The 56,591-nt window shown below is 72.0% G+C and carries 49 protein-coding genes (2 of these 49 cut by a window edge); 20 read left to right on the forward strand and 29 right to left on the reverse strand.

From position 1 onward, the window contains the following. The 4 genes from ACSRUE_RS29160 to ACSRUE_RS29175 form a co-directional block, all read right to left on the reverse strand. On the reverse strand, window positions 1–357 hold the 5' portion of the coding sequence (locus ACSRUE_RS29160) for a hypothetical protein (RefSeq protein ID WP_441286439.1). It extends 108 nt beyond the left edge of the window; only the first 357 of its 465 coding nucleotides appear in the window; its start codon is at window positions 355–357; the stop codon falls past the left edge of the window. Window positions 358–363: 6 nt separating this feature from the next. Continuing rightward, window positions 364–813 (reverse strand): c-type cytochrome, encoded by a 450-nt coding sequence (locus tag ACSRUE_RS29165; protein ID WP_441286440.1) that lies wholly within the window; start codon window positions 811–813, stop codon window positions 364–366. 242 nt (window positions 814–1,055) lie between these two features. After that, window positions 1,056–1,679 carry an OmpA family protein gene (locus ACSRUE_RS29170; protein ID WP_437300788.1) on the reverse strand — a complete coding sequence of 208 codons (624 nt, stop codon included), beginning with the start codon at window positions 1,677–1,679 and terminating at the stop codon, window positions 1,056–1,058. 466 nt (window positions 1,680–2,145) lie between these two features. Further along, window positions 2,146–3,219, reverse strand: coding sequence for a hypothetical protein (locus ACSRUE_RS29175; protein WP_441286441.1), 1,074 nt, complete (start codon window positions 3,217–3,219; stop codon window positions 2,146–2,148). 244 nt (window positions 3,220–3,463) lie between these two features. On the opposite strand from ACSRUE_RS29175, the gene dnaE reads away from it, so the two are divergent. After that, a complete protein-coding gene (gene dnaE / locus ACSRUE_RS29180; RefSeq protein WP_441286442.1) occupies window positions 3,464–7,102 on the forward strand; it encodes a DNA polymerase III subunit alpha in 3,639 nt (1,212 codons plus the stop codon). Here dnaE and ACSRUE_RS29185 read toward each other — a convergent pair. From ACSRUE_RS29185 to ACSRUE_RS29205, 5 genes are all read right to left on the reverse strand, one after another. Next, entirely contained in the window at window positions 7,095–8,096 is a 1,002-nt protein-coding gene (locus tag ACSRUE_RS29185; RefSeq protein ID WP_437767512.1) for an AAA family ATPase, read from the reverse strand. The two genes, dnaE and ACSRUE_RS29185, sit on opposite strands and share 8 nt — an antisense overlap. 68 nt (window positions 8,097–8,164) lie before the next feature. Continuing rightward, on the reverse strand, window positions 8,165–8,776 hold the full coding sequence (locus ACSRUE_RS29190) for a D-glycero-alpha-D-manno-heptose-1,7-bisphosphate 7-phosphatase (protein WP_441286443.1): 612 nt from the start codon (window positions 8,774–8,776) through the stop codon (window positions 8,165–8,167). 7 nt (window positions 8,777–8,783) lie between these two features. Further along, window positions 8,784–9,404: a D-sedoheptulose-7-phosphate isomerase gene (locus ACSRUE_RS29195; RefSeq protein ID WP_437767514.1), complete on the reverse strand. Its 621-nt coding sequence runs from the start codon at window positions 9,402–9,404 to the stop codon at window positions 8,784–8,786. 65 nt (window positions 9,405–9,469) lie between these two features. Further along, the gene (locus tag ACSRUE_RS29200; RefSeq protein WP_437767515.1) at window positions 9,470–10,465 is read right to left on the reverse strand and encodes a GHMP family kinase ATP-binding protein; all 996 of its coding nucleotides are present in this window, start codon (window positions 10,463–10,465) and stop codon (window positions 9,470–9,472) included. Beyond that, a complete protein-coding gene (locus ACSRUE_RS29205) occupies window positions 10,462–11,208 on the reverse strand; it encodes a nucleotidyltransferase family protein (RefSeq protein ID WP_441286444.1) in 747 nt (248 codons plus the stop codon). Before ACSRUE_RS29205 ends, ACSRUE_RS29200 begins: the two co-directional genes overlap by 4 nt. Window positions 11,209–11,331: 123 nt before the next feature. On the opposite strand from ACSRUE_RS29205, the gene ACSRUE_RS29210 reads away from it, so the two are divergent. From ACSRUE_RS29210 to ACSRUE_RS29235, 6 genes are all read left to right on the forward strand, one after another. Further along, complete coding sequence (locus ACSRUE_RS29210) at window positions 11,332–11,604, forward strand: hypothetical protein (RefSeq protein ID WP_437767517.1); 273 nt, start codon at window positions 11,332–11,334, stop codon at window positions 11,602–11,604. 344 nt (window positions 11,605–11,948) lie between these two features. After that, on the forward strand, window positions 11,949–12,536 hold the full coding sequence (locus ACSRUE_RS29215; protein WP_441286445.1) for a hypothetical protein: 588 nt from the start codon (window positions 11,949–11,951) through the stop codon (window positions 12,534–12,536). A gap of 272 nt (window positions 12,537–12,808) precedes the next feature. Beyond that, entirely contained in the window at window positions 12,809–13,438 is a 630-nt protein-coding gene (locus tag ACSRUE_RS29220) for an ATP-binding protein (protein ID WP_441286446.1), read from the forward strand. Continuing rightward, on the forward strand, window positions 13,435–14,001 hold the full coding sequence (locus ACSRUE_RS29225) for a SpoIIE family protein phosphatase (RefSeq protein ID WP_437767520.1): 567 nt from the start codon (window positions 13,435–13,437) through the stop codon (window positions 13,999–14,001). The genes ACSRUE_RS29220 and ACSRUE_RS29225 overlap by 4 nt, the downstream gene beginning before the upstream one ends. A 7-nt stretch (window positions 14,002–14,008) precedes the next feature. Beyond that, window positions 14,009–14,575: an STAS domain-containing protein gene (locus ACSRUE_RS29230; RefSeq protein WP_441286447.1), complete on the forward strand. Its 567-nt coding sequence runs from the start codon at window positions 14,009–14,011 to the stop codon at window positions 14,573–14,575. Between the two features lie 143 nt (window positions 14,576–14,718). Further along, on the forward strand, window positions 14,719–16,224 hold the full coding sequence (locus ACSRUE_RS29235) for an HAD-IG family 5'-nucleotidase (protein WP_441286448.1): 1,506 nt from the start codon (window positions 14,719–14,721) through the stop codon (window positions 16,222–16,224). Between the two features lie 42 nt (window positions 16,225–16,266). Here the strand turns inward: ACSRUE_RS29235 and ACSRUE_RS29240 are convergent, their stop codons facing one another. Then, window positions 16,267–17,190: a tRNA dihydrouridine synthase gene (locus tag ACSRUE_RS29240; protein WP_441286449.1), complete on the reverse strand. Its 924-nt coding sequence runs from the start codon at window positions 17,188–17,190 to the stop codon at window positions 16,267–16,269. A gap of 500 nt (window positions 17,191–17,690) precedes the next feature. Between ACSRUE_RS29240 and ACSRUE_RS29245 the strand changes: the two genes are divergently transcribed. Continuing rightward, a complete protein-coding gene (locus tag ACSRUE_RS29245; RefSeq protein ID WP_441286450.1) occupies window positions 17,691–19,346 on the forward strand; it encodes a serine/threonine-protein kinase in 1,656 nt (551 codons plus the stop codon). A 376-nt stretch (window positions 19,347–19,722) separates the two neighbouring features. On the opposite strand, the gene ACSRUE_RS29250 is transcribed toward ACSRUE_RS29245, so the two are convergent. From ACSRUE_RS29250 to ACSRUE_RS29290, 9 genes are all read right to left on the reverse strand, one after another. Further along, the gene (locus ACSRUE_RS29250; RefSeq protein ID WP_441286451.1) at window positions 19,723–20,253 is read right to left on the reverse strand and encodes a hypothetical protein; all 531 of its coding nucleotides are present in this window, start codon (window positions 20,251–20,253) and stop codon (window positions 19,723–19,725) included. Window positions 20,254–21,260: 1,007 nt separating this feature from the next. Continuing rightward, the gene (leuB, locus tag ACSRUE_RS29255; protein WP_437300774.1) at window positions 21,261–22,325 is read right to left on the reverse strand and encodes a 3-isopropylmalate dehydrogenase; all 1,065 of its coding nucleotides are present in this window, start codon (window positions 22,323–22,325) and stop codon (window positions 21,261–21,263) included. Then, window positions 22,322–23,968, reverse strand: a complete 1,647-nt coding sequence (cimA, locus tag ACSRUE_RS29260) for a citramalate synthase (protein ID WP_441286452.1) — start codon at window positions 23,966–23,968, stop codon at window positions 22,322–22,324. The genes leuB and cimA overlap by 4 nt, the downstream gene beginning before the upstream one ends. 84 nt (window positions 23,969–24,052) lie before the next feature. Next, complete coding sequence (locus tag ACSRUE_RS29265) at window positions 24,053–25,747, reverse strand: 2-isopropylmalate synthase (RefSeq protein WP_437767527.1); 1,695 nt, start codon at window positions 25,745–25,747, stop codon at window positions 24,053–24,055. 34 nt (window positions 25,748–25,781) lie between these two features. Further along, window positions 25,782–26,795 carry a ketol-acid reductoisomerase gene (gene ilvC / locus ACSRUE_RS29270; protein WP_012236362.1) on the reverse strand — a complete coding sequence of 338 codons (1,014 nt, stop codon included), beginning with the start codon at window positions 26,793–26,795 and terminating at the stop codon, window positions 25,782–25,784. Window positions 26,796–26,901: 106 nt separating this feature from the next. Next, window positions 26,902–27,450, reverse strand: coding sequence for an acetolactate synthase small subunit (gene ilvN, locus ACSRUE_RS29275; RefSeq protein WP_437300770.1), 549 nt, complete (start codon window positions 27,448–27,450; stop codon window positions 26,902–26,904). A gap of 137 nt (window positions 27,451–27,587) precedes the next feature. Then, window positions 27,588–29,297, reverse strand: a complete 1,710-nt coding sequence (gene ilvB, locus ACSRUE_RS29280; RefSeq protein ID WP_437767528.1) for a biosynthetic-type acetolactate synthase large subunit — start codon at window positions 29,295–29,297, stop codon at window positions 27,588–27,590. Window positions 29,298–29,390: 93 nt separating this feature from the next. Then, window positions 29,391–29,843: a hypothetical protein gene (locus tag ACSRUE_RS29285; RefSeq protein ID WP_441286453.1), complete on the reverse strand. Its 453-nt coding sequence runs from the start codon at window positions 29,841–29,843 to the stop codon at window positions 29,391–29,393. A 106-nt stretch (window positions 29,844–29,949) separates the two neighbouring features. Next, complete coding sequence (locus tag ACSRUE_RS29290) at window positions 29,950–30,180, reverse strand: hypothetical protein (RefSeq protein WP_044965255.1); 231 nt, start codon at window positions 30,178–30,180, stop codon at window positions 29,950–29,952. A 412-nt stretch (window positions 30,181–30,592) separates the two neighbouring features. Between ACSRUE_RS29290 and ACSRUE_RS29295 the strand changes: the two genes are divergently transcribed. The 4 genes from ACSRUE_RS29295 to ACSRUE_RS29310 all read left to right on the forward strand — a co-directional run bounded on the left by ACSRUE_RS29295 (window position 30,593) and on the right by ACSRUE_RS29310 (window position 35,074). Further along, entirely contained in the window at window positions 30,593–31,645 is a 1,053-nt protein-coding gene (locus tag ACSRUE_RS29295) for a hypothetical protein (RefSeq protein ID WP_441286454.1), read from the forward strand. Between the two features lie 124 nt (window positions 31,646–31,769). After that, window positions 31,770–33,230 (forward strand): amidase, encoded by a 1,461-nt coding sequence (locus ACSRUE_RS29300; RefSeq protein WP_441286455.1) that lies wholly within the window; start codon window positions 31,770–31,772, stop codon window positions 33,228–33,230. A 37-nt stretch (window positions 33,231–33,267) separates the two neighbouring features. After that, window positions 33,268–34,464 carry a saccharopine dehydrogenase family protein gene (locus tag ACSRUE_RS29305; RefSeq protein ID WP_441286456.1) on the forward strand — a complete coding sequence of 399 codons (1,197 nt, stop codon included), beginning with the start codon at window positions 33,268–33,270 and terminating at the stop codon, window positions 34,462–34,464. A gap of 43 nt (window positions 34,465–34,507) precedes the next feature. Beyond that, the gene (locus ACSRUE_RS29310) at window positions 34,508–35,074 is read left to right on the forward strand and encodes a gamma-glutamylcyclotransferase (RefSeq protein ID WP_441286457.1); all 567 of its coding nucleotides are present in this window, start codon (window positions 34,508–34,510) and stop codon (window positions 35,072–35,074) included. On the opposite strand, the gene gyrA is transcribed toward ACSRUE_RS29310, so the two are convergent. From gyrA to ACSRUE_RS29335, 5 genes are all read right to left on the reverse strand, one after another. Continuing rightward, window positions 35,071–37,692, reverse strand: coding sequence for a DNA gyrase subunit A (gene gyrA, locus ACSRUE_RS29315; protein ID WP_441286458.1), 2,622 nt, complete (start codon window positions 37,690–37,692; stop codon window positions 35,071–35,073). The two genes, ACSRUE_RS29310 and gyrA, sit on opposite strands and share 4 nt — an antisense overlap. A gap of 427 nt (window positions 37,693–38,119) precedes the next feature. Beyond that, entirely contained in the window at window positions 38,120–38,593 is a 474-nt protein-coding gene (locus ACSRUE_RS29320; RefSeq protein ID WP_441286459.1) for a hypothetical protein, read from the reverse strand. Window positions 38,594–38,884: 291 nt separating this feature from the next. Next, entirely contained in the window at window positions 38,885–39,301 is a 417-nt protein-coding gene (locus ACSRUE_RS29325; RefSeq protein WP_441286460.1) for an HNH endonuclease, read from the reverse strand. Continuing rightward, the gene (locus ACSRUE_RS29330; RefSeq protein WP_441286461.1) at window positions 39,298–39,531 is read right to left on the reverse strand and encodes a hypothetical protein; all 234 of its coding nucleotides are present in this window, start codon (window positions 39,529–39,531) and stop codon (window positions 39,298–39,300) included. Before ACSRUE_RS29330 ends, ACSRUE_RS29325 begins: the two co-directional genes overlap by 4 nt. Window positions 39,532–39,611: 80 nt before the next feature. Beyond that, entirely contained in the window at window positions 39,612–40,313 is a 702-nt protein-coding gene (locus ACSRUE_RS29335) for a hypothetical protein (RefSeq protein ID WP_441286462.1), read from the reverse strand. A 135-nt stretch (window positions 40,314–40,448) separates the two neighbouring features. Here ACSRUE_RS29335 and ACSRUE_RS29340 point away from each other — a divergent pair, with 135 nt between their 5' ends. After that, window positions 40,449–41,999, forward strand: coding sequence for a protein kinase domain-containing protein (locus ACSRUE_RS29340; protein WP_441286463.1), 1,551 nt, complete (start codon window positions 40,449–40,451; stop codon window positions 41,997–41,999). 114 nt (window positions 42,000–42,113) lie between these two features. Beyond that, window positions 42,114–43,016, forward strand: a complete 903-nt coding sequence (locus ACSRUE_RS29345) for a sugar phosphate nucleotidyltransferase (protein WP_441286464.1) — start codon at window positions 42,114–42,116, stop codon at window positions 43,014–43,016. A gap of 38 nt (window positions 43,017–43,054) precedes the next feature. On the opposite strand, the gene ACSRUE_RS29350 is transcribed toward ACSRUE_RS29345, so the two are convergent. Together ACSRUE_RS29350 and ACSRUE_RS29355 are read right to left on the reverse strand one after the other, a co-directional pair. Continuing rightward, window positions 43,055–44,620 (reverse strand): phytoene desaturase family protein, encoded by a 1,566-nt coding sequence (locus ACSRUE_RS29350; protein ID WP_441286465.1) that lies wholly within the window; start codon window positions 44,618–44,620, stop codon window positions 43,055–43,057. A gap of 241 nt (window positions 44,621–44,861) precedes the next feature. Then, window positions 44,862–45,956: a DUF72 domain-containing protein gene (locus ACSRUE_RS29355; RefSeq protein ID WP_441286466.1), complete on the reverse strand. Its 1,095-nt coding sequence runs from the start codon at window positions 45,954–45,956 to the stop codon at window positions 44,862–44,864. A gap of 241 nt (window positions 45,957–46,197) precedes the next feature. Between ACSRUE_RS29355 and ACSRUE_RS29360 the strand changes: the two genes are divergently transcribed. Next, on the forward strand, window positions 46,198–47,478 hold the full coding sequence (locus ACSRUE_RS29360; RefSeq protein WP_441286467.1) for a hypothetical protein: 1,281 nt from the start codon (window positions 46,198–46,200) through the stop codon (window positions 47,476–47,478). After that, window positions 47,475–48,113: an ATP-binding cassette domain-containing protein gene (locus ACSRUE_RS29365; RefSeq protein WP_441286468.1), complete on the forward strand. Its 639-nt coding sequence runs from the start codon at window positions 47,475–47,477 to the stop codon at window positions 48,111–48,113. The genes ACSRUE_RS29360 and ACSRUE_RS29365 overlap by 4 nt, the downstream gene beginning before the upstream one ends. Before the next feature lie 42 nt (window positions 48,114–48,155). On the opposite strand, the gene ACSRUE_RS29370 is transcribed toward ACSRUE_RS29365, so the two are convergent. Further along, window positions 48,156–48,908 carry a class I SAM-dependent methyltransferase gene (locus ACSRUE_RS29370; RefSeq protein WP_441286469.1) on the reverse strand — a complete coding sequence of 251 codons (753 nt, stop codon included), beginning with the start codon at window positions 48,906–48,908 and terminating at the stop codon, window positions 48,156–48,158. Window positions 48,909–48,910: 2 nt separating this feature from the next. Next, complete coding sequence (gene folD / locus ACSRUE_RS29375; protein ID WP_441286470.1) at window positions 48,911–49,774, reverse strand: bifunctional methylenetetrahydrofolate dehydrogenase/methenyltetrahydrofolate cyclohydrolase FolD; 864 nt, start codon at window positions 49,772–49,774, stop codon at window positions 48,911–48,913. 146 nt (window positions 49,775–49,920) lie between these two features. Here folD and ACSRUE_RS29380 point away from each other — a divergent pair, with 146 nt between their 5' ends. Continuing rightward, on the forward strand, window positions 49,921–51,303 hold the full coding sequence (locus tag ACSRUE_RS29380) for a nicotinate phosphoribosyltransferase (RefSeq protein WP_441286471.1): 1,383 nt from the start codon (window positions 49,921–49,923) through the stop codon (window positions 51,301–51,303). A gap of 66 nt (window positions 51,304–51,369) precedes the next feature. Then, on the forward strand, window positions 51,370–52,053 hold the full coding sequence (locus ACSRUE_RS29385; RefSeq protein ID WP_441286472.1) for a cysteine hydrolase family protein: 684 nt from the start codon (window positions 51,370–51,372) through the stop codon (window positions 52,051–52,053). Window positions 52,054–52,107: 54 nt separating this feature from the next. Here the strand turns inward: ACSRUE_RS29385 and ACSRUE_RS29390 are convergent, their stop codons facing one another. Continuing rightward, window positions 52,108–54,111 (reverse strand): putative bifunctional diguanylate cyclase/phosphodiesterase, encoded by a 2,004-nt coding sequence (locus ACSRUE_RS29390; RefSeq protein ID WP_437767551.1) that lies wholly within the window; start codon window positions 54,109–54,111, stop codon window positions 52,108–52,110. 297 nt (window positions 54,112–54,408) lie between these two features. Here ACSRUE_RS29390 and coaE point away from each other — a divergent pair, with 297 nt between their 5' ends. After that, window positions 54,409–55,059 (forward strand): dephospho-CoA kinase, encoded by a 651-nt coding sequence (gene coaE, locus ACSRUE_RS29395; RefSeq protein WP_441286473.1) that lies wholly within the window; start codon window positions 54,409–54,411, stop codon window positions 55,057–55,059. A gap of 65 nt (window positions 55,060–55,124) precedes the next feature. Beyond that, on the forward strand, window positions 55,125–56,591 hold the 5' portion of the coding sequence (locus tag ACSRUE_RS29400; protein WP_441286474.1) for a ribonuclease H-like domain-containing protein. The gene runs 33 nt beyond the window's last position; 1,467 of the gene's 1,500 nt are visible here — the first part of the coding sequence; the start codon lies at window positions 55,125–55,127; the stop codon falls past the right edge of the window.

Consider the following 56,591-nt stretch of genomic DNA (forward strand, 5'->3'; position numbering starts at 1 on the left):
ATCCGGGAGCGACACCTTCGTGTGGACAGCCCGTGGGGCCGTGCCCTCGGCGAAGCGCCATGAGCTGTCGATGACCGTCGCCGTGTCGTCCGCACGGTCGCCCGAAGAAGAATCCGTCCACGTCACGTCGAGCTGCACGACCGTCGCTGCGTCGTCGAGCCGCAGCTCGACCTCCCGCTCTTCGGGCAGGCGATTGACGAGGATGCTCCCCGCAACCAGCGCGCCCAGGAGGAGGATCGCTGGCGCGAGGCGCCGGAGCCACAGCGGCCGGCCCTCCGGCTCCGCCGGCCTCTCCTCCGGCTCCGCCGGCCTCTCCTCCGGCGCCTCATCGCGATCGTGCTGCGAGGTCGAGCTCATCGAGCTTCAGCGCGCTCGGTTGGTGCGGACGCGCTTCACGAGGCCCTCGATCACCGGCTGCGGCAGGTCGAACGCGGGCATCTTGTTTTTTCCCTTCCTGATCGTGTCGGCCATCTGGGCGTCGGTCACCCGATCCTGCCATGCCGCGTCGGTGAGGTCCGGGGCGCGGACCATCGGGCCTTGCGGGCCGTCGCCTCGCCCGGCCCTGCCGTGGCAGGTGGCGCAGTTTCGCTGCCAGGCGAGCTCGATCAGCCCTGGATCGGTCTCGTCGGACGCGACCGGCCGAGCGGCTACCTTGCCGCCCTGGCCCTGCCCCTCGCCGGGGTTCGGCGGATCGTGGTCGTCCCGCGTCCACGGGCGGACGTCGCCCGCCCCGGAGTTGCAGCCGAAGAGGCCGACCGAGAGGAGGGCGATGGAAAGGAGGCGACCCAGGGGCCTGTCGTGACGTCTCCGCATGTCGTGGAGACGTACCGATAGTGAAGCTGGTGGGGGAGGCAAGAAAAGAAGGATCGCAGGGCGGCGTCGACCGCCGGCGCGCGGGGAGAACGCGGCGGCGCCCGTGGCCGGAGCGCTCCGAAGGGCGCTCGCGCCGGCCACTGGGCTCCGCCGTCAGCCGTCAGCAGAAGGGGAGCGCGCCGGCTTGCCCGGGCCCGCGGTGTTCGCGGTGCGCGGCCCGGAGCGCGGCCGGCGCAGGTGCGTCACTTGCAGGCGTCGCCGGCGACCTTGCCGCCGCCGTCCACGGGCTGCTTGTCGACCGCCTTGCCCTTGATGGCCGCGATGAAGAACCCGGTGCGGCGGTTCTGGGCCTTGCCCTCGGGCGTGTTGTTGTCGGCGACCGGCTTGGTCTCGCCGAACCCGACGGCGATGAAGCGCTTGCAGTCGTTCCCCTTCGCGACGAGCCAGCGAGCGACCGCCATCGCGCGCTTCTCGGACAGCGTCTGGTTCGCGGCGTCCTCACCGTCCGAGTCCGTATGGCCCTCGACGCGGAGCAGGCTGACATCCTCCCGCTGCTTCAGGAACTCGTCGACGAGGTTGAGGACCTCGTCGCTCTCGGGCAGGAGCTTGTCGCTGTTCGTCTCGAAGACCACCGGGCCGGGGAGAGAGACCTCGTTGCCCTTGAGCTTGAACGTCAGCTTGAAGCGCGGGCGGGGCTTCTTCTCCTCCTTCGGCTCGGGCTTCGGCTCCGGCGGGGGCGGGGGCGGGGGCTCGGCCACCGGCTCCTTGCCGGCGTTGAACGAGGCGCTGGCCGTGCAACCCGCCGTCGCGGCGGCAGCGCCAATCATCATCACGGCGCACAGAACGGAAGCGACGTATCTACGCATGGACCTTGTTCTCCTCTGAGGGGCACGAGCCAGAGCTCGCATCGGCGACCCGCCGGGCTGACGCCCTTGGACGGCGGCTCGCCATGAATCTTCACCGCCATCGGGTATTTGCGTGGTGGACGCTCGAAGCGATGCCGACTTCTAGCGAAAAGTCAGGACGAACGAAACCAGGAAGAGGGCGCCTCTCGGCCCGCCCACCAGCGGGCGGACCGAGAGAGCGCGCTGGCAAGCCCTCCCTTGCCTCAGCGCGTGCCCTGGACGGGTGGGGTCGCTCCTTGAGACGCTCGCGGGGGGCGCGACGGCTCAGGCGCGAGCACGATCTTCGCGGGGGGTCGGAGCCAGCGGAGCAGGCTGCACGTCGCAGGCTGTGGGGATTCCGGCGGGCGCGGGCACCCGGGAGGTGCCCGCGGAGCCCAGGTGGCGTGCGCGACGCAGCGGCCGCCGGTGGATGGGAGTCGCGCGGCGCTCAGCCTTCGTCTGCGGGCGCCGGCTGGCACGGAACGCCGGTCGTCTCGGCAGGCGGCGCGATCTCGCCCAGCTGGACCGCCTTCGCGGTGAACCCGATGCCGATGGAGATGGCGTCGCACTCCCTGCCCGGGTCCTGGCTGCCATCCTTCATGATGTCCGAGGCGCGGCGGACCTGGTCGAGGATCGTCTCCAGCGCGGGGCCTTCGCAGAAATTCGGCTGCACGGCGCCGATGACGCCGCGGAGCTCCTCGACGAGGACAGCTGTCTCGAGCACGCCGGCGATGGTCCCTTTGACCACCGATTTGTGATCGGGCGCGAGATCCATCGCGACCCTCACATTGCGGATCGTGAGACCGATGATGGTGTCCGAGATCGTCAAGTTCAGCTGGAACGTGACCTGTGAATCCGGGCCCGAAACCCATGTGTCGTCGACGACGTAGCTGGCCGGGAACACCACCTTGGCGCTCTCGACGTCCTGAGCGTCGGCGAGGAGCTCCGGTACGACAGGCCACCGGTCGGCGCCATCCCAGGTGGGCGCCTCGCCCAGCGTGGCGCCGCCGTAGAGCTTCGCGGTGAGGGGGTTGTAGGACGACCGCTCGCCGAGCCCGTCGACCTTGAAGATCACCGTGAAATCGCCCTTGCCGATGGCGTCGCTGACCCGGGTCGACGGGTCGGTCAGGAGGTTGGAGATGAGGCCGACGAGCTTGCTGCCAAAGGCGTTGTCGATCCCGTCGGCGCCGTCCGGATAGACCTCCGAAGGGGCGGTATCGTCCACCGGCTTGCACAGGTCCTGTGATACGGTGCTGGACACCTTGCCGTCGAGGTTGAATCCGTACTGCTTCCAGCTGCCGGCCACCTTCTTCCCGTCGCGATCCGTATCGCCGAGGAAGAGCCGGTCGATCGCGAACGCGACGCCATCGCCATCCCCTGCCTGCTCCGGCCCCGGCGCGGGCGGCTGACCGAGGTCGACGTCTTGAACGACAGGCGCCGCGGCCTCGGAGCCACAACCGGCAGCGGACACGAGCGCGGTCGCCAAATACACCGCGACGGCGATACGGGATTGACGCATCATCGACCTCACTTTCTGGAAACCCCACCCCAGATCAGGCAAGTGCTCTCAAACGGGCGCACATGCTAGCGCCGGCCTGCGCGGCTCATCAAGGGCGATCCCCGCTGCGCAATGCGCTATATGTGAGCCCGCCGGCGAGCGCTGGTGGATTGTCCCGACGCCTCCCGATCTCGCTCGCCGCGCCCTCTCCACGATTACCGGTCTTTCCAGACTACAACCACGATGAGAAGCCCCCCGGAAGCCTGCTGTGACCGCTGAGTTCATCCACCTCCACGTGCATTCGCAGTACTCGCTCCTCGACGGCTCGCTGCGCGTCAAGGACCTGGCCGCGCGCGCCAAATCGCTGGGAATGCGCGCCGTCGCCCTGACCGACCACGGGAACATGTTCGGGGCGATTCAGCACTACAAGGCCTGCAAGGAGCAGGGCATCGGCGCGATCATCGGCTGCGAGGTCAACGTCGCCCGCGGCTGGGGCGCGGCCGCGGGGCAGGTGTCGCGCTCGGGCGTGGACGAGACGCCCGTCGATCACCTCGTGCTGCTCGCCGCGTCCGAGGAGGGCTACAAGAACCTCGTCCGCATCGTCTCCAAGGGGCACGTCGATCCCGCGAGCGGGCTCGCGCCGAGCGTGCGGCTCGACACGGTGGCGCAGTACAGCGCGGGGCTCATCGGCTTGACCGGCTGCATGGGCGGCGTGGTCGCCCAGCGGATCCTCGAGCAGGGCGAGGGGGAGGGGCGCGAGGCGCTCAGCCGGCTGAGGGACTGCTTCCAGCCGGGGAGCCTCTACGTCGAGCTGCAGGACCACGGGATGGTCGAGCAGTCGGTGCTCAACGGCATCCTGGCGCGGGCGGCGGGCGATCTGGGGCTTCCGCTCGTCGCGACCAACGACGCGCACTTCGGCGCGCGCGAGGACGGCGAGGGGCAGCTCTACCTGTCGTGCATCGCGGCCAACCGCACGTTCGCGGAGGCGAGCGCCGCGCACCACGGCAGCTTCGAGATGTTCCTCAAGCCCGCCGACGAGATGATGCACCTGTTCCGCGACCACCCGCAGGCGTTGCGGTCGACGCTCGAGATCGCCGAGCGGTGCTCGGCGCTGAAGCTCAAGCTCGGCAAGCCGATGCTCCCGACGTTCCCGCTGCCGAGCGGGTTCTCGGACTCGGCGTCGTACTTCCGGCACGTGGCGCACGACGGCCTCACGAAGCGGCTCGCCCAGATCGCGCAGACGGGCAGGAGAGTGGACGAGGCGACCTACCGCGCGCGGCTCGACATCGAGCTCAACGTCATCGTCCAGATGGACTTCCCGGGCTACTTCCTCATCGTCTGGGACTTCATCAAGTACGCCAAGGACCACGGCATCCCGGTCGGGCCGGGCCGCGGATCGGGCGCGGGCTCGCTCGTCGCCTATGCCATGGAGATCACCGATCTCGATCCGCTCCCGTACAACCTGCTGTTCGAGCGCTTCCTGAACCCGGAGCGCGTGAGCATGCCCGACTTCGACGTCGATTTCTGCATGGACCGGCGCGACGAGGTCATCTCCTACGTCACCAAGAAGTACAGCAAGGAGGCCGACAAGCCCTCCGTCGGGCAGATCGCGACGTTCCACGAGCTCAAGGCGCGGAGCGTGATCAAGGACGTCGCGCGGGCGATGGCGTTCCCCGCGAACGAGGCGCAGAAGATCGCGAGCCTCATCCCGCAGAAGAGCCCGGGGATCATGTACACGATCCCCGAGGCGCTCGAGATCGAGCCGAAGCTCAAGGCCCTCAAGGAGAGCGACCCCACGGTCGCGGAGCTCCTGAAGCAGGCGCAGAAGCTCGAGGGGCTGACGCGGCACGCGGGCATGCACGCCGCCGGCGTCGTGATCAGCGAGGGGCCGCTCTGGGACCACGTCCCCTGCTTCAAGAACGGCGACCAGCTCGTCACGCAGTACTACAAGGACGACGCCGAGCTGGCCGGGCTCGTGAAGTTCGACTTCCTCGGGCTGAAGACGCTCACCGTCATCGACATCGCGGTGCGGCTCGTGAACGCGCGGCCCGACCTCGCGGGCAAGGGGGGCGAGCGCTTCGACGTGAACGCGGTGCCGCTCGACGACACCGCCACCTACGCGCTCCTCCAGTCGGGCGAGACCACCGGGGTGTTCCAGCTCGAGTCGAGCGGCATGCAGCAGCTCTTCAAGGACCTCAAGCCGGACGCCTTCGAGGACATCGTCGCCGCCGTGGCGCTCTACCGGCCCGGGCCGCTCGGCACCGGCATGGTGAAGGACTTCGTCGACTGCAAGCACGGCCGCAAGCCGATCGAGAAGATGCACCCGCTCGTCGACGAGCTCCTCCAGCCGACGTACGGCGTCATCGTCTACCAGGAGCAGGTTATGCAGATCGCGCAGAAGCTCGCGGGCTACACGCTCGGCGGCGCCGATCTGCTCCGGCGCGCCATGGGCAAGAAGAAGCCCGAGGAGATGGCGAAGCAGAAGGCGACGTTCGTCGACGGCTCGCTCAAGAACGGGGTGAAGGGCGAGGACGCCGAGCGCATCTTCGGGCTCCTCGAGTACTTCGCGGGCTACGGCTTCAACAAGAGCCACTCTGCCGCGTACGCGCTGCTCACCTACCAGACGGCGTACCTCAAGGCGCACTACCCGGTCGAGTTCCTCTGCGCGCTGATGACGGCCGACCGCGACAAGATCGAGAAGGTCGTGCGGATCATCGCGGAGGGGCGCGCGTGGGGGGTCGAGATCCTCCCGCCCGAGATCAACGAGTCCAAGACCGACTTCACCGTCGTCTACAGCGCAAAGCCGGCGACGAACGGCAAGCGCGTGGCCGGCACCCGGCGCGGAGGCTCGCGGGTGAGGGACCCGTACGATCCGAAGATCCGCTTCGGAATGGGCGCGATCCGCGGCATCGGCGAGTCGGCGCTCGAGGCGATCCTCGAGGCGCGGGACGCGGGCGGCGCGTTCGCGGATCTGTTCGACTTCGCCGAGCGGGTCGATCCGCGGCGGGTCAACAAGGGCGTGTTCGAGGCGCTCGTGCAGTGCGGCGCGTTCGACGCGAGCCTCCTCGCGCGGGGCATCTCGCGGGCGCGGGCGTTCGCCGGCATCGACAGGGCGCTCGAGCGCTCGCGCTCCGCGAGCAAGGAGCGGAACAGCGCGCAGATCGGCCTGTTCGCGGCGGTGGCGTCCAAGAGCGAGGTGAGGCTGGACGATTACCCGATGGTCGAGGACTGGGATCTGCGCGAGACGCTCTCGCGGGAGAAGCAGTCGCTCGGGTTCTACGTCTCGGGGCACCCGCTCGATCGGTACGGCGTGGATCTGAACCGCTTCGACGTGACCGCGGTGAGCGCGCTGGCCGGCATGGATGCCTGGGCCAGGGTGCGCGTCGGCGGGATGGTCGAGGGCTACCGAGAGCGCATCTTCAAGGGGGGCGGCGGCAAGATCGCGTTCTTCGTGCTCGAGGACACGACGGGCCGGGTCGAGGTCAAGGTGCGCGAGAAGCAGATCGAGAGCTATGCGGATCTCTTGAACCGGGGGGAGCCGGTCCTGATCTCGGGGAAGATCAGCTTCCCGATGGTGGAGGAGGGGGCCGAGGAGGCCGAGGCCGCGCCGCGCGAGCCGACCCTGCTGCTCGACGAGGTGCAGCCGCTCGCCGACGCCATCCTCGCGCAGACCCGGAGCGTGGCGATCACGCTGAAGTCGCGCAGCGCCAGGCGCGAGCACATCGATCGGCTCGGGGCGCTCCTGCGGGCGAGCCCCGGGGTGTGCCCGGTGCAGCTCGTGATCCAGCTCGACGACGGGGCAGAGGCGGTGCTGGCGCTGGGGCGCGATCTCCGCGTCGAGCCGAACGACGCCATGCTCGGGCGGCTCGAGAAGCTGTTCGGCGAGAAGGTGGCCGAGCTCAGGTAGCCGGCTCGCCCGCCCCCGCGTGCTCGGCGGCCCGCACGAGGGTGCCGAGCTTCGCCTCCGCTTCGCCGCGGTCGCTCTGGTGCTTGAGCAGGACGCCGAGCGTGTCGCGCGCGAGCTCCGGCGTCACCGCGCGCTTGCCGAGCAGGAGCAGCGCGCGGGCCCAGTCGAGCGTCTCGCTGATCGCGGGAGATTTCCGCAGATCCATGGCCCGCAGGGCGCCGACGAACGCCACGATCTGCGCCGCGAGGCGGGGCTCGATCCCCGGGAGGGCGACCTTCAGGATGGCGATCTCGCGCGACGGCGGCGGGTAGTCCAGGAACGCGTGCAGGCACCGGCGGCGCAGCGCCTCGGTCATCTCGCGCGTCGCGTTCGTCGTCAGCAGGACGAGCGGCGGGTGCGCGGCGCGGATCGTGCCGAGCTCGGGGATCGTGACCTGCATGTCGGAGAGCACCTCGAGCAAGAACGCCTCGAACTCAGGGTCCGCGCGATCGACCTCGTCGATGAGCAGGACGACCGGCGCGGCGCTCCGCAGCGCCGCGAGGAGCGGGCGCGCGATCAGGAAATGCTCGCTGAAGAACGACGCCTCGCTCCCCGCGATCGCGCGCGCGGCTCCGGCGAGGCTCGTCGCGCCGGCGATCTCCTTCGCGACGGCGTCGCGCAGCAGCTGCGTGTAGAGCATCTGCTTCGCGTAGTCCCACTCGTAGAGCGCCTTCGCCTCGTCGAGGCCCTCGTAGCACTGGAGCCGGATGAGCCCTCGGCCGAGCGCCTCGGCTGCGGCGCGGGCGAGATCGGTCTTGCCGACGCCGGCCGGCCCCTCGAGCAGCAGCGGCCGCTCCATCCGGAGGGCGAGCCAGAGCGCGAGCGAGGTCGCCGGATCGGAGATGTAGCGGGCCGCCGAGAGGCGGACGTCGAGCTCGGCCGCGGTGGCCGGGGTGTCGTCGCGGGCGCCCCGATCGTCGAGCGCGCCGCCGTCGTGATCCGGAGGAGGCGTCACGGCGGGACGGTAGCACGCCGCGCGCGGGCCATCGGGCGGCGCGGCACGGCGTGGCGCGCCAGAGTCCGCTAGCCGCGCGGCTCGGCGAGGATCTCGGCGGCGAGGAGATCGAGGCGCGGCGCCGCGCGATCGGGGCAGGGGAGATCGGCCTCGCCGCGGAGCGGGCACAGCTCGCAGCGGCGTCCATCCATGACGAGGCCCGCCCGCATGCCCGCCGCGCGCGCGGCCGCCACGTCGCTGGGCGCGTCGCCGATCATCCAGCTCGCCGCGACGTCGAGATCGAGGTCGCGCGCGAGCGCCGTCAGCATGCCCGGCTGCGGCTTCCTGCAGTCGCACGGGCCGATGAGCGCCGGATCGCCGCCCGGCCCGCCCTCGGGGTGGTGCGGGCACACCGCGAGCGCCGCGATCGCGACGCCGGCCTCGCGGAGCCGATCGACGAGCGCGCGGTTCGTGCGCTCGATCGCCCCCCACGGGACCTGGCCCTTCGCCGCGCCCGGCTGGTTGGTCGCGATCGCCAGCAGGAACCCCGCGCCCGCGAGGCGCCGCAGGCCCTCGATCGCGCCGGGGAGGAGGCGGATCTGATCCGGATGAAACGCCGTCACGACGACGCCGAGCTCGTGATCGCGCACCACGTCGATGAGCGTGCCGTCGCGGTCGAGCAGGATCCCGCGCCTCGCCACGCGGCGCTCAGCTCTCGGCCACGAGCTGGAGGAGCCGCTCGCAGATGAGGTGGTGGTAGACCTCGTGGAAGCCCTCCACGTGCGGCGTCGACGTGTAGCCCGCCCGCGTCCTCGGCACGATCACGCTGGCGTCGGCCATCTGGCGCAGGGCGCCGCCGTCGTAGCCGACGAGCGCGACCACCTTGGCGCCCGTCTTCTTCGCGAAATCCGCGGCGGCGACGAGGTTCTGCGACCATGGGCCGGCGCGATCGGCGCCCGAGCCGCCGTGCACGCTCAGGCACACGAGCACGTCGCCCGCGACCATGCGGCCGTCGAGCTGCTCCAGGAAGATCCGGTTGAAGCCGACGTCGTTGGTGAGGGCGCTGAGGAGCGCCGCGTTGTCGCAGAGCGAGGTGCACTTGAAGCGCCGCTTGCCGTCGACCCACGTGAACTTGGCGATGTCGCAGGCGAGGTGGCTCGCGTTGGCCGCCGAGCCGCCGTTGCCGCACGTGAAGATGGTGCGATCGCTCCGGTACGCATCGAAGAGGATCTCGATGACGCGAGCCATGTCGTCGGGGCTCGTCGCGAGGGCGATCTCGGACGTCTCGCGGAGGTACTTTTCGACGAAGTCGTGCGTGCTCTGAGGCATATGGCCGATCTATAGCCAGAGTCCCGCAGAAATGCCCAGCAGGAGGGGGGCGCCGGCGCGCCCGCTCACGATCGGTGCAGGTTCGCGACGATGCGCGCGCCGTCGAGATCGAAGCGGAAGCGCAGGACGCGCAGGCCCTTCGCGGCGAGCGCCTCCAGCACCCGGCGCCGCTCCGCCGGCCGGACGTAGAACATGAAGAAGCCTCCGCCGCCGGCCCCCATCAGCTTGCCGCCGAGCGCCCCCGCGCGTCGCGCGATCTCGTAGATCTCGTCGAGGACCTCGTCGGTCATCTTGGACGCGAGCTTACGCTTCTGGGTCCAGTGGGCGTGGAGGAGCTCGCCGTAGTCGTCGAGCCTGCCCGTGACGAGGATGCGGTGCACGTCGCGGCCGATCTCCTTGATGCGGTGCATCCGCTCGACCACCGCGGGCTCCAGGTCTTGCAGCCGCCGGCCCTGCTCCGAGAGCACGATCCTGGCGGGCCTCTCGACGCCGCTCCACACGATGAGCAGGTTGCTCTCGAGCTCGTCCAGCACCTCGTCGCGGACCGGGACGGGCTCGACGTGCACCGAGCCGTCCGGAGAGAACGTGAACGCCGTGACGTTGCCGTAAGCGGCGATGTACTGGTCCTGCTTGCCGATCGGCTCTCCGAGGCGCTCGATCTCGATGGAGCAGGCCTCGCGAGCGAGCTGCTCGGACGACACGAAGTCGCGCTTGTACGTGTGCAGGGCGTTGAGGAGGGCGACCGTGAACGAGCTCGACGAGCCGAGGCCCGAGTTCGCCGGGAGATCCGCGACGCTCGTGAGCTCGATCGAGTGCTCGATTCCCAGCATCCGGAGCGCTTCCCGGAAGATCGGGTGCTCGATCGCGTCGACCGAGGGGACGATCTCGGTCTTGGAGTACGCGAGGCGGATGTCCCGGTGGAAGCGCTTGTTGGCCGTCACGTAGATGTACTTGTCGATGGCGGCCGACACGAGGTAGCCGCCGAAGCGGCCGGAGTACGCGGGCAGATCGGTCCCGCCGCCGCCGAGGGAGAAGCGGACCGGGGCGCGAGAGACGATCATCCCTGCTCCTCCGTCGCGGCCGCGGTCGTGAGGGCGGCCTCGAGATCGCGGAGGCCCTGCTCCGAGCCGATCTCGTGGAAGCGCGCCGCGACCGCGCAGGCCCGGAGGAGGCCGCGCGCGGCGAGGTCGCGCTGCACCACCTCGAAGCCGAGCGGCGCGCCGGCTGGCAGCGCCTCGACGACCTCGCGGCGGAGCGCGGTCGCGCCATAATCGATGTGGTCGAGCGCAGGATCGGGCGGCGCGCCCGCGCGCCGCTTCTCGTAACGCACCACCAGGTCGCCCGAGACCGCGGCGTTCGACGCATCGAACCGACCCTCGTTCCGGTACACGGCCATCGTGCCGAGCGCGCCGGGGTGTGCGCAGAGGTCCCGGAGCGGGGCCAGGTAGTCGAAGGGGAGGTAGGAGTCGCCGTAGGTCATGAGGAACACAGGAGCCAGCTGGGGCAGCGCGCGGCGCAGCGCACCGGCCGTGCCCAGGAGATCGGGGCCGTCGTCGGCATAATGGAGAGGCAGGCCCGCGAACCGGTCGCCCATCGCCCGTCGAACGGCGTCGCCGAGGTGACCCACGCAGACGACCACGTCACCAAAGCCCGCTGCGGCGAGCCGCTCGAGGAGCCACGCCCCGAACGGCCGCCCGGCCACGGGCAGCAGGAATTTCGGAGTGCGCTCCGTCCGGGGGTGCATCCGGGTGCCGAGTCCGCCGGCGAGGATCACGGCTTGAGGAGGTGAGGCGTCGGCGGGCACGGGGAGGACCTACCATAGACGACGGCCGCCTTCGGGGCGTCTCCAGCGCTCTTCGCAGGCGACTCGGAGAAAAACGTCGCCACAAACTGTACGGCCGTTCAGGCGGTGGCTACGGTGTGCGCCATGACCAACAAGGACCTCGCTCCGTATCTTCTCCGGACGCTGGTTGCCCTCCAGAGCGAGGGCAAGACGGTGACCCTCGACACCTTGACCACGGCCCTTCAGGTGCGTCGGACCGACGTTCGCCGGGCGATCACCGCCCTGCACCGCGAGGGGTATCTCGACGTCCTCCGCATGCGGCTGACGCTCCGCGGGCTCGCCCTCGGCGCGGCCTTTGCGGCGTCGCAGCTCCGCCCGTTGCGCCGCGCGTCGCTCCGCGCCGTCAAGGCTGCTTGAGCTCACCCACAGGGCCGCCACCCTGGCGCGGCCGTGAGCGGCGAGTCGACCTCTACCCGAGCGCGAGGCCCATGCGCGCGGACGGAGGGTCCCGACATGATCTCTCGATGCGTTTCAGATCTTGCCAGCATTTCATTTGATAAAACGGCAAATTCACACCGGACGCGCGCGGCCCCAGCCAGGGATCCGGCGCCCGGTCGCGAGCGCCGACCGGCGCAGGAACACCTGGTTTCTCCGGCCTGCGCGGGCCACTGTGCGTGGAAGACGTTGACATTCCGAGGGATTCATGAGACGGCGGCTGCGTGATATCCGATGTCGAGATCGAGAATGAGATTCGTGCTTCCGTGGCCGAGTTCCTGGAGGGCATGAGAGCGCTGGTCCGTAAGGACGTTCTCCGGACCGCCGCGCGGTACCTGCAAGTCGACATCAGCGCTGGGCTATCGACCGGGCCGGCCGCGACTCCCGCCAAGCCGGTCCGGAAGGGCGAGCGCGCTCCGGCGCCGAGCCGCCCGGCCGCGCCTCCCCCCCGCAGCGCCCCGTCGCCCAAGAAGCCGAAGCGCGCTGCGCCGCGCAAGAAGGCCGCCGCGCCGCGGACGCGCGGAGGTGGCGCGCGTCCGGCCGTCGCTGCGCCGAAGTCGCGCGCCGCGCGCGCCCCGGCGCCCGCCGTCGCGGCCCCCGTGAAAGCCGCCGAACAGCCCGCTCCGGCGAGCCCGGTGAACCCCGCGAGCCTGTCGTCCGGGAGCTCCGGGGACGAGATCGCCGAGGCGCTGCTCGCCCATGTGGAGATCGAGCCTGGGCAAGGGATCGACGACCTTGCGTTGGCGATGGGGACCCCTGCGGCGGAGCTCCAGGAGCCACTCAAGAAGCTCCTTGCGGAGAACAAGATCACCGAGGAGCTGCGTCAAGGCCAGGCCTCGTACTACCCGGCCTGAGCGACCTCGGTGGGCCGGTCAGCCAGGCATGAGCGTTGCTTGGAGCCGGCCGAGCATTGGTTGGCGCCGGCCGCCGTCCGTCCGGTCAGAGCGGGCACGGGCCGGGCGACGCCCTGCGTGATGCGGGCGATGGACCGAGCGGGCCCTGCTGGCGCTGCCCTTCAGGAACTCGGCGGTTTCGGCCTCACGGCTGGCGAACCCGGCGATGCCATCGCCGCGGACTCGACGCGGACCCGGGGCCCCGGTACCCTGCCGGTCCAGGCGCTTTCCGGATGACTCCCGCGCACGAACAGATTCTCAACGTCCTGCTCGGCTATCTCTCGGCGATGAACGCAGAGGGAGTCCTGCTCCGGGCCATGCGGGAGGCGGAGATCCAGCCCGAGGCGTTCTCGCTCGACGACCTCCCCGACATCCTTCCGAGCATCGAGCGCCGAGCCCGCCTCTATGTGGATCCGATGCGGCTCGGTCGGCTCAGGTCGGAAATTTCGGCGATTGGCGGCGATCGACCTTCGCGGCGCTCGAAGGTCATGGTCATCCACGTGGAGGCCGACATCAGCGAGGCGCGCTTGAGCGCGAAGGCCGTTTGCGATGCGGCCGGCGCAAAGAGCTTCACGTCGCACAAGGTCGCGACCATCGTCAGCGAGCTCGCGCGAAACATCGTCCATTATACCCCTGGCGGGACGATCGAGCTCGCGGTGCAGCGCGACAGCCCGGTCCGCTTCCTCATCGTCGCCGTGGACGAGGGCGCAGGCATCCAGAACCTGCAGGAGATCCTCGCCGGGCGCTACAAGAGCAAGACCGGTATGGGGCGCGGCATCATCGGGGTCAAGCGGCTGGCCGATCGCTTTCATATCGACTCGGGGCCGAAGGGCACGCGGGTGGAGATCGAGGTCCACCTGTGAAGCTCTCCGTGGAGTACTCGATCCTCCCCAAGGACGGAGAGCTCGTGAGCGGCGACGCCGCGTTCGTGCGGGCAGGGGAAGACGGCGTCGTCTTCGCGGTCATCGACGCCCTCGGCCACGGGGAGCACGCGGCGGCCGCGGCGAACGTCGCGCTCAAGGTGCTCGCCGACGCGCCGAGCGGCGAGGACGTCCGCGCCCTCGTCGATCGCCTCCACGTGCGGCTCCGCGGCACCCGCGGCGCCGCCGGCATGATCTGTCGCTTCCGGGAGGGGCGGCTCCAGGGCTGCGGCATCGGCAACGTCGAGCTGATGTCGCACGGCACGCGCGTGCAGTGGCTCCAGAGCCCGGGCATCCTCGGCGCATCGCTCAGCAAGGTCCGGATCTTCGATGCGCAGCTCGCGCGGGGCGACCGGCTCGTCGTGTTCACCGACGGGGTCTCCCCTCGCTTCGATCTATCGCTGTTTCGTGGAATGAAGGCCGCGGATGCCTGCCGCGCCCTCATGAGCCGACACCGGCGCTCGCACGATGACTCAACGGTCTTGATCGCCGACATCGAACCTTAGGATGACCATGGAGCTCAAGCGCCTTCCCATCATCAACCTGTGGGACCGGATCCTGGTGCCCATCCAGGGGGACGTGACCGATGACCTCGCGGAGCAGCTGAACACCGAGGTGCTTCGGGCCATCCACGAGAGCGGCGCGAAGGGGCTGGTCATCGATCTCACGGCCGTCTGGATCATGGATAGCCACCTGTGCGCGGTGCTCTCGAACCTGGCCTCCGCCGCGCGGCTCATGGGCACACCGACCATCCTGTCCGGGCTGAGCCCCGAGATAGCGATGACGCTCCAGGCCATGGGGGTCGAGCTCGAGGCCGTGAAGACGGCGCTGACGCTCGAGCAGGCGCTCACGATGCTCGGGCTCGAGGTGCGCCGGGCCGAGGCGCGCGACGAGGACGACGACGACGAGGACGACGACGACCTGTTCGACGACGAGGACGACGAGGACGAGGAAGACGACGGGTGGGAGGCGGACGATCGCGGCGACTCCCGTCGAGCGCCGACGAACGGGCGGTCCGCTCGGCCCGCGACGAGCGTCGATCGGCGGCAGAGCGCGAAGAGCCGGCTCAGGCGCCGCTGAGGCCGCGCGAGCGCGTCCACGACGATCGCGACGACGTCGACACGCCGAACACGCCCTCCTGACGGCGGGGTGACGGTGATTGTCCGGGTGGGCAACGCCGTGGGTCCCTGGTATGCCTCACGACCGCTCTCCGGGCGATCACCATGGACAAGCTGGATTGCCTCGCCGCCCCGCCGCCCAAACAGCGGGGGATTTTCTGCAACCGGACGCTGAATCTCCGTTCGATCAAGGCGATCGGATACGACATGGATTACACGCTGATCCACTACCGGGTGGAGGCGTGGGAGCGTCGGGCCTATGAGCACCTCCGGCATCGTCTGGAGAGCGAGGGCTGGCCGGTCGGGGACCTGACGTTCGAGCCGGACCTCGTGATCCGAGGGCTCATCCTGGACACCGAGCTCGGCAACCTGCTCAAGGTGAATCGGTTCGGCTACGTGAAGCGGGCCTTCCATGGGACGAAGCCGATCGACTTCGAGACCCAGCGCGCGACCTACGCGCGGACGATCGTCGACCTCGCGGACGGGCGCTACGTCTTCCTGAACACGCTCTTCTCTCTGTCGGAGGGGTGCATGTACGCGAAGCTGGTCGATCTGCTCGATCAGCGCCGGCTGCCCGAGGTGCTCGGCTACAGCGACCTCTATCGCCGCGTGAAGGATCGCCTCGACGCGACGCACATGGAGGGGCAGCTGAAGGCCGAGATCATCGGGGATCCGGACCGGTTCGTGCCGCTCGATCCGGAGATCCCGCTCACGCTGCTCGACCAGCGGGAGGCGGGCAAGAAGCTCGTCCTGATCACGAACTCGGAGTGGGTCTACACGCGCGCGATGATGAGCTACGCGTTCGACCGCTTCCTGCCGGGCGGCATGACGTGGCGCGATCTGTTCGACGTGGTCATCGTCTCCGCGCGGAAGCCGGAGTTCTTCTCGAGCCGCAGCCCGCTCTTCGAGGTGGTCACGGAGGACGGCCTCCTGCGCCCGGCCGGCCGGTTGCGCGTGGGCGGGCACTACCTGGGCGGCAACGCGGGGCTCGTCGAGCACCACCTGGGGCTGTCCGGCGACGAGATCCTCTACATCGGCGATCACATCTATGGGGATGTGCATGTGTCGAAGAGCGCCTTGCGGTGGCGGACGGCGCTCATCATCCGGGAGCTCGAGGACGAGATCCTCGCGATCGAGGAGGCGCGCGGGGCCGAGGCGCGCCTCGATCTCTGGATGCGGGAGAAGGAGGACGCGGAGCGCGTCTATGCCAGGCTGCGCCTGGAGCTCCAGCGGATGCGCGCCGGCTACGGGCCGGTCGCCGGGGCGACGGAGGGCGAGATCCAGGCGAAGATGAACGAGCTCAAGGCGAGCCTGGCGGCGCTCGACGCGCGGATCGCGCCGCTCGCGAAGGCGTCGGCCGAGACGTTGAACCCGAGGTGGGGGCTGCTCCTCCGCACGGGCAACGACAAGAGCCACCTGGCCCGGCAGATCGAGCGCTCGGCGGACATCTACACGTCCCGCGTCTCCAACTTTCTCCTGGCGACGCCCCACGTGCTGCTCCGCTCGCACCGCGGGAGCCTGCCGCACGATCCCATGGGCGCGCCGCCGGGCGCCGAGCGGCAGAACGGCGAGCCCGCCCCGGTCGACGACGCGACGCCCGTGGGCATGTAGGCGCCGCCGCCGCCGGCCTGCCGCGCCTCAGGCTGCCGCGCCTCAGGCCGCGAGCCGCTGCGCGGCGCTGTCGAGGATGTCGAGGCACCCCGACAGGCTGTCGCAGAAGAGCAGCTCGCGCCGGAGGGCCGACGCCCCGGGGAGGCCGCGGAGATAGCCGGTCAGGTGGCGCCGGGTCACGCGCACGCCGTGCGGCTCGCCGCGCGCCTCGGTGTTCGCGATGAGGTGCGCGCGGCACAGGGCGAGCCGCTCCTCGGCCGTCGGCGGCGGGAGGTGCACGCCATCGTCGAGGAGGGCCCGGGCCTCGCGGAAGATCCAGGGGTGGTCGATGGCGGCGCGGCCGACCATCACGCCGGCGCACCCCGTCTCGCGGAGGGCGCGGGCCGCGTCGTCAGCGGTCTTGATGTCGCCGTTCACCACGACAGGGATGGACACGGCCTCGCGCGCCCGGGCGGCCCAGCCCCAGTCGGCCGCGCCGCTGTGCCCCATCTGGGCCGTGCGGCAGTGGATCGTGAGCGCGGCGACGCCGGCGTCCTCGAGGCGGCGCGCGAGGTCGACGATCGGCATATGGGACTCCGGCCCCCAGCCGATGCGCGTCTTCACCGTGACCGGGAGCGCGACCGAGCGCGTCACGAGCCGGGCCATCGCCACCATCGCCTCCGGATCGCGGAGCCAGCCCGCGCCCGCGCCTCGTCCGGCGATCTTCGGCACCCAGCAGCCGCAGTTGATGTCCAGGAACGCCGGTCCGGCCTGCTCGGAGACGCGCGCGGCCTCGGCGAGGCGCTCCGGGTTGGCGCCGTAGATCTGGATCGCCGTCGGCTGATCGCCGTCGGCCAGGGCGAGCTTGCGCCGCGCGGTCTTGCACCCGCGCAGCAGCCCCTCGACGTTGACGAACTCCGTCACGCACAGCTCGGCGCCGAGCTCCCGGCCGATGCGGCGGAACACGGCGTCCGTCACGTCCTCCATGGGCGCGAGGACGACGGGGCGGCTTGCGAACAGCCGGCGAAAGCTTTCGGGCGAGAGCGGCACAGTGGCGAGCTTTCAAGCATGGATCCGGCCGGTTGACCAGGGCGACCGCCGTGGCCCGAGGCGTGAGGGCCCGCTGAGCTCGAGCCCGCGGCGCCGAGGCGCGAGCGGCGCCCGGCGCCTGACCGGCGCCGCGGGCCGGCGGCCAAGGCGACGAGCGAGACCCGAGCCCCCAGCCGCCCCGGTCACCTCGCCGCGCCTCGGCGTCCCGCCACGCCGCTCCCCCGAGGCGCTGACAGGATTCATGACCTCACGGGCATGTGTGTACACGGCGGACGAACACGGCATGTGGGGTGGCGAACGGTCATGTTGGTACGACATCCGGGGTGGGAGACGGCGGGCAGCGCAGCCCGGCATCGTGGCCGAGGAAACCTGCCGCACGAGAAGCCAACAACGCTCGCTTGACGTTCGGCGTGGCTCTGGCGACCCTCGAGATTGCCATGAAGCGTGCGCTGCTCCGAGAGGCTCTCCGCGCTGAGCGCTCGGCCGCGGCGCGCACGCTCAGAGAGCGCGAGACTCGCCCGCTCGGCACGCGGCGCAGCGCTCCGGGCGTCCACGACGCGGAGAGCGTCCGTCGCGCGGTCCGCCGCGCTTTCCGCGTCGCGCTCTGGATATGGCCGGCGTTCACGCTTGTCGACGTGTTCATGGCGACCGTGCTGTACCCCGCGGCGCCGGTGTGGCGCTGCATCGTCCTGCGCGTCGTCGAGCAGGCGCTCTCCCTCGCCGTGTACCGGCTCTCGGGGCGCCCGACGCTCTCGGGGCGCGTCGTGCTCCTCGGGTACGAGGCCGCGTTTCTCACCGCCGCGATCTTCATCTCGCTGATGGCGCTCGATTTCGGCGGCCTGACGAGCGCGTACATGCACGGGCTCTCCATCGTCGTGCTGCTCCGCACGGCGCTCGTGCCCGCGCCGTTCAGCAAGGCCCTCCTCGCCTCCGCGCCGATGTTCCTCGCCTTCCCGGCGACGATGGGCATCGCCGCGATCTTCTCCCCGTCCATCCAGGCGGCGTGGCTCGATCCGACGACGCTGCTCACGGCCGCGAGCCATTACATCTTCGTCCCTGCCTCGGGGGTGATCGGGGCGCTGTCGAGCCACGTCGTGTGGGCCGCGCAGCAGCAGGTCTATCAGGCGCGCAAGCTGGGCCGGTACCGGCTCGAGGCGCCGATCGGCAAAGGGGGGATGAGCGAGGTCTGGCTCGCGTGGGACGAGACGCTCCACCGCGACGTCGCCCTCAAGCTCCTCCGGACGCGGGACGCGCCGGACCCGGCGGTGCCGAAGCGCTTCGAGCAAGAGGCGCACGCGGCGAGCAAGCTCAGCGATCCGCACACCATCCGGATCTTCGACTTCGGAGCGAGCGACGACGGCATCTACTACATCGCCATGGAGCACCTGCGCGGGGCCGATCTCGCCGCGATCGTGCGCAGCTACGGCCCCATGCCCGTGGCGCGCGCCCTGCGCTTCGCCCTGCAGGCCTGCCGCTCGCTCATCGAGGCGCACGAGGCCGGGATCATCCACCGGGACATCAAGCCGCAGAACCTCTTCGTCACCCGCGTTGGCGACGATCACGACTTCCTCAAGCTGCTCGACTTCGGCGTCGCGCGGATGGTCGAGGGCGGCCCCGACGCCGAGCTCACGAACAGCGGGATGCTCTGCGGGACGCCCGCCTACATGGCACCGGAGGTGTGTCGTGGCGATCGGGCGGATGCGCGCAGCGACATCTACTCGCTCGGGGGCACGCTCTACTTCCTGCTCACCGGGGAGCTGCCGTTCGAGGGCTCGTCGTCGGGGCAGCTCTTCGTCGCCCACATGACGAAGGCGCCTTTCGCGCCGTCGGTGCGGCGCGGCCAGACCGTCCCTCGCGCGGTCGACCGCCTCGTCCTGCGGTGCCTCGCCAAGGACCCGCGTCACCGTTTCCAGAGCGCGCGGGCGCTGTTCGATGCGCTCCTCCCGCTGCTCGACGAGTCCGCCTGGACCGCGGCCGACGCGGAGCGCTTCTGGGTGACCGAGCGCGCGGAGAAGCTCGGCCGCCCGGAAGCGCCGCCCGAGCGCCCCACCGCGGCGCGCGGGGGCTCGACGCGGACGGCCTCCGCTCGATAGAGCCAGCGCACCGTCGCGCCGCGCCGCGCGGCCTCCTGTCTCACCTGCATGGGGGTCACGTGGCGGTGTTACATGAGGATCCGCTTCCTCGTAAGCCGCGTCCCGAGCCTCGTCGAGGCCGACGCCTGAGCCCGGGTACCCAGGGACCGCTCGCCGACCCGTGCGGGCGATCCGGGGGCACCGCGGTGGCGGTCGAGGCCCCTCCGCGGCCGCGTGAGGGAGCCTCGACCGTCAGGGGCCCGTCGCTTCATCGTCCGCTCATGACCCCTTGCCGGCGTCCTGCCGTGGCGAGGACCGAGCCGCGGCGGCGCCGCACCCAGGGCGCGGAGCGGGCGTCAGCAGGGCCTTCTCGAGCGAACCGTGCTGGCGCGGCGTCCTACCAGCCGCAGCCGCCGCCCCAGCCGCCCCAGCCGCAGCCGCCGCCCCAGCCGCCGCCCCAGCCCCAGGGCCGGAAGCCCCAGCCGCCGCCCCAGCCCCAGGGCCGGAAGCCCCAGCCGCCGCCCCAGCCCCAGGGCCGGAAGCCCCAGCCGCCGCCCCAGCCCCAGGGCCGGAAGCCCCAGCCGCCGCCCCACCAGCGCGCCGCATCGGGCTTCTCGCCGACGCCCTCCTCGCCAGTCGGGATCGCCGAGCTGGGGTCCGCGGCGCCGACATCGGGCGCGCCGGGGGCCGGCGCGCTGGCGCTTGCTGCGCTGGGGTCCGTGGCTCTCTCGTCCATCGCCGGATTCGCGCTCGACTCCTGATCAGCGGAATCCGCCTCTTCGGCCTGGAACGCCTGCTTCGCCTCGTCGGTCTCACTCATCACATCGTCGGTGGGCGCGTCCGACGTCGTCGCCTCGGCCATGCAACCGGCCGCGGAGAGGGCCGTCGAGAGGGCGATGAGCGATGCGAACTTCGTCAATTGGCTCATGTTCCCGTTCTCCTGTGCACATCAATCCATGTCGAATGGAGTCATCGCCCGTCATGGCGACGAGCTCTGACACGCGGGGACCTGAGATCCCCCGCCGCACGATCATGTGTGGTGTTCGGGAGGTGATGTCGATTGCCGCAGCAAGGACACATGAGACACCATGGACGCTTTCTGCGAGGCCGTGCGCGTCGCGAGGGAAGCGTCACGCGCTCCTTCCGGGAGGGAGCGAGCCGCGGCCGCCCGGGAGAGCGCAAGCCGCGGCTGCGCGGCGCTCGCCGGCCTCCCACGTGCTCCGGCGGCTGCGCGCGCTCTCCGCAGATCCAGGGCGCCGGACTGCGATGCTGGCGAGGACCGGGCGCGGGAAGGCCTGTCCTTATGAGGCTTCGGCCGTGGTGCCTAGAGCGACAAACGGGTTGAAACCCCAGAAAAGAGCAGGAATTTGAGCCGTCAAGCGCGCCAAGGACGCCAAGATTGTGTTTTGTTCTTGGCGCGTTGGCGGCTCGTCTCTCGCTCGATCAACGTGATCGGCGTCCTGGAATGCAAACAGCTCGATCAACGGAGATGATCCGGATGGCGCGGAGCACCCAGGCGTCGGCCGCGAGCGACCGTCGCGCGGCGAAGGATGCTCCATGAAGGCTCGCGCGACCGTGTCGTTCGCCAGGATCTCCAGCGTGAAGGGTGCTGGAGGAGATCCGCGCGATTGCGTCTCCGGAGCACATGCTCCCGCGGTTCACACAGGAGTTCGTCAGGGCCATCATCGGACCCGTCCACGACACATGCTGTCCCGTCCTGGTCGATGGCCGGGGGCGAAGCGCGATGGATTCGCGCGAGGAAAGCGGTGGACTGGATAGCCTGGGAGCAACGCGTAGGAGCGGCCCGCGAAGGGGCCTTGTGTCGACGCGTCGATGGCCGTGCAGGGAAGGGGGCGAGAAGAGCGCGATCGTGACGTCGACTGCGCGCGGCGAGCCCCGGTGAGGGGCTCGCCCGAGGCCGCCTGGAGGGAGCGCTCAGCCCGCGAGCTTCGCGCGGACCGCCTCGCCCATCCCCTGGGTCGACAGCTTGCCGCCGAGGTCCGCCGTCCGTGCGCCGCCGGCGATGGCCTGCGCCACCGCGCGCTCGAGCACGGCCGCCTCCTTGTCGAGCCGCAGCGAGTGCCGGAGCAGCATCGCGGCGCTCAGGATCGTCCCGATCGGGTTGGCGAGCCCCTTGCCGGCGATGTCGGGCGCCGAGCCATGGATCGGCTCGTAGACCCCGCGCGTCCCATCGCCCAGCGACGCGCTCGGGCAGAGCCCCAGCGAGCCGGCGAGCACGGCGGCCTCGTCGGTCAGGATGTCACCGAACATGTTCTCGGTGACGATGACGTCGAACGCCGCGGCCGAGGTGATGAGCCGCATCGCGCACGAGTCGACGAGCTGGTGCTCGATGCGGATCTCCGGGTGGCGGGCGGCGACCTCGGTCGCCACCGTGCGCCAGAGCCGCGACGACTCGAGGACGTTCGCCTTGTCGACGGACGTGACGAGGCGCCTGCGCGACGACGCGAGGCGGAACGCGAGCTCGACGACGCGCTGGATCTCCTCGTCCGTGTACTCGAGCGTGTCGACCGCGCGCCGGCGCCCGTTCACCTCCTCGCGGAGGCGCGGCTTGCCGAAGTAGAGCCCGCCCGTCAGCTCACGGACGACCAGGATGTCGACGTCCGCGAGCCGCTCCGCCTTGAGGGGAGAGGCCTGGATGAGCTCCGGGAACAGGCGGATCGGCCGCAGGTTGGCGTACAGGCCGAGCCCCTGGCGCAGCGCGAGCAGCCCCTGCTCGGGGCGGACGCTCGCGCTCGGGTTGTCCCACTTGGGGCCGCCGACGGCGCCGAGCAGGACGGCATCCGCCGCGCGGCACGCGTCGAGCGTCTCCTGCGTCAGCGCCGTGCCGGTCGCGTCGATGGCGCAACCGCCGATGAGGTGCTCCGAGTAGCTGAAGCTGTGGCCGAACTGGGCGGCGACAGCGTCGAGGGTGGCGCGGGTTTCGGCGACCACTTCGACGCCGATGCCGTCGCCGGGCAAAAGAACGATATTGGCCTTCATGCGACCTCGCTGGCAGGCAACGTGGATGTGTACTGCTGTGGCTCTCTCGCTGCGAGCGTGAGCCCATACTCGATCCCGTCCGCGAGCGCATGCCAGGACGCATCGATGATGTTCGTCGACGCGCCGACGGTGCTCCACTGGCGATGCGCGTCGCGGCTGTTGATGAGCACGCGCGTCGTCGCCGAGGTGCCGTCGCGCCCGTCGAGGATACGGACCTTGTAGTCGACGAGCTGGATGTCACGCACGGCCGGGAACACGGGCGCGAGCGCCTTGCGGAGCGCGCCGTCGAGCGCGTTGACGGGGCCGGACCCCTCGGCCGCCGTGATCACCACCTCGTCGTCGACCGCGATCTTGATCATCGCCTCGGCGAAGGTGCCGACGCCCTCGCGCTGGCCCGCGATGACCTTGAAGTCGAGCAGCCGGAACGGCGGCTTGTAGCCCGGCGAGCTCCGGCGGAGCAGCAGCGCGACGGACGCCTCGGCCGCCTCGAACGACGAGCCTCGCGCCTCGCGCTCCTTGATCTGCTCCAGCACCTCGACCTCGGCGCCCGTCGGCACCTCGAGCCCGAACTCCTCGGCCTTGCTGAGGAGGTTGCCGCGGCCCGACAGCTCGCTGACCACGGTCCGCATCGCGTTGCCGACGAGCGCGGGATCGATGTGCTGGTAGGACGCAGGCTCGCGCCGCATCGCCGCGACGTGCACGCCGCCCTTGTGCGCGAAGGCGCTCCGCCCGACGTAGGCCATGTGATCGTCGGGGGAGAGGTTCGCCACGTCGGCGACGTAGTGCGAGAGCTCGGTGAGCCCGCGGAGCGCCCCGTCCGGGAGCGCCCTGAGGTCGAGCTTCAGCTCCAGGTTCGGGATGATCGCGCAGAGGTTCGCGTTCCCGCAGCGCTCGCCGTAGCCGTTGATGGTGCCCTGGACGTGGCGGGCGCCCCCGCGCACGGCGGCGATCGAGTTGGCGACCGCGCACTCGCCGTCGTTGTGGGCGTGGATGCCGAGCGGGTGGCCCAGCGCCGCCTTCATCTCGGCCACCACCGCCTCGATCTGCCAGGGCATCGAGCCGCCGTTCGTGTCGCAGAGCGTGACCACCTCCGCCCCGCCGCGCACGGCGGCGCGCAGCGTCTCGGTCGCGTACGACCGGTCGAGCGCGAACCCGTCGAAGAAGTGCTCGGCGTCGTAGATCACGCGGCGGCCGTTCGCGCGCAGGAAGGCGATGGTCTCCTCGATCATCCGGAGGTTCTCGTCGAGCGTCGTGCGCAGCACCGCCGTCACGTGCTGGACCGAGCTCTTGCCGAAGATCGTGCAGACGCTCGTCCCGGCGGCGAGGAGCGCGCGCAGCCCGGGGTCGTCCTCCGGGGCCAGCGAGGCCCGTCGCGTCGAGCCGAACGCGGCGATCTTCGCGTGCTTCCACTCGATGTCCTTCGCCCGCTCGAAGAACTGCGCGTCCTTCGGGTTCGAGCCAGGCCACCCGCCCTCGATGAAGGTCAGGCCGAACGCGTCGAGGTGGCGCGCGATGTGCAGCTTGTCCTCGCACGCGAGTGAGATGCCCTCGCGCTGGGTGCCGTCCCGTAGCGTTGTGTCGTAGACGTCGACGCGGTCCGAGGGGCGGGCGCCCTGCTCCGCGCCGTTATGAGGCGGATTCATAAGGTTCGACTTCCTTGGTGCAGCGAGATCGGGTCGCCGAGCTCGTCGCCCCCCTGGGGGGCCTCCTGCGCTCGGCGCACGGCCCTACCTCGCTGTATCGACGGCGGCGCCGTGGCCGCTCTGGTTGCTCTCTGACGCCGCCGCGTCGTCCTTGGGCTCGACGCCGTAGGTCGCGAGGAGCCGGTTCAGGGCGGTGAGGTACGCCTTCGCGCTGGCCACCAGGATGTCGGTGTCAGCGCCGTGGCCGTGGAAGACGCGCGCCGCGGCGTCGTGCTGCGGGTGCCGCTTGCTCGACGTCGCGTCCGCCCGGACGCGGACGCTCACCTCGCCGAGCGCGTCGATGCCCTCGGTCACCGCGTGCACCGAGAACTCGAGGAGGCTGCTCGGCACGCGGACGATCTCGTCGATCGCCCGGTAGGCGGCGTCCACCGGCCCGGTGCCGATCGCGGCGCGGACGTGCAGCGCCCCGTCCGGCCCGCGGAGGCGGACGGTGGCGGTGGGCATGCCCGTGGTCCCGCAGGCGACCTGGAGCGCGTCGAGCGTGTAGAGATCGTCGGCCTGCGCCCGCGTGGTCGAGACGATCGCCTCGATGTCGGGATCGGTGACGTGCTTCTTCTTGTCGGCGAGCGCCTTGAAGCTGGCGAACGCCGCCGCGAGCTGGGCCTCGTCGAGGTGGTAGCCGAGCTCCTCCAGCCGGTTGCGGAGCGCGTGCCTGCCCGAGTGCTTGCCGAGGACGAGCCGGGTCTGCGTCACCCCGACCATCTCCGGCCGCATGATCTCGTACGTCTCCTGGTGCTTCAGCATCCCGTCCTGGTGGATGCCGGACTCGTGCGCGAAGGCGTTGGCGCCGACGATCGCCTTGTTCGGCTGGACGTTGAAGCCCGTGGCCGCGCTGACGAGGCGGCTCACGGTGGCGATCTGGGTCGTGTCGATCCCGGTGCGCAGCCCGAAGACGGCCCGGCGCGTGGCGAGCGCCATGACGATCTCCTCGAGCGCGGTGTTGCCGGCGCGCTCGCCGATGCCGTTGATGGTCACCTCGGCCTGGCGCGCGCCCGCGCGGATGCCCTCCAGCGCGTTGGCCGTCGCGAGCCCGAGGTCGTTGTGACAGTGGACCGAGACGATGGCGCGGTCGATCCCCGGCACGTTCTGGCGGATCCCGGCGATGAGCGCGCCGAACTCGCTCGGGATGGTGTAGCCGACGGTGTCCGGGATGTTGAGCGTGGTGGCCCCGGCGGCGATCGCGGCCTCGAGCACCTGGTAGAGGAACTCCGGCTCGCTCCGGCCGGCGTCCTCGGGGCTGAACTCCACGTCGGCGCACAGGTCGCGCGCGTACGCGACCATGGCCCGCACGCGGTCGAGCACCTCCGCCCGGGTCATCCGGAGCTTGTGCTTGAGGTGGATATCGCTCGTGGCGAGGAAGGTGTGGATCCGGGGGTGCGCGGCCCGGGCGACGCCCTCCCACGCCTTGTCGATGTCGACCTTGGTGGCGCGGGCGAGGGCGCAGATGATCGGCGGGGTCGCGGCGGGGCGGCCGGGGACCGCGGCCGCGCCCACGCGCTCGGCGATCGTCTGGACGGCGAGCAGATCGTCGGGGGAAGCGGCGGGGAAGCCCGTCTCGATGACGTCGACGCCGAGCTTCGCCAGCGCGAGCGCGATCTCGAGCTTCTCCGACGATGTCATCGTCGCGCCCGGCGACTGCTCGCCGTCGCGCAGCGTCGTGTCGAAGATGCGGACGTAATCGGACGGGGGCATCGCTTGATTCGCAATCATCTCAGGCATGGTGTTCTCCGCCGCCTCCCACGAGTGGAGAGGCTCAGTCGCCGGGCTTGATGGTGACGGGATCGATGAACGGCATCATCTTGCGCAGGTTGGCGCCCACGATCTCGAGCCGCTGCTCCCGCTCCTTCGCCCGCGTCGCCTCGAACTTCGGCCGGCCCGCCTCGTTCTCCGCGATCCACTTGCGCGCGAACTCGCCGCTCTGGATCTCGGCGAGGATGCGCTTCATCTCCTCGCGCGTCTTGTCGGTGATGACCCGCGGGCCCGACACGTAGTCGCCGTGCTCGGCGGTGTCGCTGATCGAGTACCGCATGTAGTTGAGGCCGCCGCGGTACATGAGGTCGACGATGAGCTTGAGCTCGTGCAGACACTCGAAGTACGCGATCTCCGGCTGGTAGCCGGCGTTGACGAGCGTCTCGAAGCCGGCCTTCACGAGCTCGCTCGCGCCGCCGCAGAGCACCGCCTGCTCGCCGAAGAGGTCGGTCTCGGTCTCCTCCGCGAACGTCGTGAGGAGCACCCCGGCGCGCGTGGCGCCGATGCCCTTCGCGTAGGCGAGCGCCTGGGCCTCCGCCTTGCCGCTCGCGTCCTGGTGGACGGCGAGGAGGGCCGGGACGCCGCCGCCGGCCTCGAACGTCTCGCGCACCCGGTGGCCGGGGCCCTTCGGGGCGATCATCGACACGTCGACCGACGGGGGGGGCGTGATCGTGTTGAAGCGGATGTTGAACCCGTGCGCGAACATGAGCGTCTTGCCCGGGCCGAGGTGCGGCGCGATCTGCTCGTTGTAGATGCGCGCCTGCGACGTGTCGGGGGCGAGGATCATGATGACGTCGGCGGCCTTCGCGGCCTCGGACACCGTGGCCACCTGCAGCCCCGCGGCCTGCGCCTTGGGCCGGCTCTTGCTGCCCTCGGGCAGGGCGACGATCACCGTGACGCCGCTGTCGCGCAGGTTCAGCGCGTGCGCGTGCCCCTGGGAGCCATAGCCCACGATCGCGACCTTCTTGCTCTGGATGAGCGAAAGATCCGCGTCGTTATCGTAAAAAATCTTAGCCATCTCTCTCTCCTTGCAACCGGGACCCGCACCTCGCGGGCTCCCGTCCTTCACGTCCTTCACGTGTCGCGCGCGCTCTTTACACCGTCGCTACACCGCCGTCATACCGTCAGGAGGCGCCGTTCTCGGCCGTGCGCACGGGGATCGAGTCGAACCTGGCCTCGGCCTCCTCGGCGCCGCGGGTCATCACGATCATCCCTGTCCGCACCATCTCGATGATCCCGAACGGACGGAGCACATCGAGCAGGCCCTCGATCTTGTCGCCGGTCCCGGTGATCTCGATCGTCAGCGCCTCGGGGGCGACATCGACGGTGCGCGCGCGGAACACCTCGCAGAGCTGGAGCACCTGCGCCCGGCTCGTCGCGTCCGCCTTCACCTTGATGAGCGCGAGGTCGCGCGCGACGGAGGCGGTGTGGGTGACGTCCCGGACCCAGAGGGTGTTGACCAGCTTGTAGAGGTTCGCCTCCAGGCGCCGCGCCCCGTCCTCGTCCGCCTCGAGGACCAGGGTCAGGCGCGAGATCCCGGCGATGTGGGTGCGCCCGACGCTCAGCGACTCGATGTTGTAGGCGCGCCGCCGGAAGAGGGACGCGACGCGGTTGAGCACGCCGGGGCGGTCTTCGACGTAGGCGATGAACGTGCGCAGGATGGGTCGATCCATGGATGCCTCTTGAAAGTCCCTCTTGTCTGTGGTGCGCCCGGCTCCGGCCGCGGCGCGCTCGGGCGCGCCCCGCCCGTCCGACGGGCGCACGCTCACGCTGGAGCGCGCGCCCGGGGCGCGTGGGTCTGCTGGCGCGTTCACGGGTCCTCCCCGGTCTCCACGATGGGGCTCGGGCGCCGGATCATGTCGTTCAGGTCGGCGCCGGCGGGGACCATCGGATAGACGCTATCCTCCTGCTCCACGCGGAAGTCGACGACCACGGTGCCCGGCGTGGCGCGGGCGCGCTCCACGGCCCCGGCGATCTCCTCGCGCTTCGTGACGCGGATGCCGGTCAGCCCGTGGGCCTCGGCGAGCTTCACGAAATCCGGGCTGCGCATCGGGGTCGCCGAGTAGCGCCGGTTGTAGAAGAACTCCTGCCACTGCCGCACCATGCCGAGGTAGCCGTTGTTGATGACGGCCACGTGAACCTTGAGCCCCTCCTGCGCGCAGGTCGAGAGCTCGCACGCGGTCATCTGGAAGCCGCCGTCGCCCACGACCACCCAGATCTCGTCCTCCGGCTTCGCGAAGCGCGCGCCGATCGCCGCCGGCAGGGAGAAGCCCATCGTCCCGAGCCCGCCGGAGGTGATGAGCTTCCGCGGGTAATCGTGCTTGTAGTACTGCGCTTCCCACATCTGGTGCTGGCCGACGTCGGTTACCACAAGCGCCTTGCCGTCGGTGAGCCGCCAGAGGTCGTGCAACACGTGCGCGGCGTACAATTTCTCGTTGTACGGCAATTGTTGAATGTCACGGACCGCCGAGTCGCCCTTCAGCAGGGTGATGCGGTCGACCCACGGGCCGCGGTCGCGCTGCTTGCACCCGGGGATGAGCGACAGCAGCGTGTCCCGGACGTCGCCGATGAGGCCGACATCGACCTTGACATTCTTGTTGATCTCGGACCGGTCGATCTCGACGTGGATCTTCTTCGCCTTGACGGCGTAGGTCTTGAGGTTGCCGGTCACGCGGTCGTCGAAGCGCATCCCGAGCGCGATGAGGAGGTCGGCCTCCTGGATGGCGTTGTTCACCCACGCCTCGCCGTGCATCCCCATCATGCCGAGGCTGAGGGGGTGCTTCGCCGGGAAGCCGCCGAGGCCGAGCAGCGTGGAGGCGACGGGGATCCCCGTCTTCTCCACGAAGGCGAGGAGCTCGCGCGTCGCCTCGGCCCTGACGATGCCCTGACCGGCCAGGATGAGCGGCCGCTCGGCCTCGTCGATGAGGTCGATCGCCTTCTCGATGTCCGTCTGGACGGCGTGCTGCGAGGGGCGGTAGCCGGGCAAGCGGACCTCGCCCTTCGGCGGCTCGAAATCGATCGACGCCTGCTGGGCGTCCTTGGTGATGTCCACGAGCACGGGGCCCGGGCGGCCCGAGCGCGCGATGTAGAACGCCTCGCGGAGGGCGGGGGCGATGTCCTCCACGTCGGTCACGAGGTAGTTGTGCTTGGTGATGGGCAGGGTGACGCCCGTGATGTCCGTCTCCTGGAACGCGTCGGTCCCGAGCAGCTTGGAGGACACCTGCCCGGTGATACAGACGATCGGCGAGGAGTCGAGCATCGCCGTCGCGATCCCGGTGACGAGGTTCGTCGCGCCCGGCCCCGAGGTGGCGACGCACACGCCGACCTTGCCCGAGGCGCGGGCGTACCCGTCTGCCATGTGCGCCGCGCCCTGCTCGTGCCGGACGAGCACATGGCGGATCGGGTAACCGAGGATCGTGTCGTAGGCGGGCATGATCGCGCCGCCCGGATAACCAAAGACCACGTCCACGCCTTCGCGGACGAGGACTTCCCAGATAATCTGTGCACCGGTTCGTTTCATAATTCCCGACTCCATCGAGTCACGCGGGTGAAGGTGGGGCCCGTGGGGGCGCCTTGGCCGCGGGGTTCCGCCGTTTCTCAGAGGCTCAGCAAACTAGGCGATCGCGCGCTGCAGATCCTCCCGAGGGCCGCCGCCGCTGCTCTCCTCGCGGCGGATCGCGTCGAGCACCCTGCGCGCGTCGTCGAGCGACACGACGCGCGAGCTGCCCGGCGCGCCCGCCGGCTTGGCGCGCAGATCAGCGCGCTGGTCCACGCTGGAGCGCGCGGAGGGCGGGTCGGCATGGAACTCGAACGATGCCTCCGCGGCGTCGCCGTGCGGGTACGCGCCCACGAGGCGCGTCGAGGAGCGCTGGGGCGCGCGGACGGCGCCCCCGCTGGCTCGGGCGCGGATCTCGTCGACGAGCGCCTCGAACTCCTCTCGCACGGCGCTCGACGCGACGGGCCCCCCACATCCCGCGGCGACGAGCTCGGCGAGCTCCGCGATGCGCTGGCCGACGGCCTCGGTCGAGGCGTCCTCCCGATTTTTCCTCGAATGTTCCTTGCTCACCTGATCCTCCTTCGACGACGGCTGCTCTCCGTGAACCCTCAGGCCGAAAAAAACGAAAGCCCCCGGACCATCTCGGTGCGGGGGCCAATCTCCATGCTGTCTCAGCTCAGAGCGGCGGCCCGCAACCGTTCCCGACGCGAATCAGCCCGACGACGTCAACTAGGCTGATGAGCGCAGGAATGGCTAGGCCCGCTAGGAGCCCGACGGACACGCCGCCTTCGACGACGACGAACGAACGCGCCGTCGAGGACGCCAACGAAGCGTGGTGCACAACCTTCTCAGCGAGGGTCCCATCGCCGGAGGCGTGGGCGCTGGCGGTGCACATCGACTTCTGCATGGCGTAGATGGTTCTACCCTACAGAGCTGCTGCGTCGCGTCAAGTTGTTTCTTTACAGATCGCTTGTTTCTGCGGCATTTCGTGCAGTTTTTTGTTCGAGCGCGCGCACGTGAACCGCGTGATGTTCAGCACGAACCGGTGCTGTCCGGGAGCTCGGTCTGCGGTGGCTCGAACGGCGATGCACTGCGCTCGATGTGCACGGATGCGTCGCTCGAGCGCGACGCCGGGCGAGTCGAGCGAGGCGCGCCGAGCGCGTCGCGTGGAGCGCGCGCAAGCGAAGGCGCGGCCAGGATGCCGGGGTGCCGGGGGAGAGGTGCGCAAACACCGGACGTCGGCTCGTGCGCCCCCGAAGTGCAGACTGCTGTCTTGAACTGACTGCCGCCAGATCGCGCGACACACCCATGAACCCGGCATGCAAGCGCATCGCGTCGCGCAGGCGCGCCCTGCCGATCGAACGGCCTCGCCCTGGGGTCTGCAGTGCCGCCGCGTGGCCTCTCTCGGCACGGTCGGGCTCCTCGCGCTGAGCGGCGCCGCCGCGGCCCGCGCCGATCCAGCGCAGCCAGGCGATCCCACGGCGCTCGCCGGTGCACAGCCCGCGCGGCCGTCGCTTCCACCCGCGCCGCCTGCGCGGCCGCCTGCCGCGCCGGAGCGGCCCGCCGCTGCAGCGCCCCGGACGCAACCGAGGGCGGCCGCCAACTTCAGCACGTTCCTCGAGCTCCGGAACGATTACTCGAGCGGCAAGAACGGCTTCTTCAACGCAGCGGTGCTCCGGGGGGACTACGCCTTCACCAGGACGTTCTCGCTGCGCGCAGACCTGCCGCTCGCGTACGCGGGCGACATCGAGGGCCAGCGCGACGTGGGGCTCGGCGACATCCTGATCCGGCCGCTCGTCCGCGTGGTGGGCACGCCGCGGTTCGCGCTGGTCCTGGGCACGGATCTCCTCCTCGACTCGGCGACGAAGCGCGCGCTCGGCGCGGGAAAGAACCAGGTGGCGCCCCTCGTCCAGGCGTACGTCCGCGTGGCGCGGCCCGTGCGGCTCGGGGCCCAGCTGCAGCACGCGGTGTCTTTCGGCGGCGACCCGGGGCGGAACGCCATCCAGAAGTCGACGATCAGGGAGTTCGCGATCATCGAGCTGCCGCACGGGTTCTGGGTGAGCCCGGACCAGGCGTTCACGATCGATCACCGCGGCGTGCACCGCGTCGTGTCGACGAGCGTGCTGGAGGTCGGCGCAGAGCTCAGCGAGCGGGTGCAGGTGTACGTCGATCCCGGCGTCCAGGTCGACGATCGGGGGGCGGTCGACTGGCTGGTCACCGGGGCGGTGCGGTGGGCCTTCCCGCAGCCAGCGCGGGCGCGCGCGGTCGCCGCCGCGCCGGTGCAGCGCGCGGGCGCGGGGCAGGCCGCGGGCGCGGGGCAAGCCGCGGGCGCGGGGCAGGCCGCGGGCGCGGGGCAGGCCGCGGAGGAGTAGGAGGACGCCCGGCGAGGGCCGCGCGCGTCCCGCGCCCGGGATGGGGCGGGGGGCGATCGACGGATCCGGGGTGGCGGACCCTTGACCTGGGTCGTCGTCCCGAGCCTGATCCTCGGTCGCACGCATGCTGTCACGAGATCCGCTGCTCCTGCTCTCCGCGACCCGGCTCGCCGCGCTGATCCGCGAACGCGCCGTGACGTCGGCCGAGGTCGTGGAGGCCCATATCCGGCACATCGAGCGCGTGAACCCGACGCTCAACGCGATGGTGGCGTACCGGTTCGAGGCCGCCCGCGCCGAGGCGCGCGCGGCCGACGCCCTCCTCGAGCAGGGCGGGGCCGCGGGCGCGCCGCCGTTCCTCGGCGTCCCGTGCTCCATCAAGGAGAGCTTCGCCGTCGCGGGCATGCCGAACTCCGCGGGGCTCGTCGCCCGCGCCGGCGTGCGCGCGGAGGAGGACGCCGTGACGGTCACGCGCCTCCGCGCGGCCGGCTTCATCCCGCTCGGCGTCACCAACGTGTCGGAGCTCTGCATGTGGATGGAGTCGAACAACCGGCTCTACGGCCGGACGAACAACCCCTACGACCCGGCGCGCACCGCGGGCGGCAGCTCGGGCGGGGAGGCCGCGGTGATCGGCGCGGGCGGCGCGCCGGTCGGGCTCGGCTCGGACATCGGCGGATCCATCCGCATGCCCGCGTTCTTCAACGGCGTCTTCGGCCACAAACCGACCGGCGGGCTCGTGCCGACCTCGGGCCAGTTCCCGCTGCCGGGCGAGCGGGGGCTCCGCTTCATGACGACGGGGCCGATCGCGCGGCGCGCCGAGGATCTCATGCCGGTGCTCCGCATCCTCGCCGGCCCGGACGCGCGCGATCCGGGCTGTGCGCCGCTGCCGCTCGGCGATCCGGCCTCGGTCGATCTCGGCACGCTGACGGTGCTCTCCGTCGAGCACGACGGGGTGCGCCGGGTGAGCGCCGATCTCGTGGCCGCGCAGCGGAGGGCGGCGGAGGCGCTCGCCGCCTGCGGGGCGACGGTGATCGAGGCGAAGGTCGACCTCCTCGCGCGGGCGCTCGACATCTGGACGGCGATGGTGGGCACGTCCGGGGGCGTCACGTTCCGGGCGTTGCTCGGTGATGGCCGCCCGGTCAGCCTGCCGCGCGAGCTCGCCCGCTGGTCGGTCCGCCGCTCGCCGCACACGCTGCCCGCGCTGGGGCTCGCGTTGCTGGAGGACGTCGGCGGGCTGCTGCCGGCGCGCGTCGAGCGCGCCCTGGAGCTCGGCAAGGCGCTGCGCGCCGAGCTCGTGTCGCGCATCGGCGAGCAGGGCGTGATGCTCTACCCGTCCTACCCGAGCCCTGCGCCGCGGCACTACGCGCCGCTCCTGCCGCCCTTCCAGTGGACATACACCGCGGTGCTCAACGTCATGGAGATGCCGGCGACGCAGGTGCCGCTGGGCCTCAACGGCGAGGGGCTGCCGCTCGGCGTCCAGGTGGCGGCGATCCACGGCAACGATCATGTGACGATCGCCGTGGCGGAGCACCTGGAGCGCTCGTTCGGCGGCTGGGTGCCGCCGTCGCTCTCGTGGTGCCGGCGATGACGTTCCCGCCCGCGGTCGTGGTATCAAGGCTGCCCCCATGACCAGCGACCGCGCGTACGACGTGATCGTCTTCGGAGCGACCGGCTTCACCGGTCGCCTCGTCGCCGAGTATCTCGCCACCAAGGGCAAGGACGCCTCTGCCCGCGGCGCAGAAGAGCGGCCCATCCGCTGGGCGATCGCTGGCCGGAACGCGGGGCGCCTCGCCGAGGTGAAAGCGGCGATGGAGGCGATCGATCCGGCGTGCTCCTCGCTGGGCGTCATCGAGGCGACGTCGGACGACGCGGCGTCGCTCGAGCGCATGGCTCGACAGGCGCGCGTCGTCATCACGACGGTCGGTCCTTACACGGCGCTCGGCGAGCCGCTCGTCGAGGCGTGCATCCGCGCGGGCACCGACTACGCGGATCTCACCGGCGAGCCCGGGTTCGTCGACCGCCTCATCGAGCGCCACCACGAGGCTGCCCGCGCGCGGGGCGTGCGGATCGTCAACTGCTGCGGCTTCGACAGCATCCCGCACGACCTCGGGGTGCTCTTCACGGTGACGAAGCTCCCGGCGGGCGAGCCGATCGTGGTGGAAGGCATCGTGCGCGCGCACGCCAGCTTCTCCGGCGGCACATGGCAGTCGCTGCTCGAGATCATGGCGCGCCCCGGCCCCAGGAAGGGCGCCGCGCGCAGCGAGGACGCGCACGGGGCGCGCAGGGTGCGCGGGCTCAAGACGCGCATCCGCTACGAGAAAGGGCTGCGCGCATGGCTCTGCCCGATGCCCAGCATCGATCCGCTCGTCGTGCTGCGGAGCGCGCGGGAGCTCGACGCCTACGGCCCCGACTTCCAGTACAGCCACAACGTGCAGGTCAAGTCCGGGCTGCAGCTCGTGATGGGGATCGCCGGCTTCGGCGCGGTCACGGCGCTGGCCAAGGTGGGAGCGACGCGGGAGCTGCTCCGCAAGGTGCGGAGTCCGGGGGAGGGGCCGAGCGCGGAGGAGCGGGCGCGCAGCTGGTTCCAGGTGACCTTCCAGGGGAAGAGCGCGTCGCGCAAGGTGGTGACGCGGGTGAGCGGCGGCGATCCCGGTTACTCGGAGACGGCCAAGATGGTGGCAGAGTCGGCGCTCTGCATGGCGTTCGACCGCGAGCGGCTGCCGGCGCGCGCCGGGGTCATCACGCCGGCCGTCGCGATGGGGGAGCGGCTCATCGAGCGGCTTCAGGCGGCGGGGATCCGGTTCGAGCTGCTCGAGGGGTGAGCTGCGGCGGCTGGCGGCCGGCGCGGCTTGGTACAATCGCCCCGTGCACCGCGAGACGTGGATCTTCGGTTACGGCTCGTTGATCTGGCGGCCTGCCTTCCGCTTCGAGCAGATGGTGCCCGGGTACACCACGGGGTGGGCCCGCCGCTTCTGGCAGGGGTCCACCGATCATCGGGGCGTCCCTGGGGCGCCTGGGCGGGTGGTCACGCTCATCCCGGCCCCTGGCGCGCGCTGCTGGGGGATGGCCTATCGCGTTGCCGGGGCCGAGCTCGACGAGGTGCTCCGCGCGCTGGACCACCGCGAGAAGGGCGGCTATGCGCGCCACGACGTGCCGCTCCACCTCGAGGACGGGGCGGCGGTGCGCGCGGAGATCACGGTCCGGTCGGCCATCGTGTACCTGGCCACGCCGGATAACCCCGACTACCTGGGCGCTGCGCCGCTCCCCGAGATCGCCGCTCAGGTGCTCGCGTCGCACGGCCCGAGCGGCTCGAACGTCGAGTATGTCCTGCAGCTCGCCGACGCGCTCGCGGCGATGGGCGCCCACGACGAGCACGTGACCGAGCTGGCGGCGCTCGTCGGCCATCGAGCGCCGCGCCCGGTCGACGTCTAGTTGAGCTCGCTGCTCCCGTTCCCGCCCGCGTGATCCGCGACCCCGTTGGTCCCGTCCACGCCCGCAGCCGGCGGTGTCGACCCGCCCTCCTCGGCCTCGGCCGCGTCGGCCGCGAAGGCCTCGACGGCGACGACCCGCTCGTCCTGGCCGACGTGCATGATCCGCACGCCCTGCGCGTTGCGCCCCGTCTCGCGGATCTCGCTCGTCTTGGTGCGGATCATCTGCCCGCGATCGGTCACGATCAGCACCTCGTCGCTCGGGCTCACCATGGCGACGCCCACGACCGGCCCGTTCCGCTCGCTCGCGTCGATGAGGATGACGCCCTTGCCGCCGCGGCTCTGGAGCCGGAACTCCTCGAGCGGCGTCTGCTTGCCGTACCCGCGCTCGCACACCGCGAGCACCCGGTCGCGCCCGTCGCCGCTCACGCCGAGGCCCACGACCACGTCGCCCTCGTCGAGCTCGATGCCCTTCACGCCCATCGTCGCGCGGCCCGTCGGGCGCACCTGGTCCTCGGGGAAGCGGATGCTCATCCCGCTCCGCGTCGCGATCACGAGCTCGCGCTTGCCGTCGGTGAGCGCCGCCGTGAAGAGCTGATCGCCCTCCTCGATCCGCACGCCGATGATCCCCTTGTCCCGGTAGTTCTCGTACTCGTTGAGCGCCGTCTTCTTGATCTGCCCGCGGCGGGTCAGCGTCACCACGAACGTCTCGCCGTCGAAGCTCGGCACCGGCGTGATCGCCGCGACCTTCTCCCCCGGCTCCATCCCGACGAAGTTCACGATCGCCCGGCCCTTCGCGTTCCGGGGCGCCTGCGGGATCTCGTAGACCTTCTTGACGAAGACCTTGCCCTTGTCGCTGAAGAAGAAGACGTACGAGTGCGTCGATGCCACGAAGAGCTGGCTCACCCAGTCCTCCTCGCGCGCCTCCATCCCCACCATCCCCTTGCCGCCGCGGCGCTGCGCCCGGTACGTCGAGGTCGGCGTCCGCTTCAGGTAGCCGGCGTGCGAGATGGTCACGACCATGTCCTCTTCCTGGATCAGGTCCTCCATCTGGATCTCGGCCTCGGCCGGCACGATCTCGGTGCGCCGCTTGTCGCCGAAGCGCTCCTTGATCTCCTCGAGCTCCATCACGATCACGTTCATGAGCAGCCCCATGTCGGCCAGGATCGCCCGGAGCCGCTCGATGGTCTGCGACAGCTCGCCGTACTCCTTCGCGAGCTTCTCCCGCTCGAGGCCGGTCAGGCGCGACAGCCGCATCTCGAGGATCGCCTTGGCTTGCCGCTCCGACAGGAAGTAGTCGCCGCGCGTGTCGGCCTCGGCGCACTCGGGCTCCGGCCGGCCGGCGCGCCGGAGGAACTCGCCGAGCCCCCGGAGCGGCAGCTTCTGCAGGTTCTCCCGCGCTTCGTCCGGATCGCTCGAGGCCCGGATCGTCGCGACGATGCGATCGATGTCGCTCGTCGCCATCCCGAGCCCCTCGATGAGCTCGCGCTGCGCCTCGGCCTGCCGGAGCTCGAACCGGCAGCGCCGCGTCACGACCTCGCGCCGGTGCTCGATGAAGTGCGAGAGCGTGTCCTTCAGGCTCAGCACCGCGGGGCGGCCGTTCGCGATCGACAGGTTGATGACGCCGAACGTCGCCTGGAGGTCCGTCAGCCGGTAGAGCTGGTTGACGACCACCTGCGGGAAGATGTCCTTCTTCAGCTCGATGACGATCCGCATCCCCTCGCGGTCGCTCTCGTCGCGCACCTCGCTGATCCCCTCGATGCGCTTCTCCTTCATGCACTCGGCGATCTTCGCGACCAGCCGGGCCTTGTTCACCTGGTAGGGGATCTCGGTGAAGACGATCTGCTCGCGGTCGCCCTTCATCGTCTTCTCGACCTGGTGGCGCCCGCGCATCGTGATCGAGCCGCGGCCGGTCGTGTACGCCTGCACGATCCCGCTCTTGCCGTAGATGAGGCCGCCGGTCGGGAAATCGGGGCCCGGGACGAGGTGGAGCAGCTCCTCCAGGGTGATGTCGGGGTTGCGGATGATGGCGATCGTCGCGTCGATGATCTCGCCGAGGTTGTGCGGCGGGATGTTCGTCGCCATGCCGACGGCGATGCCGCCGGAGCCGTTCACCAGGAGCTGCGGGAACTTCGCCGGAAGGACGCTCGGCTCGAGCTCCGAGTCGTCGTAGTTCGGGACGAAGTCGACCGTGTCCTTGTCGAGATCGGCAAGCAGCTCGACGGCCATCCGCGACAGGCGCGACTCCGTGTACCGCATGGCCGCGGGCGAGTCGCCGTCGACCGATCCGTAGTTGCCCTGCCCGTCGATGAGCGGGTAGCGCAGGCTGAAGGTCTGCCCCATCCGGACGAGCGCGTCGTAGACCGCGAGATCGCCGTGCGGGTGGTACTTGCCGAGGACGTCTCCGACGACGCGCGCGCACTTCTTGTGCGAGCCGGTGGGGCCGATCTTCTGCTCGTTCATCGAGTAGAGGATCCGGCGGTGCACCGGCTTCAGGCCGTCGCGCACGTCCGGGATCGCGCGGCCGATGATCACGCTCATCGCGTAGTCGAGGTAGCTCGTCCGGAGCTCGTCCTGGATGCTGACCGGAACCTTCTGCTGGATGTTCGACGTCTCTTCCATGGGGGACCTGCACCCGAGGCGCGGGGGGCGGGCGCGGCGCGCGCTCGGCCCCCGTCGTAGAGGCCCATCCCAGCGCGGCTCGAGCGTCGAGCGGAGCAGCAGAAGCGGCCCTGGCCTCGATCGACGAGCGACGAGGTGGAGTCCGGCCTTCGCCGCCCGCCCTATGACCCACGCTGTTCAGGGGATGCGACGGATGCGTTCAGGTACTCCAAGGGGCAGGCTGGCGCAAAGGGTTTGCCGGCCTCAGAGGGCGTTCCTGCCCGCGCGCGCGGGTGCGGATCGCGGCCTGCCGCCGGCTCCTCGGCGGACGCCGTGAGGGCGCATCAGGGGTGCCGGACAGCGCGGCGGGAGCGCGGGAGCGTCCTGGGCGGGGGCGATGGACAGCGCGGCGGGAGCGTGAGGCGGCGCGACGCGGGCGCCGGAAGGGTCAAGGCTCGGGCGGGGCGCAGGTCCGGACGACGATTTCTACGTCCTTCTCCGCCACGATCGAGCCGGCGCCGCCCGGGGCGTCGGGGCCGGGGCACTCCCATGTCCAGCTCGGATCGGCCGGTCCACCGCCGGCGTGCAGCATGACGGGGCTCCCGGAGGTCTCGCCACCCTCGGGCGTGAGCGTCTCGGCGAGCTCCTTGTAGCCATCGATCCTGGCCGTGTACTCGTGCCCCTCGACGACGGACGTGAACGACACGCTCCACGCACAGGAGATCGGCGGCGACGAGGCCAGGGTGGACGGCCCGCCCTCCGCGCTCTCGTCGGTGAGCGTGGCGACGTAGCTGCCCATGCCCCCCTTCGCGCACTGGACGTCGCCCCCCAGGAAGGCGAGCGGGTCGATGGTCACCGACGTCCCGAGTCGCAGGTCGTCGTCGTTGTTGGACCCGTCGGCGCAGGCCGCGAGCGCGAGCACGGCGAGCGCCAGGGCGCACCGGCCGGACCGGGATCGCGGGGAGCGCCCGCGCCCGCGATCCGCAGCGAACAAGGTTCCGAAACCAGCTCGAGCTCGGCCCATTGGCAGGGGGCACTAGTCCAAGCCGGGGAACGGCGCCACATGAAACGCGGCCCGGCTGTGCCGGCGCGGCGCGCGGCCGAGCGAGGCCCGCGGGAGGAGGCGCCGGCGACGGCGCTGACGGGCGAGCTGCCGGATGCGCCGCTCGAGCCCGCGAGGCGGTGATGAGCTCGCGGAAGCTGCGGGCGCCCTCTACGGGAATCGGCCCCGCAACGCCTCTTCACGTCGAATCTCGATGACGAGAGGCCGATTCATCCGGAGCAGCGCGGCGGTGGCGCGGCCTGTCGGTGTTTTCCCGGCGATCAACAGCTGGCCCGTCACGTCGAAGTGGTCTTCCCAGCGACCCCAGCGAGGGTGGAAGAGGCTCGCGTGGTCGCCCGTGGTCGGGTCCTCTCCATGGGTCCGCGCTCCCTTGCGCAGGGAGCACGACACACACGCGAGCGCCAGGTTCTCCAGGGCGGTCAGGCCACCTGCGTGCCGTGGCTGGATGTGATCGACATGGAACGTGGCCTCCTGGCTGACCTGGGAGAGCCGGCAATACTCGCATCGATCGGCAGCACGCTTGCGGACGCGACGCTGAAGCGCCGCGGGCACGCCGTCGCCGCTCATCGCGTCAGCGCAGGCTCCTTCCGCGATGCGCGGAGGCGCAGCAAGCTGAGCAGCTCGGCGAGCTCTACGAGCCCCTCGGCTTCGACGGCCTCATCCGCCGATAGCCTCTCCCCGCGATCCTGCTTGTCCAGGAGCGCCTGCAGCCTCCGATCGACCCCCGCCGGGAGGCGGAGCTGTGCGAGATCGGAAGGGAGCTCCACATCAACGTGGACTGTTGCCGGAGTAGCCATCGTCGAAGTCCTCCCTGAACCTAGCAGGTTGGTGCGAGATCGGCGATCAGTCAGTCCGAGGGAGCTTTCCCGCAGCTGAATTAGGGCCCGCCGGAGCCGCCGCTGCCGGAGATATCGCTGCCGCCGCCGGAGCCGCCGCTGCCGGAGATATCGCTGCCGCCGCCGGAGCCGCCGCTGCCGGAGCCGCCGCTGCCCGCGTTGCCGGAGCCGCCGCTGCCCGCGTTGCCGGAGCCGCCGCTGCCCGCGTTGCCGGAGCTGCCGCTGCCGGCGCCGCCGCCGTTCGGGGCGGCGACGAACGCGCAGGCCTCGAGCGCCTCCGCCTGCGCGGTGATCACCTTGCAGGGGGTGATCGCGCCGTCCACGCCCGCGGCGAGCGGCGCCGCAGAGCACTCCGCCATGGACGCGACCTTGGCGCTGGCGCAGGCGCGCGCCTCGCCGACGGCGGCAACGCAGGCATCGACCTGGAAGGTCGTCGGCTCTGCCACGGTCTGTCCGCCGCCGACGCCGGTCTCGAAGCCGTGCAGGCACTGGTCCCAGTAGAACTCGACGCAGGTATTCACCCGCTCTTCGACGTCCCCGGAGCCGATCCACTCCGGGCACACGGCGGCCGCCTCGCACCGGGCCTGCTCGATCCGCCGGCAGGCGTCGACGCCCACTCCGTCGTTGCCGCAGCTCGGCGCTGTGATGAGGGTCACGGCGCCGAGGCCGAGCAACGCGGCCGCGGCCCAGGGCGCGGAGCTCCGCCTCGCGGCGGAGAGGACGGCGAGCGCAGACGAACCCACCCGGCGGAGCTACCACGCGGCCGCCGGAGGCGTCGAGTTTTCCGGCACACCGGCTGCTCACCCCACCTCGGGGGGCGCGAACGGCGACCGGACAAGGCCCGGTCCGATCTATGCTCCCAGGGCCGCGATCACCCTATGGATCCGCCGAGCCTCGCGCAGCTCCGACCCGACACGCCTTTCCATGGGCGGTACCGCGTCGTGCGCCCCATCAAGACGGGCGGGATGGGGGCGGTGTACGAGGTCGTGGACGTGGTCACGGACCGCCGCCGAGCGCTCAAGGTGATGCTCCCCGGCTCCATCCAGGACCCGGCCCAGCGCGCCCGGTTCGCCCAGGAAGCCAAGATCACGGGCGGGATCGAGAGCGACCACATCGTTCACATCTCCGATGCCGGCATCGACGCTGACTCGGGGATGCCGTTCCTCGTCATGGACCTGCTCCAGGGCGAGGAGCTCGCGAGCCTGTCGGCGCGCCGCGGCCCGCTGCCGCCGGTCGAGGTGGTGCTCTACCTGGGCCAGGTCGCGCGCGCGCTCGACAAGATGCACGCGGCCGCCATCGTCCACCGGGACCTCAAGCCGGCGAACCTCTTTCTGACGAGGCGGGACGACGGCTCCCCTTGCGTGAAGGTCCTTGATTTTGGGCTGGCGAAGGTCGTGGCGCACCGCAGCATGGCGGACCGCACGGCGATGGTCGGGACGCCCCTCTACATGGCGCCCGAGCAGATCCGCGGCGACGTCGCCGTCGGGCCGAAGACCGACATCCATGCGCTCGCGCATGTCGCCTTCGCGCTGCTCGTGGGCAGCCCGTACTGGCTGACCGAGGCCAACGTCCTGCCGTCGGTCTACGCGCTCCTCCAGCGGATGGTGGCGGGGTTGCCCGAGCCTCCGAGCGCCCGCGCCGCGCGGCGCCGCAGCAGCATCCGGCTGCCCCCCGCCTTCGACGCGTGGTTCCAGCAGGCGACCGCGATCGACCCGAAGGACCGCTTCGAGCGCGCGACGGCGGCCGTCACGCTGATGGCGGAGGCGCTCGGCGCGCCCGCCCCGTCGACGCCGCCCCCGCCCGAGCGGCCCACGAACCCGCCGCCGTCGTCCCGCCGCGGGGTCGAGACCCGCGGGGTCGACGCGGACGACCGGCGCGCCGCCGACGACCGGCGCGCCAGCTCGCCGTCGGACCCCGGGCCGAAGCCTCCGGAGCCAGGGCCCAAGGCCGGGGAGTCACGCCAGCGCGACGAGGACCTCGCCGCGGTCGTCCACGAGGAGCGGCTCCGGGCCTTCCTGAAGAAGGAGGTGCTGCGCGCCAAGGAGCAGCGGACGACGAGGCTCTCGCTGCTGCTGCTCAGCGTGGAGGGGCTCCAGGGCGTCGAGGAGACGCAGGGCCGAGCCGGGGTCGATCGCATCCTCGGCGATCTCGCGCGCATCGTCAGGATCTACGTGCCGGAAGGCGGGCTGCTCGGGCGCTACCGCCGCGACACCCTCGCGATCGTCTGCCCCGGGATCGGCCGGACGCGGGCGTCCGCGTTCGCGAAGGTGCTCGGCGAGAAGGTGCGCCAGCACCGCTTCCGGCGGGCGGCCACGACGCCCTTCCGGATGACCCTCCGCATCGGCGTCGCGCACATCGAGGAGGGGGACGCGACGGGGCACGAGCTGCTCGAGCGCGCGGCGCGAGGGCTGCCCGAGCGGGGGGAGTGAGCTGAACGAGGGATCGGGCCGATGGCCGCCCGCTCCGATGGCGCCGTTGCGCGGTCGCGCCGTCGCGACCTCGATTTCTTGAACGTTCCCCGTGAAGGGGCGATCCTCGCGGCCATGGCCTCTGCCATGATCCTCGCGGCGGGGCTCGGGACCCGGCTCCGCCCGCTCACGGACGAGATGCCGAAGCCGCTCCTGTGGCTCGGCGATCGGCCGCTCATCGCGCACATCGCCGAGCGGCTCGCAGCAAGCGGGGTCGTTCGCGTCGCGGTGAACAAGTCCCACCTCGCGGAGCGATTCTCGCGCGATCTGCTCGCGGCGTTCCCGGTGCCCGTCGACGTCCTGCACGAGCCGGAGCCCCTCGGCACCGCCGGGGGCCTCGCGAACGCGGCGAGCGCGCTCGGCGAGGGCGACGTGGTCCTCTGGAACGGCGACATCCTGATCGATCTCGACGTGGCGGCGCTCTCGGCGGCGCACGGCCGTCACGGCGCGGGCGCGACGCTCGCTGTCGCGCCGCGGCCGGCCGGGGAGGGGACGGTCGGCGTCGGCGCGCGGGGCGAGGTGGTGCGGCTCCGCGGCGAGCGCTTCGGCGACGAGGTCGCGGGCGGCGATTTCGTGGGCGTGCACGTGGTCGGCGGGGCGCTCCGGCGAAGGCTTCCGCCGCGCGGGTGCATGGTGGGGGACGTGTACCTGCCATGGCTGCGCGAGGGGCGCTCGCTCGCGACGTTCGCGGCGCCCGGCGTGTGGCACGACATCGGAACGGTGGCCGCGTACCTGGCGGCGAGCGCGCGCTGGCTCTCGCAGCGCGGCTTGCGGAGCTACGTCGGCCCGGGGGCGTCCGTCGCCGAGGGCGTGGACGTGGCGGGCAGCGTCGTCGGGGCGGGGGCGCGGGTCGAGGGGGCCGGCGCGGCGCGTCGGTGTGTGGTCTGGCCGGGCGCGCGGGTGGTCCTCGGCGCCGGCGCCCCGCTCGAGCGCGCGGTGGTGACGGCGAAGGGGACGGTCGCGCGCGCGGCGGCGTGACGGCGCCAGCGCGGCGGCGCGACCGCCGACGCGCGGCCTCACTTGCCGAGGTCGGCGAGCGCGGCCTTGGCGGCGTTGTGCCCCGCCGCGCCGATGACCGACCCGGCCGGGTGCGTGCCCGCGCTGCACGAGTACAGCCCGGCGAGCCCGAACCGGTAAGGCACGCGGTCGGCGAAGCCGAAGCTGTTGTCGATGTGGTGGATATGCCCCCTCGTGATCCCGAAGTGCCGCTCGATGTCCGGCGGCGCCAGCGTGAACGTCTCCAGCACGAGGTCGCTCATCCCAGGCGCGAAGCGATCGCAGATCGAGAGGAGGTGCTTCACGTAGCGCGGCGCGGCCTGGTCCCACGTCTCGCCGCCCGCGAGCGCGTAGGGCACCCACTGCACGAAGAGCGCCGCGTTGTGGTGGCCCTCCGCGTCGCGTAGGCTCGGGTCGATCGGCGTGTGGAAGTACCACTCGATCGCGGGGAACTCCGGGAGGCGCCCGCTCATCGCGTCGCGGTGGGCCTGCCGCAGCGTGTCCATCACGACGTCCTCGTCCGGCAGGAGGTGGATGGTCGGCCCGAACTGCCCGCGGTCCTCCGGGAGGCACGTGAACGTGGGCAGGCCGGTCAGCGCCATGTTGACCTTGAGCGTCGAGCCGTCCTTCGCGAGCGCGTCGAGCCGCGCCGAGAGCGAGGCCCCGATCGCCGCCTCGCCGGCGAGCGCGCGGGTGCGGTACGGATCGGCGTTCGAGACGACCACCTTCGCGGCGATGCGCGCGCCGTCCTCGAGGAGCACGCCGGAGACGGCGCCCCCGGACGCCTCGATCCGCGCGACGCGGGCGCCGGTGACGATCGTCGCGCCCTCGGCCCTCGCCTTCTCGGCGAAGAGGCGGGAGATCGTGCCCATCCCGCCCTCGACGATCATCCAGGTCCCGTCGGCGCCGGGGAGGCGGCACATGTTGTGGATGAGGAAGTTCATGCCGGTGCCGGGCGACTCGAAGCCGCCTGCGAGCCCCGAGAAGGCGTCGGTCACGGCGTACATCGCCTGGAGGAGGTCGCTCTTCCAGCCGAACCGCGCGAGGTAGTCGGAGATCGTGCCCCGGCAGAGCGCCACGAACGTCTGCCGGAGGGCGGGCCGCACGTAGCGCTCCGCCGTCTCCTCGATGGAGAGCGGGTCCTCGAGCCACGTCGGGGCGATGTCGTCCCGGAGCGCGGCGAGCTCGGCCTGGAGCGCGCTGTTCGCGTCCCAGTCCGCCTGGGAGAAGAACTCCAGGAACTGCCGCTTCATCGCGGCCTGGTCCGAGCCGAAGAGCAGGTAGCGCCGGTCCGTGGTCGGGAGGAAATAGTGCGGATCGCGCCGCCGGAGGGGGAGGGCGACGCCGACCTCGCGGAGCAGCTCGGGGGGGGCGAGCCCGAGCAGGTAGGCGCCGCTCGAGACGCCGAGGCCCGGCGCCTTCCGGAAGGGGTGCTCGGTCTTCACCGCGCCGCCGACCGCGTCCTTCTCCTCGAGCACCACCACGTCGAGCCCACGGCGGGCGAGGAGGACGGCGGCGACGAGACCGTTGTGGCCGGCGCCGACGATGACCACATCGGCGCGGGCCGGAGCTTCACTGCGTTTCACTGGGCACCTCCAAGCGCTGTGCGCGTCCTCTGCCGCGGCCGGCGCGCCGGCGCTCGGGCCATGGCGCACGAGGTGTTGCACGGATGGTACGATGAGGAGAGTCCTTTTCGCGCGCGATGGCCTGGAGGGACGCGCCGCGCTGGCCCCGAGGCCGCCCGCACGGCGACCCTTTCCAGCCTGTCCTCTCCGCGGCGCCGGCGCGCGCGTCGCGCCCGACCGCTCCGTCCTGCTCTGGTCGGGCTCACCCGCCGGCGGTCGTCGTGGGCGACACGGGCGCGCGCCACGCCGCGGCGACCTCTTCGGCGATGGCGCGCACGGTCAGGGGCGCCGAGCCCTCGGCCTTGTTGTTCACGAGCGTGAAGCTCTCGATGCGCAGCGCCGCGGCCTCGCAGAGGATCCGCGCGACCTCCGCGCGCATCTCGGGATCCGGCTCGACCACCCGGTTGAACGGGTGGAACCGGCGCTTCTCCGCCTCGTAGCGGCGACCGGGCTTGAGCGAGAGCCGGACGACCGCGAACGGGGCGTTCGAGACGGGCACCACCTCGGCCTGGGCCCCGGGAGACGGCATGTTGCGCCAGTAGCTGTAGGCGTGGGCGACGCCGCGCGCGCCGAGGATCTCCCTGTACTCGCCGGTGAAATAGGCGCGCTCCCTGAGCTCGACCGCGCAGGAGAGCTCGCGCGGCAGCGCGCCGAGGAACGCGTCGAGCCGCTCGAAGAACGCGCGCGGCGGGAGCCGGTGGGGCGGGCCGACCGGGGGCAGCTCGAGCAGCACCGGCCCCGCGTGCGCCCGGAACACCGTGAGCAGCGGCGCGGCGACGCGCGAGAGGAAGAGCGGCACCGAGAGGAAATCCGGGTTCGGCTCGAGGCGAGCGGGGCCCGCGCCGCGCCCCTCGTCCTCGGCCGGCGGCGTCTGCGATCGCTCGAGCGTCTGGGACACGACGGCGTGCAGCGCCTTCGATACGCAGCGGAAGCCGTCCGGCAGCTGCGCTCCGTAACGGCGGAAGTCGCTGTCGGGGACGGGGGCGTAGAAGCTGCGATCGATTCCCACCGTCGTGAGCAGCGGGTGCCGGGCGTACTCGGCGAGGCCATCGCGCGCGAGCTCCTCCGTGCTCTGCCGCGCGGCGTAGACGAGGCCCTGCCAGCCGGGGAAGCTCCACGAGCTCGTGCCGAGGTGGAGCCCCGGCGGCAGCCGCGCCGCGAGGCGGGCGGCGTCGTCGTAGACCGCCGCCATCACGTCGCGCTCGCGCGCCGCCTCGGCAGCGGCGGGCTCAGGCGCTGGATCGAACAGCGAGAGCTGCGATGCGTTGGGGCCACGGCGCCCAGGGGAGCGGCTCACCCGGTCGAGTCTACTGCTTCCGGCGCGCTCCGCGACACCGGCCACGCGGGCGGGGAGGGCCGCCGCGCTCGCCAGCGCGGTAGGGGGGCGGCGCGGCCGCCGCTTCCGGTCCGGATCCATCGCAACAGGACACCGTCGCGGCGAGGGGCTCGGCTCCCTCGACGCGATCGGCTCGCGGAGCGGCCCCGTCCTGCGCTTCCGAGGGGAGCATCCGGCCCGCCGTGGGGTACAAGCACGTGACGTGCTGCGCCGCTTCGCCCTCGTCGTGCGCGTCCTGGTCTCGACGGCCGGGAAGGACGCCTTCGCGCGCGCCATGCCGCTGTACATGGGCATGGGCCTCGTCGCGGCGGTCGTGTTCGGCGGCAACGGGATGCACCCCTCGCAGCTCACGGGCATCGCGGGTGAGTCGCCCCTGTTCCGGGTCGCGCTGTGGGGGGCGTGGTTGCTCGTCGGGACGCCGGCGGCGCGCGCGCTGCTCCGCGCTCCGGCGACGTTCTTTCTCCGCGCGCTGCCGGTCCCGCGCCGCGAGCTGCTCTCGGCTCACGCGCTGCTCCTCGCCGTCGCGGAGCTCCCGTGGGTGGCGCTCTGGGCGGTCGGCGCCGGCGCGCTCGCCGGCTGCGCCGCCGGCGCCGCGGCGCTCGCGGCGCGCTGCATGCTCCTCGCCCGTCCGCGCGGCGCGCGCGAGCTCTCGGCCCTCGCGCTGCTCGCGGGCGCCATCGCGCTCGGGGCCCCGGCGTCCGTCCTGCTCGCGTGCGCCGCGCCCGCGCTGGCCGTCGGGCTGCGCGCGGCTGTCGCCCGCGCGCCGGAGATCCCCGCCGGCCGCGAGCGCTCGATGATCCCATCGGCGGCGCCCGCGCTCGCCGCGCTCGCGCTCGCCTACCTGGCGGCGCTCGTCCGCGGTCACCGCGCGGTGCTCGTGCGGGGCCTCGCGCTCGCGGCGATCGGCGCGCTCGCCGCGGCGGCCTGGGCCCGGAACAGCGGGCGGTTCGGCGGTGGGCCGCTCGCCGCGGCGTCGCTCGTCGCGCTCGCGCCGGTCGCGCTCTGCGCGGGCGCTGGCCTCTCTGGTCCGGTCCTGCGCGAGGAGCGGCGGCTCGCGTGGCTCCTCGACGCGTGCGGCACGGCGGCCGGGCTCCGCGCGGGCGCCGTCGCCGCGGCGGTGGCCGCGCCGCTCGTCGCGCTTGCGCTCGCGCACGGCGCGGTGGTCGGCGCGCTCACCGGCGCGGCCCCCTCGGTGACGTTGCGCCTGGTCGGTGGTGCGGGGCTCGCGGGGCTGCTCCTCGCCGCGATCGCGCTCGGCTGCGTCCGGTGGTCCGTGCGGCAGGACGGCCGCGACAGCAGCCGGGTGCTGCTCTCGGTGGTCGCGGCGATCGCGGCGTCGATCGCGGCCGCGTGGACGCTGGGCGATCTCGCGCTCGCGGCCTTCGCTCCGGCGGCCGCGCTGCTCGCGGGGCCCGCCGGGGCGCGCTGGCTCTCGCCGCGTCGCGGGCGCGGCGCGGCGGCGGGAGAGGGGAGGGCGCTGTGACGCTGGAGGCGACGGGGATCCACAAGCGGCTCTCGGGCAGGGACGTGCTCTCGGGCGTCGAACTCCGCTGCGGACCTTCGGAGGTGGCGGTCGTGATGGGCGAGAACGGCGCCGGCAAATCGACCTTGCTGCGGGTCGTCGTCGGGTTGCTGGAGCCCGATCGCGGCGCCGTGATGCTCTCGGGGGAGGCCGTCCACGGCGCCGCGGCCTCGGCGCGGCGCCGGCTCGGCTACGCGCCCGACGCGACCGAGGCGCTGCCCGATCTCCAGGTCGCGGAGCTCTGCGCCCTCGTGCGCGCGCTCAAGCAGGCACCGCCGCTCGACGGCGCGTGGCGCGCGTGGATCGAGCGGCTCGGCGCGGCCGCCTTCTACCGACAACGGCTCTCCGGGCTGTCGTTCGGTCAGCGCAAGCGCGCGCTCCTCCTCGCGGCGCTGGTGGGCGATCCTTGGCTGCTCGTGATCGACGAGCCGACCAACGGGCTGGACGCCGAGGGGGCGCGCACGGTGCTGGAGCTCATCGAGCAGCGCCGCGCGGAGGGGAAGGCGACGCTCCTCACGACCAACGACGCGGCCTTCGCGGCGGCGATCGGGGGGCACGTGCGCCGGCTGAACGGAGGACGCCTCGGCGCGGAGTAGGCGGCGCCTCGGCCCGTGGGGCGCCGCGCCGCCGGACGCCGCCTACCGGCCGGGCTGCCCCTCCTCGCGGCCCGAAGGGTGCGGCAGCAGCCGCAGCACCCGCGTCTCGCGCTGCTCGCGGCCTTCGAGGTCGAGCGACGTGGGGACCTGGTACCGCGCGAGCTCCTCGACCGCCTCCGAGGGGCAATAGGCGCGCCCGGGATCGCCGACGATCACCGCGGTGGCGCGCGCGGCCTCTTGGCGCAGCCACGGGAGCACGCGGTCGACCATCGCGCGCTCGTAGCAGACGTCGCCCGCCACGATGACGTCCCACGCGGCCGCCGCGGCGCTCGCCGTGAGGTCCTCGGTGATCACGTCGACGGTGACGCCGTTCAGGGCCGCGTTCAGCCGGAGCGCCGCCGCGGCGAACGGATCGATGTCGGCGGCGCTCACGCGCGCGGCGCCGGCGAGCACCGCGGCGATCGCGACGACGCCGCCGCCGGAGGCGAGGTCGAGGACGCGCTTGCCCGAGACCGTCGCGGGATGATCGAGGAGGTACCGCGCGAGCGCCTGCCCGCCCGCCCACGCGAACGCCCAGTACGGCGGCGGCACGCCCGCGCGCGTGAGCGCCGCCTCGGTCGCGCGCCAGAGCGGCGTGACCTCGGTCGCCAGGTGGAGCTTGACCTCGGGGACGAACGGCGGGCAGGCGACGGCCGTCTCGCGCGCGACGAACGCCGCGGCGCGCTCGGCGGCGGAGGCGGCCTCCGCGTCGGCGTCGGGCTGCGGCGCGGGCGCGAGCCCCCTCGTCACGGCCATCGTCACCGCGTCGCGACGCGCGCCTCCGCGGCGCGCAGCGTCGTCTCGAGCAGCGAGGCGATCGTCATGGGGCCGACGCCGCCGGGCACCGGCGTGATCCAGGCGGCCCGCTCCCTGACGGCGTCGAAATCGACGTCGCCCACCAGCTTGCCCGCGTCGTCGCGGTTCATGCCGACGTCGATCACCGTGGCCCCTTCCTTGATCCAGTCGCCGCCGATGAGCTTCGCCTTGCCCGCCGCCGCCACGAGCACGTCGGCCTCGCGGCAGAGCGCCTTCAGATCGCGCGTGCGCGTGTGGGCGATCGCGACCGTCGCGTGCCGCGCGAGCAGCAGCTGCGCCATCGGCCTGCCGACGAGGTTGCTCCGCCCCACCACCACCGCGCGGGCGCCGGCGAGCTCGACGCCCGCCTCGGCGAGCAGGCGCATGCAGCCGACCGGCGTGCACGGCGCGATGCCGCCCGGGCGGCCCATCGCGAGCAGCCCTGCGTTCACCGGGTGGAGGCCGTCGACGTCCTTCGCGGGATCGATGGCGTCGAGCACGGCGTGCGCGCGGACGTGCGGCGGCAGCGGCAGCTGGACGAGGATCCCGTCGACGGCGTCGTCCGCGTCGAGCTCGGCGACGCACGCGAGCAGCTCGGCCTCGGTCGTCGCGGCCGGGAGCGCGCGGAGCCGTCCTCGAATGCCGACCTCGTTCGACATCCGCTCCTTGCTCCGCGTGTGCGTCACGCTGGCCGGGTCCTCACCGACGAGCACCACCTCGAGGCCGGGGGGCCGACCGTGGGCGGCCACGAAGCGCGCCACCCCCTCCCGCACCTCGTCGCGGACCTTCTGCGCGATCGCCTTGCCATCCAGGATCTTCGCCGCCATGGCCGCGGAGCTTAGTCCAGCCGCGGCCGTCGCGGGGGCGCGGCCCGCGGCGGACCGGGGAGCGAGCGTGAGGATGGCCGGCGCACCGCCTCACGCCGCGCGATCTTCCGGTTGACCCGTACGTCCAGCGTCTCTAGCCATAATCTGTGGACGCGCTGCACACCGATCTCTACCAGCTGACCATGGCGGCGGGCTATTTCCACCGCGGCATGGCCTCGCGCGTCGCGACGTGCGAGCTCTTCGTGCGGCGGCTGCCCCGGCACCGGCGCTTCCTTGTCGCGATGGGCCTCGAGCGGGTCGTGCGCTACCTCGAGGAGCTCCGCTTCACCGAGGAGCAGATCGCCTACCTGAGCGCGCTGCCCGCCCTCGCGGACGCGATGACGCCGGCGTTCTGCGGCTACCTGCGGGACTTCCGCTTCCACGGCGACGTCTGGGCCATCCCCGAGGGGACCGCGTTCTTCGCGAACGAGCCGGTCCTGCGCGTCACGGCGCCGCTCATCGAGGCGCAGCTCATCGAGACGTTCGCCCTGTCCGCCATCAACCACGCCACCGCGATCGCGTCGAAGGCCGCGCGCGTCGTCCTGGCCGCCGGCGACGCGGGGGTCATCGAGTTCGGCAGCCGCAGGGCACACCCGGAGGCGGCGATCGACGCTGCGCGGGCCGCGTACGCGGTCGGCTGTGTCGGCACCTCCAACGTCGAGGCCGGGATGCGCTTCGGCGTCCCGGTGCTCGGGACGGCCGCGCACATGTGGACCATGGCCCACCCGACGGAGCAGGCCGCGTTCGAGGCCTACGTCGCCGTCTTCCCGAGCGCGGCGATCCTGCTCGTCGACACCTACGACACGCTCGTTGGCGCGGCGCGCGCGGCGGCGATCGCGCGCGACAAGCTGAAGGGGGTCCGGCTCGACTCCGGCGACCTCGCCGCGCTCAGCGTGGCCGTGCGGAGGATCCTCGACGACGCAGGCTGCACGTCGGCGAAGATCGTCGCCTCGGGCGATCTGAACGAGCACCGCATCGCCGAGCTCCGTCGCGCCGGGGCGCCCATCGACCTCTACGGCGTGGGGACGGACCTCGTGACGTCGATCGACGCCCCGGCGCTGGGCGGCGTCTACAAGCTCGTGGAGATCGGCGACGTCGAGCGCGGCGCGGGCGGAGAGCGCACGCCCATCGCGAAGTTCTCGGAAGGGAAGGCGACCCTGCCCGGCGCGCACCAGGTGCACCGCTTCCGCGATCGATCGGGGAAGCTCGCCCGCGACGTGATCGCGCTCGAGGGCGAGCCGATGAGCCCCGACGCCGAGCCGCTGCTCGCGCCCGTGATGGCGCGCGGCGCCCGGGTCGCGCCGCCCGAGGGGCTCGACGCCGTCCGGCTGCGCGCGCGCGCGCAGCTCGCCGGGCTCCCGGACGCGCTCCTCTCCATCGACGACGGGCCCGAGCAGGGCGCGCCCTTCGCGGCCGACGTGTCGCCGCGGCTCGGCGCGCTCGTGGAGGCGGTGCGCGCCCGCGTCGTCTCCGGCGCAGGACAGCGGTAGCGAGCGAGACCCCTGGCGTGCGCGGCCGCGAGAGGCCGCGCGCCCCCCACGACAGGAGACGACGACATGGCGAGCGGTAAATGGCCCCCACAATCTTCGCCCCCGAGGGTGTTCGTCGACGTCGACGTCCAGCGGGACTTCTGTGAGGAGACCGGCGCGCTGTACGTGCAGGGCTCGCCGAACGCGCTGTTTCGGAGGCTCACCGAGCACGCCGTCGCGCACGGGATCCCCATCGTCGGCTCGGTCGACTCGCACGCGTGGGACGCGTGGGAGTTCGCGTCGAACGACACGCCGGCCCCCGAGGGCGTCAAGCCGGGCTTCCCCGACCACTGCGTGAAGGGGACGCCGGGCTGGCTGAAGGTCGAGGGGACGCTGCCGCCGCGCTTTCGCTTCCTCCCGAACGTGGAGCGCGCGCCGATCGACGCGGCGGTGCGCGAGCTCGCGGCGCGCAGGAGCCACGCCGTCTACTTCGAGAAGGAGGTCTACAGCCTCTTCGCGAACCCGCTCGCCGAGGCGTTCCTGCGCGAGCTCGCCGCGGCGCTCGGCGACGCGCCGGAGCTCGTCGTCTACGGCGTGGCGACCGACTACTGCGTCCGCGCCGCCGCCCTCGGCCTCGCCCAGCGCGGCTACCGCACGGTGCTCCTGACCGACGCCGTCGCCGGCATCACCGAGGCCGGGGTCGCCGCCGCGCTCGCCGAGGTGCAGGCCGCCGGCGTCACGCTCACGACGTCGTCAGCGCTTCTTTTCTAGGGAAGGTCCAGCGGATCGCGCGGCGAGCCCGGGCGGGCTCCCGCCGCGATCGCGTCAGCGGCCTTCCGGCGAGCCGGTCGCGTCCGGGATGCTCGGCTCGCCCTGGGCGCGCAGGGACCCGCAGAGGTCCACGAGCGGCTGCGGCTTGTCGAAGTGCCACCCCTGCGCGTAGTGGATGCCCATCGACGTGAGCAGATCGGCGATCTCCTGGTTCTCCACCTGCTCGGCGACGGTCTTGATGCCGAGCGTGTCGCCGATGCGGTGCACCGACTCCACGATCGCGCGGTGGAGCGAGTTGTCCTTCAGATCGCGCACGAACATGCCGTCGATCTTGACGTAGTCGACCGGCAGGCTCTCCAGGTAGCCGTACGACGCGTGCCCGCTGCCGAAGTCGTCGATCGCGAACCGGCACCCCATGGCGCCGAGCTCCTGCATGAACCACAGCACCTCGCCGAGGTTGGCGAGCGCCGCCGTCTCGGTGATCTCGAAGCAGATCTTGCTCGGCGGCACCTGCGCCCGGTGCAGCTGCTCGACGAGGAAGTCGAGCAGGCCCTCGCGCAGCAGCGACACGCCCGACAGGTTGATCGAGCACGTGTCGAGGCGCCTCAGCGCGTGCTGCGGCAGCGCGCCGATGAGCCGGAACGCCTGGCGCGCGACGTAGCGATCGATCACGTGGATCAGGCCGCTCTGCTCCGCCGCCTGGATGATGCCGACCGGCGAGTAGAACCGGCCGTCCTCGCCGAGCTGCCGCACGAGCACCTCGAAGTGCGCGCCGTGGGGCGTGTGCGCCGCGCCCGGCTTGATGAGCGGGTGGATGCCCTGCGAGTAGAGCCGGAGCCGCCCCTCGGCGAGGTGGCGCTGCAGGCTCGCGACCCACTGCATCGAGCGCCGGCTCGTCGTCATCTGCTGGTCGTCGAGGTAGACCTGCAGCCTCCCGCGCCCGTTCTCCTTCGCGATGCGGCACGCGTGATCGGCGGCGCCGAGCACGTCGACGGCCCGCTCGAAGTGCGGGGTCAGCACCACGAGCCCGATGCTCGCGCCGATCGAGAACGTCTTCTCCGCCCACCCGAACCGGAACTCGAGCAGGCAGATCTGCAGGTCGCGCGCGATCCGCTCCGCTTCCCGCTCGCTCTTGTCCGCGAGCAAGAGGACGAACTCGTCGCCGCCGATCCGCCCCGCCGCGTCCTTCGGGCCGACGATCTCGTGCACGCGCGTCGCGACCCACTGGAGCAGATCGTCGCCCGCCTCGTGCCCGCAGGTGGCGTTCACGAGCCGGAAGCGATCCAGGTCGATGTAGCAGAGCGCGTACGGCGTGTTGTTCGCCCTGCAGTCGTTCAGCGCCTCCTCGATGCGATCGATGATCGCGTACCGATCGAGGAGCCGCGTCAGCGCGTCGTAGCGGGGCTTGGCCGGGTGGATCGGCAAGGGCCCCGGCGCGCCGAGCTCGCGGAAGAGGATGAGCTGCCCGGGCGCGGGCGGCGGCCTCGAGTCGCGCTGGCTCTCGCGCGTGGGCCGCCCCGTGAGCGCGCCGATCGTGTGGACGACGGGGATGACCGAGCCGTCGCGGCGCTCGAGCAGCGCGGTGTACCGCGCGGACGTCGGTCGACTCGCCGCAGCTGCCTCGGGCGCGGCGAGCGGCGCGCCCGGCGTGCGCAGCGCGCCCTCGTCGATGATCACCGGCGCGAGCGGCGCCACCGGCTCGCGCCGCGGCGTGAGCGCGGGCGGCGCAGCGGCCTTCGCCGGCGCGCCGTCGTCGAACAGCTCGGTCATCTCTCCGACGTCGATGTCCGGATCTCCGCTCGTCGTCCCCGCCGCCGGGATCAGCCGGAGCACGCGATCGAGCAGCGCGCCGCGCGCCTCGACGATCGACCAGCCGGTCAGCCGCTCCGCTGCCCCGTTGACGCGCACCACGCGCTGCTCGGCGTCGACTTCGATCACGCCGACGTCGAGCTCGGACAGCCACGCCGCGAGCTGCTTATCCGGCGAGCCGCGGTGCGCGTCCGAGCGATCGAACGCGGCGTGCAGGCTCGACTCCGGCCGGTCATCGATCTTTGCCACCACCCCGTTATGGTAGTTGCATTCCCGGAGAAGCGGACTTCTTAAGCGCCGACGGCGAGGAAACTCGACGGTCGCAGACCCCCCTTCGAGGTAGGCTCGGGTCCGTGGTGGTCACGAGGCGGGCAGGCGCTCCGGGCAGACGTGGGCGCCGGCGCAGGCCGCACCTTCTTCCGACGCCGGCCGCGCTCGGCCGCAGGGCGACAAAGGTAGAATTTAACGCAATGCGTTGTGATGCTGGGTCGAGGTCAGGCAGCGGAGAGGCGTGCCGGTCGCTCCAGGTGGGGGGCTGAGGCGGCCATGGGGATCGTCCTGTTCGGGCTCACCGGCGGCCTGGGATCCGGCAAGAGCACGGTGGCGGCTCATTTTCGCGCGCGGGGGCTTCCGGTCATCGACGCCGACGCGCTCGCCCGCGAGGTGGTGGCGAAGGGAACCGAGGGGCTCGACGCGGTGGTGCGCGCCCTGGGCCCGGAGGTGGTCTCGCCGGACGGCTCGCTCGATCGCGCGCGCGTCGCCGCGGTGGTGTTCGCCGATCCGGACAAGCGCCGCCAGCTGAACGCGATCGTGCACCCGCGCATCACGGCGCTCACGCTGGAGCGCGCCGCCGAGCTCCAGGCGCAGGGCGAGCCGCTCGCCTGCTACGAGGCGGCGCTCCTCGTCGAGAACGGGGTCGCCGATGCGTTCCGCCCGCTCGTCGTGGTCGCTGTGCCCGAGGCGGTCCAGATCGCCCGCGCGATGGCGCGGGACGGCGCGACCGAACACCACGTGCGCGCCCGGCTCGCCGCGCAGCTCCCGCTCGCCAGCAAGGTCGCGGTGGCCGACTACGTCATCGAGAACTCCGGCGATCGCGCCGCGACCGAGCGGCAAGCCGACGAGGTGCTCGCCGCGATCCGGGCGAAGCTCGGCGTCGTTCCCGGCGCCGCGCGCCGGGAAGCAGGTCAGGATCCCTGACGCGGCCTCCGCTGGACCACTGACTTGATGCGCAGTGCCCGGCGTGGAAACCTCGCGACCGGCCGATGACGTCGTTCAAGTCGAAGCTCGCGCGGCTCGGACCGCTCCCGGCGGAGCGGCGCGGCGCTGCGCCGCTCGCCCCCGCGCAGGCGCCGCTCGATCGCGGTCCCGCCGTGGACGGCGCCGGCCCCTCCGAAGCGCCTCCCGCACCGCCGGCCGCCGTGGCGCCGGCCGCGGCGCCTGCATCGCCCGCCACGGGCGTCGCTCGACCGTCGCTCGACGATCTGCGCGAGCGCATCTCCCGCATCGTCGCCCGGGGCGCGCCGCCGACCCCCAGGGCCGATCCCGCGCGCGGCGAGCTCCCCTTCCATGTCGAGCAGACGCCCGGGGGACCGCTCTATGCGAGCCGCACCCGCTCGCTCGCGGCGGCCCGCGTCGGCCGCGCGCCGCTCGTCGCCGCGCGCGACGCCGACCCGGCCATGCTTGCGCTCCTCTCGCTCGATCCGGCGCTCGCCGGCTGCGACGTGCGGCGGGCGCTGTTCCTCGATACGGAGACCACGGGCCTCGCAGGCGGCACGGGCACCGTGCCGTTCCTGATCGGCCTCGCCTGGTTCGACCCCGGGGCGGACGGCGCGGGGCCGCTCGGCGAGCCTCTGTCCGACGGCTTCGTCATGGAGCAGTTCCTCCTGCGCCGCCTCGGCGAGGAGGAGCCCATCCTGCGCCGCCTGGCCGAGCGCCTCGCCGGCGCCTCGATGATCGTCACGTACAACGGCAAGGCGTTCGACATGCCGCTCCTGCGCGCGCGCTACGTGATGAACCGCCTTCCGCCGCCGCCGGAGCTGCCGCACCTCGATCTCGTCCACGTCGCGCGCCGTATCCACAAGGCCCGCCTGAAGAGCTGCACCCTCATCGCCCTCGAGCACGACGTGCTCGGCCGGGTGCGCGTCGGCGACGTGCCCGGCGGCGAGGTCGTCGCGTGCTACGCCCACTTCCTGCGCACCGGCGACGAGGAGGCGCTGCTCGGCGTCGTCGAGCACAACGCCGCCGACGTCCTCGCGATGGTCGCGCTGGTCGGCCTCTACGGCGAGCCGCTCGGCAGCCTCGCCGCCGGCGATCTCGCCGGGGTGGCCGCGACGCTGCGGCGGGCGGGCGCGCTCGAGCGGGCGGCCGAGCTGGCGGACGCGGCCGTCGAGCGCGGCGGCGGCGCGGCCGCGCGGCGGGCGCGCGGCGACATCGCGAAGGCGCGCGGGGACAAGGCGCGGGCGCTCGCGGACTACGAGGCCCTCGCGGCCGAGATCGACGATCCCTCGGTGCGCCTCGAGCTCGCGAAGCTCTACGAGCACCACGTGCGCGCCTTCGCCCGCGCCCTCGAGCTGGCCGACCAGGGCACCGCGGAGCCCGAGCCCGCGCAGGCCCGCCGCCGGGCCCGCCTGCAGCGCAAGGTCGATCGCAGCGCCGCGGCGCTCGCGCTGCCGTTCGGGCAGGCCGCCGGCGAGGGCGCGGTCGACGGCGCTGCAGCGCGCCCGTGCACC

The organism is Sorangium sp. KYC3313 (assembly GCF_052075895.1).
GTDB classification, from domain to species: domain Bacteria; phylum Myxococcota_A; class Polyangia; order Polyangiales; family Polyangiaceae; genus Sorangium; species Sorangium cellulosum_B.

Bases quoted from the DNA above. Each gene is read 5' to 3' on its own strand.
- ACSRUE_RS29165 (WP_441286440.1), bottom strand. From the start codon at position 813: ATGCGGAGACGTCACGACAGGCCCCTGGGTCGCCTCCTTTCCATCGCC.
- ACSRUE_RS29170 (WP_437300788.1), bottom strand. From the start codon at position 1,679: ATGCGTAGATACGTCGCTTCCGTTCTGTGCGCCGTGATGATGATTGGC.
- ACSRUE_RS29175 (WP_441286441.1), bottom strand. From the start codon at position 3,219: ATGATGCGTCAATCCCGTATCGCCGTCGCGGTGTATTTGGCGACCGCG.
- ACSRUE_RS29195 (WP_437767514.1), bottom strand. From the start codon at position 9,404: ATGCCTCAGAGCACGCACGACTTCGTCGAAAAGTACCTCCGCGAGACG.
- ACSRUE_RS29200 (WP_437767515.1), bottom strand. From the start codon at position 10,465: ATGATCGTCTCTCGCGCCCCGGTCCGCTTCTCCCTCGGCGGCGGCGGG.
- ACSRUE_RS29210 (WP_437767517.1), top strand. From the start codon at position 11,332: ATGACCAACAAGGACCTCGCTCCGTATCTTCTCCGGACGCTGGTTGCC.
- ACSRUE_RS29220 (WP_441286446.1), top strand. From the start codon at position 12,809: ATGACTCCCGCGCACGAACAGATTCTCAACGTCCTGCTCGGCTATCTC.
- ACSRUE_RS29230 (WP_441286447.1), top strand. From the start codon at position 14,009: ATGGAGCTCAAGCGCCTTCCCATCATCAACCTGTGGGACCGGATCCTG.
- ACSRUE_RS29235 (WP_441286448.1), top strand. From the start codon at position 14,719: ATGGACAAGCTGGATTGCCTCGCCGCCCCGCCGCCCAAACAGCGGGGG.
- ACSRUE_RS29240 (WP_441286449.1), bottom strand. From the start codon at position 17,190: ATGGAGGACGTGACGGACGCCGTGTTCCGCCGCATCGGCCGGGAGCTC.
- ACSRUE_RS29245 (WP_441286450.1), top strand. From the start codon at position 17,691: ATGAAGCGTGCGCTGCTCCGAGAGGCTCTCCGCGCTGAGCGCTCGGCC.
- ACSRUE_RS29250 (WP_441286451.1), bottom strand. From the start codon at position 20,253: ATGAGCCAATTGACGAAGTTCGCATCGCTCATCGCCCTCTCGACGGCC.
- leuB (WP_437300774.1), bottom strand. From the start codon at position 22,325: ATGAAGGCCAATATCGTTCTTTTGCCCGGCGACGGCATCGGCGTCGAA.
- cimA (WP_441286452.1), bottom strand. From the start codon at position 23,968: ATGAATCCGCCTCATAACGGCGCGGAGCAGGGCGCCCGCCCCTCGGAC.
- ACSRUE_RS29265 (WP_437767527.1), bottom strand. From the start codon at position 25,747: ATGCCTGAGATGATTGCGAATCAAGCGATGCCCCCGTCCGATTACGTC.
- ilvC (WP_012236362.1), bottom strand. From the start codon at position 26,795: ATGGCTAAGATTTTTTACGATAACGACGCGGATCTTTCGCTCATCCAG.
- ilvN (WP_437300770.1), bottom strand. From the start codon at position 27,450: ATGGATCGACCCATCCTGCGCACGTTCATCGCCTACGTCGAAGACCGC.
- ilvB (WP_437767528.1), bottom strand. From the start codon at position 29,297: ATGAAACGAACCGGTGCACAGATTATCTGGGAAGTCCTCGTCCGCGAA.
- ACSRUE_RS29290 (WP_044965255.1), bottom strand. From the start codon at position 30,180: ATGCAGAAGTCGATGTGCACCGCCAGCGCCCACGCCTCCGGCGATGGG.
- ACSRUE_RS29295 (WP_441286454.1), top strand. From the start codon at position 30,593: ATGCAAGCGCATCGCGTCGCGCAGGCGCGCCCTGCCGATCGAACGGCC.
- ACSRUE_RS29300 (WP_441286455.1), top strand. From the start codon at position 31,770: ATGCTGTCACGAGATCCGCTGCTCCTGCTCTCCGCGACCCGGCTCGCC.
- ACSRUE_RS29305 (WP_441286456.1), top strand. From the start codon at position 33,268: ATGACCAGCGACCGCGCGTACGACGTGATCGTCTTCGGAGCGACCGGC.
- gyrA (WP_441286458.1), bottom strand. From the start codon at position 37,692: ATGGAAGAGACGTCGAACATCCAGCAGAAGGTTCCGGTCAGCATCCAG.
- ACSRUE_RS29325 (WP_441286460.1), bottom strand. From the start codon at position 39,301: ATGAGCGGCGACGGCGTGCCCGCGGCGCTTCAGCGTCGCGTCCGCAAG.
- ACSRUE_RS29330 (WP_441286461.1), bottom strand. From the start codon at position 39,531: ATGGCTACTCCGGCAACAGTCCACGTTGATGTGGAGCTCCCTTCCGAT.
- ACSRUE_RS29340 (WP_441286463.1), top strand. From the start codon at position 40,449: ATGGATCCGCCGAGCCTCGCGCAGCTCCGACCCGACACGCCTTTCCAT.
- ACSRUE_RS29345 (WP_441286464.1), top strand. From the start codon at position 42,114: ATGGCCTCTGCCATGATCCTCGCGGCGGGGCTCGGGACCCGGCTCCGC.
- ACSRUE_RS29370 (WP_441286469.1), bottom strand. From the start codon at position 48,908: ATGGCCGTGACGAGGGGGCTCGCGCCCGCGCCGCAGCCCGACGCCGAC.
- folD (WP_441286470.1), bottom strand. From the start codon at position 49,774: ATGGCGGCGAAGATCCTGGATGGCAAGGCGATCGCGCAGAAGGTCCGC.
- ACSRUE_RS29385 (WP_441286472.1), top strand. From the start codon at position 51,370: ATGGCGAGCGGTAAATGGCCCCCACAATCTTCGCCCCCGAGGGTGTTC.
- coaE (WP_441286473.1), top strand. From the start codon at position 54,409: ATGGGGATCGTCCTGTTCGGGCTCACCGGCGGCCTGGGATCCGGCAAG.